Origin of the sequence: Daejeonella sp., from assembly GCF_030684675.1 — a bacterium.
GTDB lineage: Bacteria > Bacteroidota > Bacteroidia > Sphingobacteriales > Sphingobacteriaceae > Daejeonella.
This window is the reverse complement of record NZ_JAUXXZ010000080.1, coordinates 1-55,589: the sequence shown is the minus strand read 5'-3', so window position 1 is coordinate 55,589 and position 55,589 is coordinate 1. Positions and strand designations below refer to the sequence as shown.

47 protein-coding genes are annotated in these 55,589 nt (G+C 39.5%); 21 read left to right on the top strand and 26 right to left on the bottom strand.

Features of this window, described 5'->3' with window-relative positions:
* Positions 1-207 precede the first annotated feature (207 nt).
* Genes Q8M41_RS17105 through Q8M41_RS17080 form a run of 6 tightly spaced genes read right to left on the bottom strand, consistent with a single transcriptional unit; the run spans position 208 to position 4,285 of the window.
* A complete protein-coding gene (locus tag Q8M41_RS17105; protein ID WP_305366520.1) occupies positions 208-1,998 on the bottom strand; it encodes an NRDE family protein in 1,791 nt (596 codons plus the stop codon).
* Entirely contained in the window at positions 1,986-2,492 is a 507-nt protein-coding gene (locus tag Q8M41_RS17100) for a hypothetical protein (protein ID WP_305366519.1), read from the bottom strand. Before Q8M41_RS17100 ends, Q8M41_RS17105 begins: the two co-directional genes overlap by 13 nt.
* Before the next feature lie 5 nt (positions 2,493-2,497).
* Positions 2,498-2,890: a DoxX family protein gene (locus Q8M41_RS17095; RefSeq protein WP_305366518.1), complete on the bottom strand. Its 393-nt coding sequence runs from the start codon at positions 2,888-2,890 to the stop codon at positions 2,498-2,500.
* 25 nt (positions 2,891-2,915) lie between these two features.
* Positions 2,916-3,359, bottom strand: a complete 444-nt coding sequence (locus Q8M41_RS17090) for a YHS domain-containing (seleno)protein (protein ID WP_305366517.1) — start codon at positions 3,357-3,359, stop codon at positions 2,916-2,918.
* Positions 3,360-3,379: 20 nt separating this feature from the next.
* Positions 3,380-3,838 carry a YHS domain-containing (seleno)protein gene (locus Q8M41_RS17085; RefSeq protein ID WP_305366516.1) on the bottom strand — a complete coding sequence of 153 codons (459 nt, stop codon included), beginning with the start codon at positions 3,836-3,838 and terminating at the stop codon, positions 3,380-3,382.
* A 30-nt stretch (positions 3,839-3,868) separates the two neighbouring features.
* Complete coding sequence (locus Q8M41_RS17080) at positions 3,869-4,285, bottom strand: DM13 domain-containing protein (RefSeq protein WP_305366515.1); 417 nt, start codon at positions 4,283-4,285, stop codon at positions 3,869-3,871.
* A gap of 184 nt (positions 4,286-4,469) precedes the next feature.
* Between Q8M41_RS17080 and Q8M41_RS17075 the strand changes: the two genes are divergently transcribed.
* The 3 genes from Q8M41_RS17075 (at position 4,470) to Q8M41_RS17065 (ending at position 6,288) form a co-directional block, all read left to right on the top strand.
* Positions 4,470-5,069: a sigma-70 family RNA polymerase sigma factor gene (locus Q8M41_RS17075; protein ID WP_305366514.1), complete on the top strand. Its 600-nt coding sequence runs from the start codon at positions 4,470-4,472 to the stop codon at positions 5,067-5,069.
* Complete coding sequence (locus Q8M41_RS17070; RefSeq protein WP_305366513.1) at positions 5,066-5,341, top strand: hypothetical protein; 276 nt, start codon at positions 5,066-5,068, stop codon at positions 5,339-5,341. Before Q8M41_RS17075 ends, Q8M41_RS17070 begins: the two co-directional genes overlap by 4 nt.
* Before the next feature lie 104 nt (positions 5,342-5,445).
* Positions 5,446-6,288, top strand: coding sequence for a GNAT family N-acetyltransferase (locus Q8M41_RS17065; protein WP_305366512.1), 843 nt, complete (start codon positions 5,446-5,448; stop codon positions 6,286-6,288).
* A 279-nt stretch (positions 6,289-6,567) separates the two neighbouring features.
* Here the strand turns inward: Q8M41_RS17065 and Q8M41_RS17060 are convergent, their stop codons facing one another.
* Both Q8M41_RS17060 and Q8M41_RS17055 read right to left on the bottom strand, forming a co-directional pair.
* On the bottom strand, positions 6,568-8,760 hold the full coding sequence (locus Q8M41_RS17060; RefSeq protein WP_305366511.1) for a DUF5916 domain-containing protein: 2,193 nt from the start codon (positions 8,758-8,760) through the stop codon (positions 6,568-6,570).
* Between the two features lie 414 nt (positions 8,761-9,174).
* Positions 9,175-11,571: a hypothetical protein gene (locus Q8M41_RS17055; protein ID WP_305366510.1), complete on the bottom strand. Its 2,397-nt coding sequence runs from the start codon at positions 11,569-11,571 to the stop codon at positions 9,175-9,177.
* Between the two features lie 472 nt (positions 11,572-12,043).
* On the opposite strand from Q8M41_RS17055, the gene Q8M41_RS17050 reads away from it, so the two are divergent.
* The 4 genes from Q8M41_RS17050 to Q8M41_RS17035 all read left to right on the top strand — a co-directional run bounded on the left by Q8M41_RS17050 (position 12,044) and on the right by Q8M41_RS17035 (position 15,782).
* Positions 12,044-12,601: a TetR/AcrR family transcriptional regulator gene (locus tag Q8M41_RS17050; protein ID WP_305366509.1), complete on the top strand. Its 558-nt coding sequence runs from the start codon at positions 12,044-12,046 to the stop codon at positions 12,599-12,601.
* A gap of 50 nt (positions 12,602-12,651) precedes the next feature.
* On the top strand, positions 12,652-13,299 hold the full coding sequence (locus Q8M41_RS17045) for an NAD-dependent epimerase/dehydratase family protein (protein ID WP_305366508.1): 648 nt from the start codon (positions 12,652-12,654) through the stop codon (positions 13,297-13,299).
* Positions 13,300-13,352: 53 nt separating this feature from the next.
* The gene (locus Q8M41_RS17040) at positions 13,353-14,453 is read left to right on the top strand and encodes an MBL fold metallo-hydrolase (protein ID WP_305366507.1); all 1,101 of its coding nucleotides are present in this window, start codon (positions 13,353-13,355) and stop codon (positions 14,451-14,453) included.
* A gap of 126 nt (positions 14,454-14,579) precedes the next feature.
* Positions 14,580-15,782: a DUF6786 family protein gene (locus tag Q8M41_RS17035; protein ID WP_305366506.1), complete on the top strand. Its 1,203-nt coding sequence runs from the start codon at positions 14,580-14,582 to the stop codon at positions 15,780-15,782.
* A 2-nt stretch (positions 15,783-15,784) separates the two neighbouring features.
* On the opposite strand, the gene Q8M41_RS17030 is transcribed toward Q8M41_RS17035, so the two are convergent.
* Positions 15,785-16,243 carry a DUF2452 domain-containing protein gene (locus tag Q8M41_RS17030; protein ID WP_305366505.1) on the bottom strand — a complete coding sequence of 153 codons (459 nt, stop codon included), beginning with the start codon at positions 16,241-16,243 and terminating at the stop codon, positions 15,785-15,787.
* Between the two features lie 267 nt (positions 16,244-16,510).
* Between Q8M41_RS17030 and ggt the strand changes: the two genes are divergently transcribed.
* Positions 16,511-18,202 (top strand): gamma-glutamyltransferase, encoded by a 1,692-nt coding sequence (gene ggt, locus Q8M41_RS17025; RefSeq protein WP_305366504.1) that lies wholly within the window; start codon positions 16,511-16,513, stop codon positions 18,200-18,202.
* 89 nt (positions 18,203-18,291) lie between these two features.
* Positions 18,292-19,275, top strand: coding sequence for a sterol desaturase family protein (locus Q8M41_RS17020; protein ID WP_305366503.1), 984 nt, complete (start codon positions 18,292-18,294; stop codon positions 19,273-19,275).
* 11 nt (positions 19,276-19,286) lie between these two features.
* Here Q8M41_RS17020 and Q8M41_RS17015 read toward each other — a convergent pair whose 3' ends face one another.
* The 4 genes from Q8M41_RS17015 to Q8M41_RS17000 all read right to left on the bottom strand — a co-directional run bounded on the left by Q8M41_RS17015 (position 19,287) and on the right by Q8M41_RS17000 (position 22,023).
* Positions 19,287-19,958, bottom strand: a complete 672-nt coding sequence (locus tag Q8M41_RS17015; protein WP_305366502.1) for an SCO family protein — start codon at positions 19,956-19,958, stop codon at positions 19,287-19,289.
* 3 nt (positions 19,959-19,961) lie between these two features.
* Positions 19,962-20,495: a toxin-antitoxin system YwqK family antitoxin gene (locus Q8M41_RS17010; RefSeq protein ID WP_305366501.1), complete on the bottom strand. Its 534-nt coding sequence runs from the start codon at positions 20,493-20,495 to the stop codon at positions 19,962-19,964.
* 86 nt (positions 20,496-20,581) lie between these two features.
* Positions 20,582-21,343, bottom strand: a complete 762-nt coding sequence (locus Q8M41_RS17005) for a YHYH protein (RefSeq protein ID WP_305366500.1) — start codon at positions 21,341-21,343, stop codon at positions 20,582-20,584.
* 350 nt (positions 21,344-21,693) lie between these two features.
* A complete protein-coding gene (locus Q8M41_RS17000; protein WP_305366499.1) occupies positions 21,694-22,023 on the bottom strand; it encodes a cupin domain-containing protein in 330 nt (109 codons plus the stop codon).
* Positions 22,024-22,369: 346 nt separating this feature from the next.
* On the opposite strand from Q8M41_RS17000, the gene Q8M41_RS16995 reads away from it, so the two are divergent.
* From Q8M41_RS16995 to Q8M41_RS16950, 10 genes are all read left to right on the top strand, one after another.
* Positions 22,370-22,966: an OmpA family protein gene (locus tag Q8M41_RS16995; RefSeq protein ID WP_305366498.1), complete on the top strand. Its 597-nt coding sequence runs from the start codon at positions 22,370-22,372 to the stop codon at positions 22,964-22,966.
* Positions 22,967-23,269: 303 nt separating this feature from the next.
* Positions 23,270-23,806 carry an NADPH-dependent FMN reductase gene (locus Q8M41_RS16990; RefSeq protein ID WP_305366497.1) on the top strand — a complete coding sequence of 179 codons (537 nt, stop codon included), beginning with the start codon at positions 23,270-23,272 and terminating at the stop codon, positions 23,804-23,806.
* A 98-nt stretch (positions 23,807-23,904) separates the two neighbouring features.
* Positions 23,905-24,507, top strand: coding sequence for an RNA polymerase sigma factor (locus Q8M41_RS16985; protein ID WP_305366496.1), 603 nt, complete (start codon positions 23,905-23,907; stop codon positions 24,505-24,507).
* A gap of 321 nt (positions 24,508-24,828) precedes the next feature.
* A complete protein-coding gene (locus Q8M41_RS16980) occupies positions 24,829-25,365 on the top strand; it encodes a hypothetical protein (protein WP_305366495.1) in 537 nt (178 codons plus the stop codon).
* A gap of 51 nt (positions 25,366-25,416) precedes the next feature.
* Positions 25,417-26,235, top strand: coding sequence for a hypothetical protein (locus Q8M41_RS16975; RefSeq protein WP_305366494.1), 819 nt, complete (start codon positions 25,417-25,419; stop codon positions 26,233-26,235).
* Positions 26,236-26,247: 12 nt separating this feature from the next.
* Positions 26,248-27,762 carry a hypothetical protein gene (locus Q8M41_RS16970; RefSeq protein WP_305366493.1) on the top strand — a complete coding sequence of 505 codons (1,515 nt, stop codon included), beginning with the start codon at positions 26,248-26,250 and terminating at the stop codon, positions 27,760-27,762.
* A gap of 44 nt (positions 27,763-27,806) precedes the next feature.
* Positions 27,807-30,686 carry a hypothetical protein gene (locus tag Q8M41_RS16965; RefSeq protein WP_305366492.1) on the top strand — a complete coding sequence of 960 codons (2,880 nt, stop codon included), beginning with the start codon at positions 27,807-27,809 and terminating at the stop codon, positions 30,684-30,686.
* A 53-nt stretch (positions 30,687-30,739) separates the two neighbouring features.
* Positions 30,740-31,129 carry a hypothetical protein gene (locus Q8M41_RS16960; protein ID WP_305366491.1) on the top strand — a complete coding sequence of 130 codons (390 nt, stop codon included), beginning with the start codon at positions 30,740-30,742 and terminating at the stop codon, positions 31,127-31,129.
* Positions 31,130-31,194: 65 nt separating this feature from the next.
* Entirely contained in the window at positions 31,195-32,040 is an 846-nt protein-coding gene (locus Q8M41_RS16955) for a ThuA domain-containing protein (RefSeq protein WP_305366490.1), read from the top strand.
* 34 nt (positions 32,041-32,074) lie between these two features.
* Entirely contained in the window at positions 32,075-32,620 is a 546-nt protein-coding gene (locus Q8M41_RS16950) for a hypothetical protein (RefSeq protein WP_305366489.1), read from the top strand.
* On the opposite strand, the gene Q8M41_RS16945 is transcribed toward Q8M41_RS16950, so the two are convergent.
* A complete protein-coding gene (locus Q8M41_RS16945) occupies positions 32,621-34,888 on the bottom strand; it encodes a cation:proton antiporter (protein ID WP_305366488.1) in 2,268 nt (755 codons plus the stop codon). It abuts the gene before it with no gap.
* 241 nt (positions 34,889-35,129) lie between these two features.
* Between Q8M41_RS16945 and Q8M41_RS16940 the strand changes: the two genes are divergently transcribed.
* On the top strand, positions 35,130-35,345 hold the full coding sequence (locus Q8M41_RS16940) for a hypothetical protein (RefSeq protein ID WP_305366487.1): 216 nt from the start codon (positions 35,130-35,132) through the stop codon (positions 35,343-35,345).
* A 114-nt stretch (positions 35,346-35,459) separates the two neighbouring features.
* Entirely contained in the window at positions 35,460-36,419 is a 960-nt protein-coding gene (locus Q8M41_RS16935; RefSeq protein ID WP_305366486.1) for an acetyl-CoA carboxylase carboxyltransferase subunit alpha, read from the top strand.
* A gap of 19 nt (positions 36,420-36,438) precedes the next feature.
* On the opposite strand, the gene Q8M41_RS16930 is transcribed toward Q8M41_RS16935, so the two are convergent.
* The 12 genes from Q8M41_RS16930 to Q8M41_RS16875 all read right to left on the bottom strand — a co-directional run bounded on the left by Q8M41_RS16930 (position 36,439) and on the right by Q8M41_RS16875 (position 55,174).
* Positions 36,439-37,461 carry a ThuA domain-containing protein gene (locus Q8M41_RS16930; RefSeq protein ID WP_305366485.1) on the bottom strand — a complete coding sequence of 341 codons (1,023 nt, stop codon included), beginning with the start codon at positions 37,459-37,461 and terminating at the stop codon, positions 36,439-36,441.
* Positions 37,462-37,482: 21 nt separating this feature from the next.
* Entirely contained in the window at positions 37,483-40,662 is a 3,180-nt protein-coding gene (locus tag Q8M41_RS16925; RefSeq protein WP_305366484.1) for a PVC-type heme-binding CxxCH protein, read from the bottom strand.
* A 45-nt stretch (positions 40,663-40,707) separates the two neighbouring features.
* The gene (locus Q8M41_RS16920) at positions 40,708-41,823 is read right to left on the bottom strand and encodes a Gfo/Idh/MocA family protein (protein WP_305366483.1); all 1,116 of its coding nucleotides are present in this window, start codon (positions 41,821-41,823) and stop codon (positions 40,708-40,710) included.
* A gap of 36 nt (positions 41,824-41,859) precedes the next feature.
* Complete coding sequence (locus Q8M41_RS16915; RefSeq protein WP_305366482.1) at positions 41,860-42,708, bottom strand: sugar phosphate isomerase/epimerase; 849 nt, start codon at positions 42,706-42,708, stop codon at positions 41,860-41,862.
* A gap of 76 nt (positions 42,709-42,784) precedes the next feature.
* A complete protein-coding gene (locus tag Q8M41_RS16910; RefSeq protein ID WP_305366481.1) occupies positions 42,785-45,850 on the bottom strand; it encodes a PVC-type heme-binding CxxCH protein in 3,066 nt (1,021 codons plus the stop codon).
* 26 nt (positions 45,851-45,876) lie between these two features.
* Positions 45,877-46,659, bottom strand: coding sequence for a DUF1080 domain-containing protein (locus Q8M41_RS16905; RefSeq protein WP_305366480.1), 783 nt, complete (start codon positions 46,657-46,659; stop codon positions 45,877-45,879).
* Positions 46,660-46,718: 59 nt separating this feature from the next.
* Positions 46,719-47,861 (bottom strand): Gfo/Idh/MocA family protein, encoded by a 1,143-nt coding sequence (locus Q8M41_RS16900; RefSeq protein ID WP_305366479.1) that lies wholly within the window; start codon positions 47,859-47,861, stop codon positions 46,719-46,721.
* A 34-nt stretch (positions 47,862-47,895) separates the two neighbouring features.
* Complete coding sequence (locus Q8M41_RS16895; protein WP_305366478.1) at positions 47,896-48,921, bottom strand: sugar phosphate isomerase/epimerase; 1,026 nt, start codon at positions 48,919-48,921, stop codon at positions 47,896-47,898.
* Positions 48,922-48,940: 19 nt separating this feature from the next.
* The gene (locus Q8M41_RS16890; protein WP_305366477.1) at positions 48,941-50,146 is read right to left on the bottom strand and encodes a hypothetical protein; all 1,206 of its coding nucleotides are present in this window, start codon (positions 50,144-50,146) and stop codon (positions 48,941-48,943) included.
* Positions 50,147-50,178: 32 nt separating this feature from the next.
* Positions 50,179-51,213, bottom strand: coding sequence for an aldose 1-epimerase family protein (locus tag Q8M41_RS16885; RefSeq protein WP_305366476.1), 1,035 nt, complete (start codon positions 51,211-51,213; stop codon positions 50,179-50,181).
* A 22-nt stretch (positions 51,214-51,235) separates the two neighbouring features.
* Positions 51,236-53,944, bottom strand: a complete 2,709-nt coding sequence (locus Q8M41_RS16880) for a c-type cytochrome (RefSeq protein ID WP_305366475.1) — start codon at positions 53,942-53,944, stop codon at positions 51,236-51,238.
* A gap of 75 nt (positions 53,945-54,019) precedes the next feature.
* The gene (locus tag Q8M41_RS16875; RefSeq protein ID WP_305366474.1) at positions 54,020-55,174 is read right to left on the bottom strand and encodes a VCBS repeat-containing protein; all 1,155 of its coding nucleotides are present in this window, start codon (positions 55,172-55,174) and stop codon (positions 54,020-54,022) included.
* Positions 55,175-55,589 lie beyond the last annotated feature (415 nt).

The window sequence follows — 55,589 nt, the reverse complement described above, 5'->3', positions numbered from 1 at the left end:
AGATAGTCGAAAAGTGATAAACAACTTTTCCTGATAGCCTTTTTTGCCTTGCATGCATTAAGATATTAATAATCAATGACATAGATAAATTTATTTTTAAATATCTCAGTTGTGCAACAGCCACTAAAGCCCCGGGCTATTAAGCGATAAGCCAAAGTACTTGTGACATGTCACTAGGTAGTACTGCTTAGGTGAAGATTCATGAAATTATATTGAGGAAAGTCCTCTGATATGTTTGCTATGATCTCTTAGCATTTTCATGCCTTCTTTGGTATTCATTAATGGGACTGCATTTCTTTCTGCATTTTTTCTGCTGATTTTATACAGTAAATACCAGTGTCTTTTTATCTCTTTCCAGGCAAAGAAGATAGAATGTTTCGGATCATACATATGGGTTGGCTCGCTGGCTGCCCCATTCAGTTCTATAATTGAAAATTTTTCACCATTTTCAAGATCCTTCCAGGTGTTGAATTTTATATCGAGCCGGCCAAAATAGAATTCCGGTACTTGCTTGCAGATTCTATCAATGGAACTTGTCAGTTTCTCGCTGATCATGAAACTCAGGTCGATAAATTTTGCTCCTCTGCAGTGATTGCCATAAGGCATTAAAACCTTTTCTTTGCCGGACGGAAGTATTTCTTCAAGCCGATTCCCATAGAGCTCTCTCAGCGTTTTCAATTGCAAAAGGCATCGGCTCTTATTTTTAATGAGGCTTTCCATAGTGGATATTCCATCACCAGTTAAAGTAAGAAACTCCTTTCCTACAATTCCGCTTATGTGTCCATTTTCGGATCCCGGAAACCGATAATAGAAGATTCCCACTTCATTGGGATAGTCAATGAAGTCCTGTACCAGAAACCCGGTGCTGCACAATTTACTGTAATCAACCAGTTCCTCAAGAGTTTTGATCAATTTTACCCCTGCCCCTCGTTCCCCCATATCCGGCTTTGCAATTAATGGGAAACCGATTGTTTTATCCGCCAACATCATTTTCAGTTTTGCTGCAGAAGTATCCTGCTGACAAAGAATTGTTTTGGGATAGCATTGTTGTGGAAGATGTGTATAACTGTCACTCTTCTTTTCCATCGCAAAGCCTGCGTTTCTTCTGCCAGGATTTGCAGCACTAAAGAAGAATAATGATCCCGCCCTTGCGCTTAGATAGACCCAATAAAAGTACATGGGTGCATAGATAACATGCATTGGCCAGAATTCCCAGTTAAAAATCTTAATCGCAATAATCCTAAGAGCTGTTTTCCATCTTTCAACTATCGAATGACTTGTTTTTTCTGGTAATATTTGAAGGCCGGTTTGCTTGATGCTATCCTGTTTAAGGTCTTCATGACTCATTATTATTTCAGTTGAATTAATTTTGACTGAGCTAATAGAAATGGTGGAAATGTTGTTGTCGCGCTTCATTACTAAGCCATTTTCTTCATCTTCATGGCCGGCAGAGTGATGGAACTGAATAATTTTTTGCTGATCAATATCTGATTCATTTTTCAGCCAGGAGCTAAACCATAGCTCCCTTTGTTCCCTTACGGGATGGGGATAAAGGGTGACCGATGACCAAATATGTGGTATATCAGCATTTTTGGATTCTTTATGTTTTTGAAATCCATCCCACCTGTATTCCAACAGTCGCCTGTTTTTATATAAAAGCAGTGTAAAATTTTCGATTTCAGATAAATTTATCTTATCAAAAGCTTGTTCCGGAGATTTCACACGCATAATATCCAATAGTATCAGTCCTCTACTTTTTCGGTATGACTTAAGCTTAATGTGATTTTCAAATGCGCCGTTGAGTAATACTGCTACTTCACCACTATTCTTAATAACTATCCAGCTTCCGGCACTTTCGGGATCTTTTGGGAAAAACAATTGATATTTTCCGAAATTCTCGGTGGATGGAGGAAATACACAAGCACGTGAAAGGTTTTCATCACGGTTTGAGGTAATGATGATGCCATCAGCTGTAGGTATGTAGCTTACTGTGCACACGCTTTTTTATACTTAATTGTAGATGCAGCAAGGCCAAAATCTTCGGGTAGCGAGATGCCTGAGCAAAGAGATATGCCCACCCTTATCAATGCCATATGATGTACCGTATGTTCAATATTGTACATCAATTCTCTGAAATAATTGCTTGGTAATTCTTGTTTGATTTCATCATTAGAATCAAATTCCACTGTGACATTTAATTCTTTGTTCTCCAGCATAATGATATTGCCGATTTCCTGAATTTTATGAACTGCCGATTTCCTGCAGGTCTGTAGATTATGATCTCTTTTACGCCCGTTATAATCAATCAGGCCACTTTTGTAACCATTATTCAATTCGACATAGAATTCAAGTATATGCCTGATATGCTGGCCAATTGTGGAATTGCCAAGTAGCGGTATTGGTGTGCAAAATTGCTGGTCAGACAATTCCGAAACTGCATTCTCAAGCTGGGTAAGCAAGTGTCTGATGGAATGCTCAAGCTGGTTTATCATCCTGATTATCTTTTAATTAATGCCATAAGTTTTTTTCGCTCTGTACCAATAAGAAAAACACAAAGCATAGTTACAATTAATGCCAGCAGAAATAACTTGCCTGAATCATTTTGCACCTCAATTCCCAGTTTTGTAAGATGAAAAAATATTGCTCCGCTCATAAGGCCAAGCCCAAGGATAGCTCCATAGAGTGTTTTTCCCGGAAGGAGAAGTAATACTGATGCAATTAATTCCAATATACCAGTACCAATCCGTCCCCAGGGTTCCATACCCAGTTCGCTGAAAATATAAACGGAAACAGGGGCAGCTGAAAACTTAAAAAAAAGTGTTTGTAACAGGATAACTGCCGTGATTAGTTTTACTAACCAAAGGCCAATATTTTTCTGTTTTGTTGTCATTTTTTAACTTGATTAATTATGAATTTTATGGTTTATCTTTAATTAATGGCCATTGTGCATTTGCCTTTTCAATAAGTGCAGCCTGCTGCTTGTCCCAATTTTCTTTAACTTTTGTATTGTAGTTAAAATAAAGTTTTCCATTCACTACAGTCCATGTATCAGTTTGAGTTGGTGCCTTATGTCCATCAGCTGTCCCATAGGCACAATAGCCACCATATTGTGGAGCATATTTTTCTGGCGTTTTCTTAAAACTCTCCAAATTTTCAGGGGAAGAGAACAGCCAGGTTGCATCTTTATATTGGAATGAAATATTGTTGGATCCTTTTACAGGCTTAGATTCCTTAAAAAAAGCTACAGGGTCATAGCCTTTGATGGCTTTGCCATCAGTGATAAAGATTTCAGATTTTTGGGCTTTTGCAACCGATATAATCAGCAATAGCATGGCGGCGATGGTCAGTATTTTTTTCATGTTTTGTGTTTTGAATTGATTTATTTGAATTTTGTCCAATTAATCTCAGCTTTCTGCCTGAGCGCATTTTCATTTTTGTTCCATTCTTTTAAAGTGTTGTTAAAAAATTTGTTGTAAAACAGATAGAGTTTACCGTCAAGTACTTTAAAAGTTTGGGGATCTACAGATACTTTTTCGCCATTTTCGCCCATTGCATAGGCACACCAACCTCCAAACTGAGGCTCATATTTTGAGGGATTAATTTTAAATAATTCCCGGTTCTGAATGGATGAAAATTGATAAATAATGCCTTCTCTGACCAGACTAATTTCCTTTTTACCCTCAACTCCTTTTTTTAAAGTAAAATAGGCTACAGGGTCATATCCTTCAATTGCCAGCGTAGTTTTATCTATGTTGAAATTTTTAACACGCTGAGCATTTTGTGCTGAGCTTGTGTTGATGAACAGGAAAATAAGAAAGATGGAGACTAAGGTTTTCATTTGCTTTATTTTAATTACAGGGTTTAATTCTTAGTTAATTTCAGCAAAACCAAAAAGGTGGCTGAATCGTTTGCAGTATATCAGTGCATATTTATAATCGGGAGTTTTTATATTATTGGGAATGTCATAGAGTTGGTTTCCGCCTGTAGCTTTAAGATCACCTAAATTGATGAAGTTGACAGGATCTTTTTCCTTACTGAGGTACACCTTAAGGTCAGGCCCATTGCTGGATGAGAAATTTTCGAGTGCTAGTTGTGAACCAGAGCCTACCGTATAGATCTTTGCCTGGCCAGAGGCAGTCCCGTAAGGGCCATTAGAAAAATTTCCTTTAGCTTTTTCCATCGACATGGTTTTGTCTACTTTTTCATCCAGACTGAGATTTGGTGTATTTTCTTTTTTACATGCGATCAAAGCAAGCAAGAGGAGCAGAGCCAGATTACGTTTCATATTCATTTGGTTTTTATGATTTTGTCGGGACTTTTACACAAACCTTACAGATTATTTTCTTTTATTTCCATTCCTGAGAATAGCTTAAAATGATGGAATGATTTTTTTGAATAACTTGTAAGGCTTTAGAAATTTATTCGACAAACTATAATTATGATTAATTTATTCGACTTCAATTTTTTCTATGTCTGCTGAATATAGATTTGAAGGCAAAATAGATGGTTCAGTGACTTTAGATCCCAAGAAATGGGTTGAGGTACATGCAGATTATCTTTTTAAATATGCGATTGTGCGTATTAACGATCAGGATTTGGCAAAGGATTTGGTTCAGGAGACCTTTTTGGCAGGTCTAAAAGGACTAGCAGGTTTTTCCGGGAAAAGTTCAGAACGTACCTGGTTAACAGCAATTTTAAAGTACAAGATTATTGATATTTATCGTAAGGAATCTTCAGGTTTAGCCAATATTAAGGCGATTTCTAATGTGGAAGCAATTGAAGATGAATATTTTGAAAGTGCTGATGGCCATTGGAAAAATGAATATACACCAAAGCCATTCGGAAAAGTGCAGGACCCTCTGCAGGACAAAGAGTTTAACAGGGTTTTACAAAGTTGCATGAATAAACTGCCAGCCCTGTGGGCATCGGTATTTGTTATGAAACATATGGACGAAGAAAAAACAGAAGTAATTCTTGCAGAGCTCCGGCTTAGTTCAGCGAACTTCTGGGTCATTATTCACCGGACAAAGCTTAGCCTTAGGGCTTGTCTTCAAAAAAATTGGTTATGAGCACACTAAATGCGATCGCATACAATTGCCGGAAGGCAACTTTCCTGATTGAAAAACAGAACTTATCCGGGATTACAATAAAGCAACAGTACGAACTCAAGTTTCATTTGGCTGGATGTTCTGTTTGTCAATTATTCCAACAACAAAGTTTGCTGATTGATAAAATGGTGAAAAAGCATTTTTTTACTGAAGAGGAGGATCTCCCTAAGCTGGATAATAATTTTAAGCAAAACTTAGAAAAGCGTATTGAATCTGAATTAAATCAAAAGTGAATGTAATTCTTCTTGAGATCTTAAATCAATATCCCTTGCCTGAAAATTATCAATAAATTAGATCAATTACTTTCTATTCAGAATCTCTTCGAATAATATAAGGCATGATTAAGTATCGTACAATGACAGCGGTTGATATCCCAGATGGCATAAAGCTCTGTCGCAAAGCCAAGTGGAATCAATTGGAAGCGGATTGGCAGATATTTTTACAGCATAGTCCCGGAGCTTGTATGGTTGCCACTTTTCAGGATCAAATTGTGGGAACGGTTACTACTATCAGATATGGATATTCTTTTAGTTGGATAGGCATGGTATTAGTTGACCCTGATTTTCGGCGGCAGGGGATTGGACAAAAGTTACTGCAGCAAGCCCTTCAGATTTTGCAGACTGAAGAAACTGTGAAACTGGATGCTACAACTCAGGGTCGGGAGGTCTACCTGAAATTGAATTTTGTTGATGAGTATCGTTTGAGTAGGATGAATATGATTGTTGTAGAAAATCTGTTTAATCCTACAACTGCCAGACCAATTCTTAAGGAAGATTTGCCCAATTTGATCGAATTTGACAGCAATATCTTTGGTGCAAATCGTTCAACTTTGTTGCAATGGATGTGGGAGAAAGCACCTCAATTATCCTTTTTGATTGAAGATGGAAATGAAATTAAGGGATATTCTATGGGGAGGTACGGACATGATTTTATACATATCGGGCCAATTATAGCAGAAAACACCAGCATTGCTAAGCATCTTGTAATTGCTGCCTTGAGTAAATGTGCAGGGTCTCCTGTTATTTTGGATGTTTTGCATTTTGAGTCCGGATGGATAGCCTGGCTGAGAGAGATCGGTTTTACAGAGCAACGTAATTTTATTAGGATGTTTCGGGGGACTAATCGTTTTAAGGGCGTCCCGGAGAATCAATTTGCTATTATTGGGCCGGAGTTTGGGTAGGTGGGATCTCTGTTTTAGAGAGGCAATAAAATGGGGACTGGAGAGAAAATTGGGAATCACGCGCCAACGATGTACTAGAGGAGTCAGGAGACTCCTCATCATTGAAAATCCGTAGAGCCGCTACGCTAAACTGTACAACAGCTATTAAACTCATCGGATGACTTGGTGTAACTCATCAGATGACTTGGAGTCATCAGATGAGTTTAACAATTAATGTTGTGCTAAAAAATCAATTTTAGTAATCACTGGAAACTCGGACAGATGCGCTGGCAAGAATAGTTATAAACTTAATAAATCAAAGCTACGAGTGTATTTCAATGTCAGGCTCCGGGTATCTAACAGATCAAGCAAATCTTTATCTTTTACGATATTGACTACGACAAACAAACCATTATTTGCATTTTGAAGCCAGCCAAATCTTGCATTTACAGAAGTAATTCTTGATCTGTTGTTATATTGAACTAAACTTTGAACAAACATACGTGGGGTAAATGAGTAAGCCAAACGATTCCCAAGTACAATAGCTTTCAATTCCCCATTTGGCAGATTTAGTATATTGTGATTTACAATGACAGATGAATTCAATTTATCTCCAACTCTGGCTTTTACAGTGGCTGTCGTTGCTATCCGATCTCCTCCAAAATATCCTCCTATGATAGTTCGGGCATTTAATGAAACTGCTTTGTTTTGATTTGTTATCAGGACCACTTGCATTTCATTATGCTTGTATGTTGATTTTGGCACTAAGACCCCTGATAAATTAAAATCTTGTAAAACACCTTCTGTTGTATAATTTATTCCGGTATGTATTTCCAGGCCACTTTTCCAAACCCAATGATTGTCAATATGGAGGTATCCTGTAACTAAATTTCCTTTAAAATCGGCATATTGTCTGAAGGAGATATGAGGCCTGAGTTCTAATAAATTCAACAAATTATCTGGTCGCCACCTATGCTGGACAAAAAATTCAGGCTTTCTGAAAGCACTCCTTTGAAGAAAACCAACTTCCGGGTTGAATCCTTCACCCAGTTCAGTATAAGCTGCTCTAAGCTCCCATCTTTCCCAATTATAACTGAACTGAAGTTTATATGAATGATCAGAATCAGTAATTCCAGGAGTTGCACTTTTAGCTAAAAATCCGGTGATTTGTGCCTTTTGGCCCAGACCCCATTTCCCATCTACCGCCATGACGTGATTATAATCATCATTTCGTTCTCCCAGTCCTGTTCTATTTATAAATGCCGCTCCAATGGAAGATCTGTTTTTTGGAAAATCGTGATTTACTCTGGCCATGTTATAACTATTCTTATCTATGCCCAGGCTTTGGACATCGTCTGTAAACATGCTTAGTAATCCCACATTTGTTTGCCCTATTTTACCTGAAACCCGTCCTCCACCTGTGATAGGTATAATATTCCCATTTTCACTAATTCCAATCTTACGACTAAAAAATAAATCTATTTCGCCCGGACTGCCCACTGTAAATTGACCTGCATTTTCCAGGAAAAATGGCCTCTTTTCCGGAAAAAATAAGTTGAATCGATCCAAATTAACTTGCTCATCATCTACTTCAACTTGGGCAAAATCGGTGTTGTAGGTTAAGTCAACTGTCAGACTAGGCGTTAGACTATATTTCAAATCCATTCCGGCCTCAAAATTTGTATCAGTTTTATCAGGCACTACAGACTTATTGTTAACTACCTGAGTAAGTGCGTATGGAAATATTTTGAAATTGCCAGGATTTTTGAGGTTTAATCCGTTCAATTTACCTGACATGGATAATCTTTTCAGATCAAACCCTATTGGAATTGTTGCCCAGTAAGCAGTTTCAGTAGTTTTGCTAATGTTCCTCTCAAAATTGATACCCCAAACCAGGTTTTCACCTGCTGTAAATCTCAAAGAACGCAGTGGAATAGCAAACTCTGCACTCCACCCGTAATCTCCAATATGAGTCTTGACATCCCAGTCTGCATCCCAGTTTAAGTTTATACCACCAATCACACCTCCTTGCTGGCGATTAGTATTATTACTGCCCTTGCCTTCATTGTCAATTTGAGCATCGTATTCCATGCCATCTGCGTTGGTTCCGAATAAAAAACCATTTTGAGTATCATTATAGGTGTCGAGGATAAATAGAAAACTATCGTCATCTGTCAGATCAGCATCTCTTCTTGAGTCAGAAACAACTATTGACTTCGGATTACTATCGTAACAAATAGCTGCCACATAAAACATTTTATCTGTATAAGCAATCCTTATTACTGTCTTTTCGGAAGCAGGAGCCCCGATATTAGGTTTGATTTGTGTTAAACCACCAATGGGTTCTATGCTTTCCCAAAATGAATCGCCTATTATTTTACCGTCTACAACAGGGTCTTCATTAGATAATTTGGCTTGAATTACAGGTCGGTTTGTAACTTGTGTTTGGGTTCGGTTTTCCTGAGCTTCAACATAAAATGAAAAAATCAACATTATTGATATTATCCATGGAGATTTACACTGAAGGGTCATGTCTGAAATAGAATTTTGTTTTATGATGGCGCTAATTTAGTCTTATATTCATTTAATCCAAAAAGCAGCCTTGCGATCCCTATTTAGAGTTTCCATCACTTTAAAAAATTGATTTTTAATAACAACAGCTTGAACTATTGTATGGTTTTTGCTCTGCTGACGCACCAGCGATGCTAAACTGTACAACAGCCATTCAATATAGCACTGATAAATCAATTTTTGTAATCGCTGTGAACTCTGCAGTTAAACTCATCGGATGACTTCAAGTCATCCGATGAGTTTAATACTTCTGATAGTCGATAGAAGTTACGACTTGACTGTTGTAATGAAAAATCAATTTTCGTAATCGCTGGAAAGTCCTCGGATATTAATAAATTAAAGTTTTTCAGAAACCTCAACATCCTCCATTTTATCCAGCCCCTTAAATTGTACTTCAATTTTAGGACTATCATCTTCAGGGTACTCAGAATCAATTAAGATGACATGCGATCCTGCTGAAATTTTTGGCGGATTGGTTTGCAATTTAAAGTTGCCTTTTGGTTTTCCATTTTTATCGTAAAGACGGATTATTTCTGTACCATCCGAAACCAGGCTTTCACCTGCAGCTAATGCAACAGGGAATAGAAGTTCCTTATAATTGTCGATTTGCATTTTAATATTTTTTACGCTGCCCTTTTCGCCTGTGATCTGCATCCTGAATTGTAAAGGCTGCTCCTTCCATTTATATTGCAAATTCCAGGTGGTATTAGTGGGTTCACCCGGCTGACGTTCAAATTTCTCTCTGGTAAAAACCGGCGACATGGCATACTGATGTAATGTCCATTTTCCTTCTGCCCGCTTTTCGAGATGGAATTCATTCTTAGGGTTTTTTAGCACCTCCTGCTGCGCTTTACTAAAGGCATTACCATTCCTGGCTAATTCCCATTCACGTATCGCATCGAGCAATTGATTAGTCTGGGTGTTTTTTCTCAATGCCGCAGGCCTTGCAACCATCGCAAATCCTGCATTATATCCTGCTGCTCTTGATAACATCCATTCCATCTCTGTAAGTGTGGTGTTTTCTGCCAAAAGATACCATCCCAGCATATGCGGCATATAATTCCGGTCAAATAAACCCTGATTATCAATTCGATACTGTTGCATACTTTCTTTAAAGCCGCCGTACCAAGGCTCACCCCAATTATAATATGATCCGATATGCCAGTAAAAGGTTTTACTCAGACTGGTACCGATTAAAAAATCATGTTTTACCTGATCATAAACATCTTTGGCAAAGAGCTCAAGCGCATAATCACCCTGTCCGGATGCAAGAGCACCTTCATGCCCATCCAGATCAAGATGATCCACACCGGTTTCATTCATTAAATCGACTATGTTCTTCGCAACTTCTCTTTGCATATCCAGATTTGGGAAGAACACATTATAGGAATGATCGAATAATTTTCCAACCTGATCTCCGGCCTGATGGTCAGATTTTGTTGTGCCAAATGCACCTCGCTGGCAATCTAATAACAGATAAGGGGCAGTACTACTTACCGATTTATAGCGGATCAACTCAGATCCTATTTTTATGGTATGCAGGTTATTTCCTTTTTCATCATTAAAATACTCAGGCGATATTACCTCGATGGTATTTTGATCAGCATCTATATTTCTGTTTAGTGTGGAAACTCCTGTAAAACTAAGCCTGTTATCGGGGACAGGTGTTACGTAAGGGTCATTGGTATTGATGAAATTGGTTAGGGTATGCATGCCCAAATACAAACCTGCGGCATGCGCTTTGTCCACACAGTTTTTTAAACCCTCTTTTCCATTCGGGAATTGCTCCGGATTTAACACAAAATTACCCCAGCTTTTGAACGGTCCTTCATGATACAGGGAAACCAGTCCGGCGCGTTTGGTATACCCAATCATCTCATCAATATCTTTTTCTCCATAGGAGGAGATCATATAAGATTTGCCATACAGATTAGACTTTTTAAACCAAATTCCTTTGATGGTGGGATGCGGCAGGTTTTCGGCGATCTCAATCTGCTCCAGCCGGTCGAAGGTTTGAGGTTCTTTACATGAAAAAACTGCGATTTTACTTCCAACAACTGTTTCGCTTTTTAATGCTTTAACAGGCATGTCTTTATAAAGTCTACCCCAGGCATCCACCAAACGCTCGCGATCTCGGTTAATTGAATAGGCTTGTAGTTTGCTTCCCCATTTTGATGGAACTGCTGCAATACCCCTTGCCCAGGTGCTGCCTTCCTTGCTGGGATAATCACCACCAAGTGTTTTAATGTTTAAAACCTGTATGCCAAGGGAAACTTCGCCGTCGCGTACCACACCTATGATCTCACCTATAGTTTTACCTATTGTGTTGGGGAATGGTCCCCAGATGATGGCATCGATTTTACTCTCTGGTACTGCCCTGATAATTTCCAGAACCAGGTGGCTGGCTTTACTTATTGCCCTGACATCAATACTTACTCCCGCTTCCTTAAAACCAAGGGTGATTTTTTTCTGAATCTGATCATACTTCATTGAACTGGCCTGGTAGCGGATATCCTTGCTTACCAAAGTAATCAGTGAAGAAAGGGTATCAGTATAACTATAATTTTTACCCGTTGATGAATTGGATAATTCTGTGACCGATCCTTGTTTGTTAAGGGTCATTTTCAATTCACCTGCTGTGAATGACACTTGTGCAAGGGAGTATTGCGACAGACAGATTAAGCCGCTGAGTAGGATGATATTTTTGACTACTCTTAGTTTAGAAAAAATCATAAAAATAAATATGGTTCCGGGTTGATTCAAGAAATTAAATTAAGTTATTTTTTAGAAAGGAACTAATCCTTCCTGCGAATCTCTTTTGTTAAGGTATTCCAAAAATGGTCTCGCAAAGACGCAGAGACGCAAAGCATACGACCCAAAAACGAATCTTAATATAGTTGGAACACATTTGCGTCTTAGCGTCTTTGCGAGAAAAAAATTGAACTCTAAATAGAAATTGGAGAGGATTTGTCATTGCGAGGAGGCACGACGAAGCAATCTTATGACATTTAGTATTATTAGTTTTGAGATTGCCGCGCTGCGCTCGCAATGACAAGCACGCATAACTATCATTGCGAGCCTGCCTGCCGGTAGGCAGGGAGGCCCGCCTGACCGGACGGGCAGATACGAAGAAGCAATCCTTTCTCCCTCAGATATTATTTCACCTTTATTTGGAATATTCATTCCAAATACTCATTTTTGTTTCGTGGACAAGAAAGAACAGATCATTAAAGCTGCAATGAAGCTCCTGACCGAACGAGGGGTCCAGGCCACGCCCATGTCCGCTGTTGCGAAAGCAGCAAATACCGGTATGGGTACGATCTACAATTATTTTGCCACCAAGGAAGAGCTGATCAATGAGATCTACCTTTACATCAAACGTTCTGAGGTCCACCTGATTGCCAAAACAATGGATGCGGATTCTTCATTAAAGGCTAGTTTTTTTGGTTTTTATGGTGCTATGGTAGGTTTTTACTTCAAATACCCTGAAAGCTTTGCATTTATGGATCAGTTTCATAGTTCCCCGATTATTACCGAAACTACCCGCGCAACAGGTCAGCAGGATTTTCTCCCGGTAATTAGTCTGGTGCAGCAGGGACAGAAGGACGGAATCATTAAAGAGATGGAACTGGATGCTTTACTGCATTTCCTGGCGGGTACTATTACCACTTATGTGCGCTGGATGCAGGCTTCCGGCAAGGAAAATGACCCGGTTTATCTCGAAAGGCAGATGCGTTTGGTTTGGGATGCGATTAAGGAATAAAAAAATTTAGCAATATTTGGAATGAATGTTCAGTCCAGTAAAGAAATAATATGAAAAAATTAAGAGTAATCACAACAGGCGCTACCGGAATGGTAGGTGAAGGAGTATTGCTACATTGCCTGCAAAGTGATAAGGTGTCAGAAGTGCTGATTATCAACCGTAAACCCTCAGGAATACCGCACCCAAAGCTAAGTGAGCTGCTGCTTAGCGATTTTAATAAACTTGCAGACCATAGCGATCGCCTGACCGGATTTGATGCATGTTTTTACTGCGCCGGAGTGAGTTCTTTAGGTAAAAACGAAACTGATTATACCCGCATTACCTACGATACCACTTTGAATTTTGCTAAGGGATTATTCGAGGTTAATCCCGGCATGGTATTCAATTTCGTAAGCGGTACTCTTACAAAAAGCGATGGCAAACAGATGTGGCAGCGTGTAAAGGGTCGTACAGAAGATGCACTGATCGCTCTGGGTTTTAAAGGGCAGTATAATTTCCGCCCCGGATTTATGAAGCCGGTGAATGACCAGAAAAATGTGCGCTGGTTCTTTAAACCATTCATAGCCATCTTCCCATACCTGCTGCCGAAACAGTCTCTTACGCTGCATGAGGTCGGGCAGGCAATGATTCATACAGTTACAAGGGGCTATAGCAAACAAGTGTTGGAAATAGGTGATATCAAAATCCTGGCAAAGTAAAATCCCAGGTATATTCAAATATGAAGCGATTGTACAAAATTTTAAAATACACTATGATTATTCTAATTTCTACTACGGCTCTGTTGAGCCTTGTTACTATAATTTTTCTGCAGCAGCCCCAATTTGGTCAGGCTGCATCCGGCGAACGCCTGGAGCGGATGAAAAAGTCAAAGCATTTTCGTGATGGGGCTTTTGCGAACCTGAGTTATACACCTAGCTTAACAGAAGGTTATTCAATGACCGGGGTGATGTACAATTTCTTTTTTAAGAAAAACCCGAGGCAAAAGCCTATTAAGGAAATTCCATGTATCAAAACAGATCTGAAAAACTTGCCGGCTGATAGTAATGTGGTGGTTTGGTTCGGGCATTCATCTTATTATATGCAGGTCGACGGACTGAAAATTCTTGTGGATCCGGTGTTCAGCGGCAATGCATCGCCCATACCCGGTACAACGAAAGCTTTTGAAGGCACCAATACCTATGGTGTAAATGATCTGCCGGAGATTGATTACCTGCTAATCAGCCATGATCACTACGACCATCTTGATTATTCCACCATTAAAGAACTTAAGGGAAAGGTAAAGAATGTAATCTGCGGTTTAGGTGTGGGGGCTTATATTGAGCAATGGGGACATCAGTCGGAAATCATATCAGAAAGGGATTGGAATGAAACTATTACAATAGGCGATAATATCAAAATCCATACGCTCACTGCACGTCACTTTAGCGGCCGTACCTTCAAGCGCAACACCACCCTTTGGCTGGCTTACCTGATTGAAACACCCCTGCAAAAGATCTTCATCGGTGGCGACGGTGGTTACGACAGCCATTTCGCTGAGATCGGGAAGCGTTTTGGTACCATTGATCTGGCCATACTCGAGAACGGACAGTATAATCTGGCATGGCGTGCTATCCATTGCCTTCCGGAGGAAGTAGTGCAAGCCGCCAAAGATCTCAATGCAAAGCGGGTTATGCCTGTTCATTCCGGCAAGTTCTCTCTGGCTCTTCATAGCTGGGATGAGCCACTGAATGAGGTTTCAAGGCTTAGCAAGGTGAATAATCTGCCCCTGGTTACACCAACCATCGGGGAAGTAGTTTGGGTGAATGATGAAGAGCAGGTTTTTGGAGAGTGGTGGAGGGGGGTTGACAATTGATAGTTGACAATTGAGATTAATAGTTAATAAAGAGACCATTGAAGCCGTGATCGGATAAGCCTTGTTGAGTAATATTTCTTTTGTATATTGTAAATAATTAATAATCAATCACTTAATTACAGTACCGTGAAGAGATATTTTGGCTTATTAGTCCTTTTGTTTTTATTCAGTGCCTGTAAAGAGAAGGCAAATCAAAAGGGAACCTTTGCATATGATTTGGCATTTTTAAAACAATATCATCAGGATCTAGTTCTTTTGAAAGATCCTGAAAGTGATGCTCAACTCATTGTTCTTCCGGCGTATCAGGGCCGTGTGATGACCAGTACTTCTGATGGGGAAAAGGGAATGAGCTATGGCTGGATCAATTACGATCTGATAGCAAAAGGCACTTTCTCAGAACAGTTTACCGCCCTGGGTGGTGAGGAAAGGCTTTGGTTCGGACCAGAAGGCGGACAGTTTGCCCTGTACTTTAAAAAAGGATCAGAATTTACTTTTGACAATTGGTATGTTCCAAAAGCAATTGATTCAGAACCTTTTAACCTGATTTCTTCAAGTGCAACAGAAGCAAAGTTTGAAAAAACAATGCATCTGGAAAATTATGCTGGTACCGCTTTTGATTTAAAGGTGAACAGAACTATTTCCCTGCTTGATCAGAAGTCGATCAGTGATTTTTTGGGCTATGAATTGGGGTCAGATATTCATTCAGTAGGATTTCAATCTGAAAATATATTAACCAATACCGGATCAAAGACCTGGGATCAGGAAGCAGGCTTACTTTCAATCTGGGTATTAAGCATGCTTAAGTCTAATGATCAAACGAATGTGATAATCCCATACAGGAAAGGAGACAGCCTGAGTCTTGGTAAAATTGTAACCGATGATTATTTCGGCAAATTAAGCTCAGACCGCTTAAAGATTGAAGATGGGCATCTTTTGTTTAAAGCGGATGCAAAACAGCGAAGTAAAATAGGAGTTTCTCCGAAGCGGGCTTTGCCAATTGCCGGGAGCTATGATGCTGAAAATAAAGTACTGACTATTGCTCAATTTACTTTGCCTGAAGGTATTACAACTTATGTAAATTCTACCTGGAAGATACAGGAAGATCCCTTTGTGGGAGATGCGGTTAATGCCTATACCGATGGACCGATTGACGGAAAACAAATGGGAAAATTCTATGAGCTCGAAAGCTCTTCTCCTGCTTTAAGTTTGGCACCCGGAGCAAATGCAAAACATATTCATCGTACAATTCATTTGAGCGGTCCTGTAGAAAAGCTAAATGAAGTTTCGCTAAAATTATTTGGGCTGGGTTTAGATCAGTTTAAATTTTAGACTTATTTCAAAACCTCAGTTTTTGACCATTTATGACTTGCATCTAATTTGAAGGAGCCCAGATATTTTTGGTTCCAGCTATCAGGAGAGATCATTGAAAGGAATAGGGTATCATCTGTTTTACTGTACAAATGATATACCTGACCCATAACCGGAGTGAAATTATATTTTGCGGAATAGACAAGTTCATTTAACTGAACTTCATTTACCAGTTTATCATATTCTTCTTTTAGCTCATCGAATTTTGTTTTAAAATTTTTGTTTGCCAGCTCTGCATTGGATTGCTTCCAGCCACGTACATTTTCGAGATTTATGGCAGGGGCACTCACATTGCTGCCATAGCTTAATCCCATTTGATAATAGCCTTTTTCCTTATCCCAAACCACCAGGTCAGGCTTTTCTATATTTTCTTCCATTTTCTCAGCTTGTAAAAGATCAAAAACTCCTCTTTTATCCTGCAAAAATAATTATTGAAACGGATGATTGTTTATAGGCAGAATAAAATGACCTGATTATTATGTTTTGATTTGAAAATTTGGCAATAAAGCAATTTGAAAATTTGGCAATTTGGTAATTTGAAGATGAAGGAAAATTTGTACTGGAAGATAATAATCTTCAAATTTTCAAATCATCAAATTTTCAAATCAATAGATCTTCAAATCATCAAATTTTCAAATCTCCAAATTATTGCACCCAAATCCATTATATTTAAGCTTCAAATTCTAAAAATGAAAAAGCTAATATTATTATTGTTTCTGCCATTAAGTCTAATAGCACAGGACCGTCCTTATGGCAAAATATGGTCAACTCGTTCGCAGGTTATTGCTCAGCATGGCATGGCTGCAACATCACATCCACTTACAACGCAGGTTGCGCTCGACGTATTAAAGGCTGGTGGAAACGCTATTGATGCAGCGATTGCTGCAAATGCAATGGAGGGTGTAGTCGAGCCCCATATGAATGGGATAGGAGGTGATCTTTATGCTATAGTCTGGGATGCGAAATCAAAAAAACTATATGGCTTGAATGGTTCAGGACGTTCTCCAAAATCATTAACCCTGGATGAGTTCAGAAAAAGAGGAATCACACACATTCCTTCCCGCGGACCATTGCCGGTATCTGTTCCGGGTTGTGTGGATGCCTGGTTTGAATTGCATCAAAAATTCGGATCAATGCCTATGAGCAAAGTGCTTGAAAAGGCTGTTTCATATGCCAGAAATGGATTTCCTGTACATGGTGAATTAGCCAACTCTTTAAAAAATGTAAAGTCTTTATATGATCAATACCCCAATGTTGCTCAACATTATTATCCTAAAGGCAAGGTGCCGGTTGAAGGCGAAATTTTCAAAAATCCAAATCTTGCCAATACGCTGGAAAGGATAGGTAATGAAGGCCGGGATGTATTTTACAAAGGAACTATGGCGCGTACTATTGATGCTTTTATGAAAAAAAACGGCGGCTTTCTGAGTTATGAAGATATGGCTTCGCATACTTCTACCTGGATCGATCCGGTATCGGTGAATTACAGAGGTTATGATGTATGGGAATTGCCTCCTAATGGTCAGGGTATCGCAGCCTTGCAAATGCTCAATATTTTGGAAGGTTATGATTTTTCAAAAATCAAATTGGGCAGCGCTGAGCATGTACACTTGTTTGCAGAAGCAAAAAAACTCGCATTTGAAGATCGGGCAAAGTTTTATGCGGACATGGAATTTGCCAAAGTTCCGGTAAAAGAGCTGATTTCTGAAGCTTATGCTGCTGAGCGAAGAAAGCTTATAGACCCTGATAAAGCATCTGAACGTTTAGATGCAGGAAATCCGGCAATGAAAGATGGGGATACCATTTATCTTACAGTCGCCGATAAGGACGGGAATATGGTTTCCCTTATTCAGAGTAATTTCAGAGGTTTTGGTTCAGGGATGATGCCTGATGGACTGGGTTTTATGTTTCAGGATCGCGGAGAATTATTTAATGTTATGAAAGAGGGTGAAAATAATTCGTATGCACCGGGGAAAAGACCTTTTCAAACCATTATACCGGCATTTATGACCAAGGATGGTCAACCGGTGATGAGTTTTGGCGTGATGGGCGGAGCTTTCCAGCCATTGGGACATGTACAAATTGTTATGAATGTGGTTGATTTCGGATTAAATATTCAGGAAGCAGGAGATTTTCCAAGAATTAATCATGAAGGATCTTCTGAACCTACCGGTGAAGGCATGGCTCCAAAAGGTGGAATGATCACCCTTGAAAGCGGATATTCTTATGATGTGATCAGGGAATTGATGCAAAAGGGTCATCAGGTTGGGTATATCAATGGAATGTATGGGGGATATCAGGCTATCCGATGGGATCCGGTTCGAAAAGTTTATTTTGGAGCCTCCGAATCACGAAAAGACGGGCAGGCAGCCGGGTACTAAAGTTGAAAGCAAAAAGCTTAAAGCTTTAGCATACGTGAATTTAACTGGGAATTCTAAACTCTAAATTTAATTGATTATCAATCCTTAATATGGAATTTATTGAAACTATTTTAAAGCAGATCTGGGGCTTTTTTAGTCTTGATGGGCTTATTGAAATTATCAAATCCGGTGATTATCAGTCCCTGCTAACTTATGAAGGAATGCGCAGTGCAATTGCTCCTTTACTGCCGGTTATTTTGATACTTGAATTGATCAGAGGACTACTTTACAAGCAGTTTAAGGTTGTTTCATATAAAATATCTTTCTTTTCTTATATTTTTAATTCCATTATTGGGAGATACCTGGCTATAGGAATGACTATTATATGTATTGGCATTTTTGAGAAGTATGCCATTATTAATATTCAGTTCACCTGGTACTGGTTTATTTATGGCTATATTATCTGGGAACTGGCTCATTTTGTTTATCATTATTTAGGACATAAAGTGAGATTGTTCTGGTGTTTACACTCTACTCACCATGCGCCCGAGAGCATGAATCTGGCGGTTTCTCACGCTCATTTTTTTCTCGAGGCTCCGTATGCGGATGTGATTAGAACAACTATCTGTATGTTGCTGGGCGTGCCCCCGGCAATGTTATTCGTGATCATGTTCATCGACGGAACCTGGGGTTCATTTATTCATATCGGAGAATCAATAATGAAGGATGCCCGAATGGGAATGATTGGAAAATTTATTTTAACACCTTCACACCACAGGGTGCATCATGCTAAAAATATTGAGTACATGGATATGAATTACTGTAACTTGCTGAATATCTGGGATAAAGTATTTAAGACTTATCAGCCTGAAAAGGAGGGTATCAACATTCAATATGGAATCACCAGGCAAATGAAACCCAATAGTTTTCTGGATTCGTATTTCGGGGAAATTACAGCACTGGCGAAGGATGTTTATCATGCTCCCGGCATAAAAAATAAAGTTTTATATATTTTTATGCCTCCAGGCTGGAGTCATAAGGGTGATCATAAAACTTCAACTGCTCTGAAAAGGGTGATGCTGAAGGAAGCTTAGATTAATTTGAATCATTCTTCATTCTTAAGAATCGCAATATCTTCCTTTATTCTCTCAATTTCAACCAGGAGTGTGCCATTATAGACACCTCTGATTCGTCTGTGTTTGTCGACCAGAATAAAGTTTTCTGTATGGAGAAATTCATTGCCTGTTTGATAGAAGCCTATGGTATCACCAGCAAAATATTCCTGTTTGGCCAGACGGTAAATGGAAGATTTATCACCGGTTAGAAGGCTCCATTTATCTGAGTTTATTTTATTTTCAAGGGCATATTTTTTAAGTTTGGGAACAGAATCAGACTCTGGTGCTACCGTGTGTGATAGCAAATATACCTCATCATCATCGCCAAATTCATCCTGAATCAGGTGCATATTATTAGTCATCTTGGTGCAGATATTTCTGCATGTTGTAAAAAAGAAATTAGCGACAAAAATTTTGCCTTCCACATCTTTTTCTGTTATGGTTTTACCATCCTGGTTAGTTAATGAAAATGCAGGTATCTGATGTATTTTTTTATAGGCAGGATCATTTGCTTTGATCCATTCAGGCGTCCAGTCGGGACGATTAAAAAAGGGTAGTACCTCCTGCTCAGCACCTGTCTTCTCAGATGGCATCTCCTTTTTGATGTCTCCACAAGAAAGTAGTGTAATCAGGAGAGCAATAATAAAACCTGCTTTTTTCAATTTCTATTTGATTGTTGCATTTATAATTTTTAACGAATCTTCAGGATTCATACATAATTTGAGTCCAATCAGACCATAACGACGCCCATTCTTAACCACATAATTAGCTCTGATTATTCCGTTTTCCCACCAGGCTTTCTGGCTGCCTTCTTCATATCCCATTTTATAGTGAAAGAATTTATAATACTGACCGTTTTCATACCATTCTTTGGCTATTCCATTATGCTCACCATTCAGGAAATTATATTCGAATTTTGGCTTCCCATTTTCCCAATAGCCTTTGTGAGTGTCTGTTTTCTTACCCTGACGATACATTCTTATCTCAGAAACCTGCTTATTGGGATACCATTTTTTTGAAATGCCTTCTTCTAAACCATTTAAATAACTAATAAACAATGCAGTATCGCCTTTCTGATATTCTTCAATAAGATACCCGTCATATTTTTCATTGTCATAATACAGCGTGTCCTGCTGGAACTTGAACTTTAAATCTGTACTGGCATTGACAATATCAGGTATGACTGTATCTGATTCCATTTTGAAAGATGATACAGATTGCTGACATCCGTAATGACTTAAAATGGCAAATAAAAGAATGGATATAAAACCTGCTTTTTTCAATGTTATTGGGTTATAGTTCCAGGTGTTCCATAATAACCATTTCCATTTATATAAGGATCCTTATTGGTCACATGATAATGGTAGATCCCATTAGGGTATTCTGTAGTTGGATTAGTATGTCCGTGGTAAATGTCCAGCTTGCTTTCATCAACAGCGACACCAAATTCTTCCGGCCCGTACACCGGGAATCCATCAAGAAGGAATCCCATAAGCGCAGATTTTGAAGCTTTTATTGTGGTCAGAAAAAGTGGCTCTACATGATAATGGTAAACACCACCTGGTGCGGGATGCCCCCAGTATTTATCAAATGAAACGATTTCGTTGGTCAGTGGTTGATTCGGACCGGCATACTGGTTAAAAAACGGAACTCCGTTCAATGATACACCCATCGGCCCAAGTGGAGTTGCCTGATGTGAGGCTGCTTCTTTGGGATTTAAGGGGATTTTAAAACTATACGTTTTTTCACTTATAGAATTTGGATTCTTTGCGAAGGTTGCACCCGCAAAGGTTGCACCTGAAAAATTTTCATACAGATTATTTGTCGTGGCATAATAAGGGCTTGTATGATCGGGGAGGCCCTTTGATTTTATAGTGATGTATGTGCCATCGGAGGTAATACTGGTAGCACCATAGATTTTTTTATAAACATCAGGAACAACTGCAGTTCCTGTGCCGGGAATCTCTGGAGTAATGGTGTCATTACTGTTTTTTGAGCAGGCAAATAATGCAAAAGCTATAAATGCCGGGAAAATTATATGTTTCATTTTCATATTAATTTAATTGAGCCTCTGATATCTATTAATTATTGTTCAACAGAGGCCCTGTTTAAATTGATATACGATTTTTTTGTTTTTTATATTTCAGGATTTATGTAGTATAAGTTAAATTATTTAATTATGAATCAATAAATATTGTTCTATGTTAATAATTAAGGAATTTAAAAGTGATTTTATTAGTTTTAAAGAGATTGCTTTTCCGCTCAAGGCGGATACCCATGACTGGCAGAAAAACGCCTTTGGATAATTGAATTGAAAATCACTAAGACCGGGCCTATTCAGAACAGGGAATATGGAGTTAAATTAGGTATGAAATTGAAATTACTCAGGGTTATTTTTCATAAAAAATCTTCCCGCATCGGACTGAAGGTATCAATCAGAATTCCTGCTTCGAGACAATGAACACCATGAACAAGGTTTGAAGTTACAAGAAATGCATCGCCTCCTTTAAGTACTTGTTTTTTGCCATTAATGCTCACTTCGAACTTTCCACTTTGCACATGAGTGATCTGAACGTGAGGATGCTGGTGCAGGGGGCCGACACCGCCCTTTTCAAATTTGATCTTCACAATCATCAGGCTTGGATCATGAGCTATGATCTTTCTCTGAACACCCTCATCAATCTGTTCCCATTCAATTTTTTCGTCTTCGATAAAATGTTTTGTCATTCTTAATTTAGTATGCATTGAATGTGGCAAAGATATATCTTATAAATTTGAACGATCAAATTCTTGATTTAATTATTCCATTATTCTGCTTAACTAGCCCTTTTAATGCATCTCAGATAAATTGTTTTGTAAAACAGCTTGAAATGGATGGTTTATTAATGATTAGCATTTATTAGTCAGTATTTTTAGCAGTGTCCAAGGATCAACTCAGTCTGTTTTTTGTTATGAAATTATCCCTGGCCTGAAATGCTATCATTTTTATCATTTAATTGCTGTTTAGTTTGTTTAAAAAGCAAGTAAGTAGTAGTTTTATTTCCAATAATTTAATAAACCATTTAAGCTAGAAATGAGAAACTTTAAAAGCACATTTTCGATTTTTGCCATTGCAATTTTTACTGCTGTGGTATTGTTTTCTTCCTGTAAACCTAAAAAGATTATCAGCCAGGCACCAGCTGCACCTATACCCGCCAGTGTTCAGGATGCACCAAGGGCTGCTGTTATTGAGGCCGATACAGATGGTGACGGTATTCCTGATTCAAAAGATAATTGCCCGAATAAGGCTGGTTCTTCTGTTAATGGTGGTTGCCCCGAAACGTTTGTTTCAGAACCAACATTCAACTATAAAAATATATTGTTTGAATTTAACTCCTCAGTTCTCAAAACCTCTTCCTATTCTGTTCTGGATGAGATAGCCAGAGAGATGAAGAAATTTCCATCCATGAGCTTCAATCTTAACGGACATTCTTCAGCTGAAGGCACTGACCAGAGGAACATGACTCTTTCTGTTGATAGAGCTACTGCGGTGAAAAGCTATCTCGTTACTGCAGGAATTAATGCTAATAATCTAATTACAAAAGGTTTTGGAGAGTCAATGCCCCTTACTTCCAATGATACAGAATCTGGACGGCAGTTAAATCGAAGAGTAGAAATTAAGAAAAGGTAATTTTTAAATTTTTAAGTTAAGAAGAGGGGGCTCAATTGTATTGGGCACCCTTTTTTTATTAAAATGAATTGCATAATTCTCAGCAAACTTTCTTGATTTCTTAACACAGGTTAACTTTTACACCAGGCTTTCACGTTAATTTGGCAGGATAAAATTACGAAGGGTGAGGGGAATAGGGAAAGAAGTGCTATGAATATAATTTAAACCAAAATTTTGAGTTTATGAATTAGGGAAATGGGGTTATTAAATAAAAAAAAATCATTTCTAGATCGAACTTAGGTTAAATAATAAGAATTGAAACTTATGAAAATTGCAATCATTTCAGCTAGTGCCAGGCCAGGGAGACAATCTCATCAGGTTGCACTGGAGGTTAAAAAGAGAATAGACAAGCTATCTATTGATAGTTGGTTATGGGATGTTAAGGAAACGAATCTGCCTTTATTGGATTATACATTTGATTCCCATCCTTCACCCGGGGAAACCTTAAAGAATCTAAAATCCCGGTTGGATGAAACTAATGTTTTTCTGATCGTATCGCCTGAACATAACGGGAGTTATCCCGGTAGTCTGAAGAACAGCATGGATTACTTTTTTCAGGAATATTCAGAAAAAGTGTTTGGGATTGTCAGTGTTTCGGCAGGTATGCTGGGCGGAATAAGTGCAGCCAAAAATTTGCAGCAATATGCTAATACCTTGCAGGGGATTGTTTATCCCCCATATCTTATCACTCCCAAGGTTCAGAATTTGTTCTCCGATGGAGTTTTATCTGATGATGGTTATGCCGGAAGAATGGATAAGTTTCTGAAGGGTTTTCTGGCCCTTGCAAAAAAGTTGCAATGAGATAGGGAATAGGGAAATATAATTTTTTTTAAACTTCATCTTAAATTCATGTTGGACATCCATTTTTAAATAATAATCGTAATGATATTATGATAGCAATGGATATACATGTTGAAGATTCGAATAAAAGTAGAATCGGAAGGAGCAGAAAACTCCGCTTATCTGAAGATAAACTGATTGAAGGTTTGAAGAATATGGATGGAAGTGCAATGTCTGCTCTCTATCGGATGTATTCAGATTCCTTGTACAGGGTTATTTCTACCATAGTGGTAATAGAAGAGGTGGCTCAGGACTTACTTCAGGAGACCTTTATCAAGATTTGGAAGTCATTTAAACAATATGATCCCGGAAAGGGCAGGTTGTACACCTGGATGGCCAGATTAGCGCGCAATATTTCAATAGATTACCTGAGAAGTGTTAATTACCGGAATTATACGGTCAGTGAAAATCTTTCTGAATCAACTCAGCAGATCGATCAGAAATTTCAGGTTTCGTATAATCCTGAATTGATTGGAGTCAAAGATATGACGAACATTCTTAATGAAGATCAGCGATTAGCATTGGATTTGATCTACTTTAAAGGATATACCCATGTTCAGGCTGCCGAAGAATTGAATATTACAGTCGGTATTTTGCGATCCAGACTTCAATCATCAATTACCGAACTTCGGAGGACATTTAACAGGGAATACGTGGCGTAGATTGTTGCCAATTAGTAATTACGAATTATCAATTACGAATTACAGGTTACGCATTCCCTAAAACAATTGAGTAATCATTACCCAGATTTTCATCATTACCAATAAATACCAATCGAATAAGTATCAAATCTCAATACTCAATACTCAATACTCACTACTCAATACTCCCCTGAGTATCCCGTTCCCCAATCGGGAAAAATTATCCCATATAATTTCCTCATTTTTCTCAAAAAATCCTCTTTTTAGGCCCTTTGGCACTTGGTCTGTAATTTGTCTATAGCTTATCAACATCAACAAATTTAAACAGACACAAACGAACAGATGAAAAAAGTAATTATAACATTCGCAATTGCAGCAGTATCCTTATTAAGCACCAAATCATTTGCACAGACTGCAAATCTAAACATCACTTTATCTGATGTATTATCATTCAGTGTAACTCAACCTGCATCATTGGATGTGAATTTCGATACAGAAGCAAAATATACCAATGGTATCACAGCTTTAGCTACCGACCATGTGAGTGTAACCAGTTCAAAGGGATATGTGGTTAAAGCGGTTGCAGGAACAGTTTCAGGATCAGCGGCTTTAGCTCCGGGATCAATAAAGATCACTTCTTCAATCGGTGCTACAAACAATGGTAACACTACAGGTATCACTTACGGTTCTTCAGTTACACTTCCTGCTTCAGGTACAAGTCCTGCAACAGTGATTACAGCAACCAACAGCTCATGGAGTGGATCAAACCCTACCAATAAATTCAATATTTCCTATCTGATTGGAGCAGGTGGCACATATGCAGGTAAAGCAACAGGTTTAAATGTGATTCCTGTAACTTATACAGTAACACAGCCGTAGGATATAACAGCAGTTTTATCGTTATATTGAGGCCTTTTTTATATACTAGTTATGAAAAGAAATATTTTCTATATCCTTTGTTTTGCCATGCTTGGTTTTAGTCAGAATCTTCTGGCACAGGCAGGCATGACGGTTAGTCCAGGTAAATTATATTTCAAACTTGCCCCGGGTGGAGCCGGCACACAAAAAATAGTTGTAAGTAATCCAAATAACAAGGACCTGGAGATTGGAGTTTCTCTGAATGACTGGGATTACGACTCATTGGGTAATAACAAGACCTATGATGCAGGAACTCTTAAAACCTCTGCTACAGAATGGATCAGGGTAATGCCCGGATCATATTTTACTCTCAGACCAGGGGAAAAGCGTGAACTGGATGTGGTATTTAGTGTTCCTGCGAGTGCAAATACCGAAATTCCGGTACATACCGCTATGATGTTTTTAACCCAGCTTAATCCGGGCGATGGTAGGGCAGCAGATGGTACTTCGATTAAAGTAAGTGTCAGAATGGGAATAAAGATCTATCATTCATTTTCCCAATCTGATGTAAGAGATATTGAGGTGTTGAATTTTACTGATGTTCTACCTGATAAAGATGCTAAGACTTCGAGTGGATATCTTGAGTTAAAGCTGAATAATACCGGTAAGCAATGGCTTGAAGGTAAAGTAAAGTGGGAGATTTTGAATACCCAGACCGGAGAAAAAAAGAAACTGGATGATCAGGAGATATTTTCTTTACCCGGTGATCAGCGCTTGGTCAGGCAAAGCCTGCCTATGAACCTGGCCAAAGGCAAATATACAGCAACCGCTATCATCAATTATGGGGATAAGGATGAGTTGAAGCTTGTGGAACTCGAATTCCAGAGATAATTAAATAATCAAATGAAAAATATATTCGGAGTTAACTTTAAGATTGGCAAACTGCAACTGGCGATACTAATTGCAGGTTTTTTGTTCTTAGCCACTAAGGGTAATGCACAAACAATAAACGGTGTGTTGGGTACTCCTGTTACATTTAATACAAAAGCTGAGATCTCAACGACTAAAACCAGCAACAGTTATCTTACTTTACAATATAATTTGAATTCGAACAGTCAATCGGGTTGGACAGTGCGTATTCAGGCAAACAGTGATTTTAGTAATGGAACTGCAACTATTGCCGCCTCATTTGTTTCATTGACCTATGCCTCATCTGTTGGTGGCCCTAGCGGAACAAGTAGTCGAGGATATCAGAGCTTAAGTACATCTACGGCGAAGTCTATGGTTAATACAAATGGGAATATAACCGGAGGGAATCGTTCATTTCAACAAAGATTTAATATGAGAGTTGCGGGTGGGAATCACCTGAATGTAGGTTCAGGCACCTATAATACAACATTAACGGTAACTATATTTGATAAAAATGGTAACGTGATGGCAACTAATAGTAATATTACAGTTTCATTTGTAGTCAGTTACAGCAGTACCTGCCAGGGAGCAACATTGAATACGTATTCAAGCGCTCAGGGTACATTTAATACCTATGCAGAGCAGATGGCGGGAATGACAGTAACAGATGCACTGAGTGTTCAGTATTCTCCAAATGGGGCTACCTGTGATGAATGGAGTTTAAATGTTAGGGCTGCAGGTAATTTCACAAACGGAAGTCAATCGGTTGCACCTCAGTTTTTTTCATTACGTTTCAACAGGGTTAGTACAGGTACACCTACGGCCACACAAATCGGGGTAAATAATACTCCGGTTGTTTTAAACAATACTGATGTTGTTCTGATAAATGGTTCGAATGCTCCTTTTGGAGCTAATGTATTTACTGAGCATAAATTCGACATGCTGATTCAGGGAGGAAATCATTTGATGGTTCCCAATGGAACCTATACCGGAACCTTAATTCTTTCATTGTACAATTCAAATAATGTACTGGTTTCTACGAGTACAGTAGCTGTATCATTCCAGGTAAACTCTGTCTCAAACAGTTTCACACTCGAACTTCAGAACTCAGCAAATGAGATTGATATTGTGTTTAATACACTAGAGAGTTATATGAATGGTGTGTCAGTAAATAAATCCAGAGGTATGAGAGTAGTTGGTTATCAGCCTTATCAGGTAATTATTAAAACCAGCGGATTGAACCTTATTGGGCCAGATAGTAATACGATTCCTGTAGCTGCAGTGAATGTTCAGACTACTAAATACACTTCAAGTTCGGGTGGCATATCTACTTTTACCCGGGCACTTTCAACGGTTGATCAGGTAATCATTACAAATCCAATGGTTGATTATACGCATCAAGTAGTGGAATATGATCTGAGGTATTATACTGCTGCAAATGACAGTAGACTGGCAGGTAAAACCGGCACCTTTAATACAACTGTTTTATTTGTAATTATTCCTCAATAGAGTTCTTTAATTAGAACCCTAGTAGATTTTTCAGAATCTTTAAAGTGAAAAAGAGGATATCAGATTTTTTGCGCAATCCACTTTGCCTGAATAGCCTGCTCTCTGGTTTTATAATTAAGCTGGAGGTATTATCTGTTTATCTGATTTTTACTATGTTTTTATCATTTTCCATTTTTAATTCTGTAGAATTAAATGCGCAAGAGAATGATTCATTAATCGTTTTAGTACCTTCTAAGCCAATTATTACTGCTTCCAATGAAGAACTCGTCGATCTTACTTTAAAACTGGTAAATAAAAGATCTGTACCACTTGTGGGTACAATAAGTATCAATCCTGAGAAAAGTATTAACCTGATCAGCAAAAATAAAATAACAGTTTCAATCAAGCCTGGGGATAGTTTATTTATCCCTGTCAAAGTATTTATCACCAAAAAAACTGTTTCCGGTCAGAGGCATGTAATCAGGTTTGTACTTTCTGATGAAAGTAATAATCTGATTATGGCGACAGAAACAATTGTGCAGGTTTCTGTAAAAAGAAACGTGAATATGTTTTCACTGGTTTCAAGTATCCTGATAGACGCCTCAACTGATTCCATCAGAATACCAGTCAGAATTTCCAACCCGGGGAATACTGCCCAGCGAATAACTTTAATTAATCGCTTCCCGGCTGTATTTCAGAATCAGGCATTTCATGCCACTCAGGAGTTTACAATTCAGCCATCTTCAGATACACTCCTAACCATAACCAAGCCGGTTACGAGAAAAATGTTTCAGTCTGAAGGATTTGATGTAACCTTTACCGGACTTTATTCCAACGGCGATGTCTTTGGAATGGCTTACGTCAGAGTCCAAAGCGGCAGGAGTGACCGTGCTTATCATGACCCTAATTTAAATGATTCGTATAATGCCAATAGCATTTCGCTCAGTTCGCAGGGGATGTTCTCAAGTAATGAATCCTACCTGCTCAACGGACAGGGTAACCTTGAACTTAAATCTGGAAATTTAGGTTATAGTCTCGATTATACAGATTGGAAGAACGCTTACTCACCCCCTATGATGAGGAATACCTGGCTTAGTTATGAAGCTGGCAATATGGGGATAACTGCGGGGAACATTAATAAGAATATGGATATAAACCTCAGTGGGAGAGGTGCGAATCTATTTTTGAATGATACTACAAATAATGATTCTTATGATGTAGGTTTTTTAGATGGTAATTCTAATCTGATTGGAAAGGACTCTTATAATTTTTTGCCTTCGGGTAGTGCAGGATGGGCGGGATATACCCACCGGAATGAAAATTCTGAATTCTCAACCAATGTGATTTATGAAATAAGCCCTCTGCAGAACTCAAAAAGTGCAATATTGAGTAATAGCTATACCCTGTCTAAATTTAAAGGCTTACGCATTGTAGCTAATCTGAGTGGAGGACATACACAACAGCGGGATAGTATCAGTTTGGTAAGGCCAAGTTTTGCCTCCGGACTGAATATCAGCGGGACAATTAAAAAAATAGTAATCAACAGCTCAAATTATTTTAGTTCCGGATATTATCCGGGAATGAGGAGAGGTGCTTTGTCATTTAATGAACGGATTACTTTTATGAGAGAAAGATCTAACATCTGGGCAGGATTTGATTATAATTATTATTCACCTAAAACTTTCTCAACTTTCAGGTTGTTCATGCCTAAGTTTAGTACTCTGAGGGCTGAAATAGGAATGTCGGGTACGATCTTTAAAAAAATGATAGCTTCTGTTTCGCCACTTTATTTTCAGGAATCAAATAATGCATTCCGATTACCTGGTTCAACTAAGGAAGTTCACACATTGAGCTACTGGAATATTAACTCATCATTTAATTATCCAATATCAAATAATCAGTACCTGTCATTAAATGCAGAAAGTGGCTATTTCAGTACTTCATTTAATGAACAGCTTCGTTTTCATTTTCGTTCCAATCTCAACTATAAGAGAGGAATCTTTAACCTTAGTTCTACCTTGCAGTTTGGAACATTCTATATCGGTGAAGCAGTAAATAATTTTCTCAGGATTCAGGATTCACCAAGGATTTTCAGCATTATTCCAACAGTCCGAAAGAATTTTTACCGGGATAAGCTGAGAATTGAAGCAGGATTAGCATTAATGAATAATTCATCTTATGGTAGCAGCAGTTTTCTAACCGGCAGGGCAGAGTACGACATTTTACCTAAATCCAGCATTTATACTTCGATAAATCATAACCGGTTCAGTAATTATCAATTCAGTCTATTGGAGGTAGGTATTACTCAAAAATTATCCTTACCTAAAGCCGGTGCTGTAAATAGTGATTTGGAGGTAGTTGTGTACAAGGATATGAACCAGAATAATATTTTTGATCAGGGAGATACAAAGGCAGAAGGCCATCTCCTTTATATTAACGATGTCGCTTTCATTACGGATGCTTCAGGATCAGTGGTTTATAAGAAGCTACCTCATGAGAGCTATCGTATCAGCCTGTCAAATACCAAAGGCTGGTATGCACCTGATCAGTACATCAACCTCGACAAAAAGAAACACAGACTTGAAATCCCACTGAAAAGAACAGGAACTATTAAAGGAAATTTAGTTTATAGTTTCGATCAGTTCAGTTATGAGATCAATCGGAATTTACAGGGTATAACTGTAGTTGCAACGGATGAAAATAACCTAAGGTATGTTACCAAGACCAATCTTGAAGGCCAGCTCATCTTTTATCTACCGATAGGCAAATACACCCTCTCTGTGGATAGTACTAATCTGCCTCCGGAAGTAGAAGTTGAGAAGAATATCCCTCAGGTAATTCTTGATTCTGAAAGTCCGGCAAATCTTACTATTAAGCTGATTATCAAGCCAAGAAAAATTGAGACTAAGAAATTTGTCTCGCCAAATAAATTGCCTAATAGGTAAAAATATTTCTTCGTTAATTGTAACCTTTTCATATATTTATCGTAAAAGAATATATGAAAGTCTTATTGAGCTTTATTCTTTTCATTTTTATTGCCGCTGAAATTAAGGCTCAGGTGGCTAGTTCCTCCTTGTATATCAAGCTTTCAGATATTCAGTCTGTACAAATTATTGAACTTCCTTTGCATTCAAGTGCTGTATTTTCTGAAAAAAAATCAGGTAAAGGGGATATATCTATACTAAATCCTTCAAGCTCCCAGATCCGGAAATTTGAATCCCAAACCGAAAATACTGAACTTGAGTTCCAACAGAACAATAAAGGTAGCCAGATGGAAATTCCTGCATCGATTTTTGCTGGTTCAGGGACTAATATGCAAACGGCAAACCTTAGTCAACGTTCCAACAGAAGCGTTCCTCTTGTACTTTACCAGATAGATCCACGTTAGCAGATTCTCAATCTTAAATATTTCTATTTTTTTTCTACCTTATCCTTAAATTATACCAGGATAAGATGCATTCGATTTTCTTCAGATACAAATTACTGTATGCCCTGTTTTTGGGTTTGCTATATTCCAGTGATTGTTTTTCAACGATTATTGACCCTAAATTTCAGGTAATTGCATTCTATACGGGAAAAAATGATCAGGCTCATATCAGTTATGTGTCGGAGGCCCTGAAGTGGTTCCCTAAAATAGCAGAAAAGAATAATTTTGGGTTTACTGCCACAAATGACTGGAATAACTTGAATGCTGAATTTCTTGCAGGGTACCAGGTCGTACTTTTTTTGGATACCCGGCCTGAGAAACCGGAGCAAAGGGAAGCTTTTCGAAAATACATGGAGGCAGGTGGTGCCTGGATGGGATTTCATTTTTCAGCATTTGCCTTAAGTCCTTCGACCTATCCTCAAAACTGGGATTGGTACCATGAAGATTTTTTGGGATCTGGTCAATACAGAAGTAATACCTGGAGGCCTACATCCGCCACATTGCGGTTCGAGGATACTAAACACCCAATAGCTAAAAGATTGCCCGGAAAATTTCTGTCCGCTCCAAATGAATGGTACAGATGGAAAAATGATCTGAAGGCGAATCCCAATATAAAAATCCTGTTATCCATAGACTCGAAGAGTTTTCCGCTCGGGACCGGCCCGAAACCTCATGAAATCTGGCATGAGGGTTATTATCCTGTGGTATGGACCAATACCAGGTACAGAATGTTATACCTTAATATGGGGCATAATGATATTGATTATGAGCATAAAATTGATAAGACTAATCGAACACTTTCATTTACTTTCGATAATGTATCGCAGAATAAGATGATTACAAATGCCCTTCTTTGGCTAGGGAGTAAATAGTACAGTAATTTGCACCCATATATTCCTTATAATTTTGAAATTTTTTTTAACCATTTCATTTCTTTTATTTTTGCTTCCGGCATTTTCTCAGGAGCTATTCCGGATTGAAAACGGGATTAAATATGATAATACCCGGGTACAGCCATTTATGCAGTCGCTCAACTCAAAGAATGATTTTGTACTGGCCTTTCGCAGCTATTTTCCGGGAGAGACAGCATCAGAATCCAGGTATTTTGTTTTAACCGGAAGAGGCGAGGAACTTAAGGCATATTTATATTCAGTCAATGTACTAAATGACCTTAATCTATCAAGTCATTCACTCGATCAGATAAGGAAAATTTTTCAGCAAAATGATTTATTTAGAATCAGGGATGAAAAGGACATTCCAAATTTTTGTGCTAAAAAGTATGATATCTATGAATCGTATACCTATGAATTCACAATCCTGTCGAAGGGGCAGATGAAGGTTTTATCCTATTATAGTCCTGAATATTATATCGAAGCTTGTTACGGAATTTCGGAAAGACAAAATATAATTAATTCAGTGGCAATAATTAATCTGCTTGCCGAGGAATATTAATCAGGAGGCATTCAGCTGCTGGATCTTTTTCCGTTCTCCAACGATCCACACAATATCACCCCACTCAAAGACCATTTGAGAATTTGGGTTCAAAATTCTTTCGTGATTTCGCTCAATACCAATGATCAGCCCATTTGTTCTTTCACGGATACCCGAATTGCGAACTGTATGTCCTTTTAGCTTATTGTGTTCATCAACAACAATCTTTTGAACAACAATATCCTCAACATTATATTCAACGGTGTCAATGGCTTCAGTGGAATCAAAAATAGGTTTGAACTGTTGCATTTGCTCATCACTTGCAATTATTCCGACATGGTCGAAAGGAAGTAGCTTATTAAAGCGGGAAGGGGCATAAATCAATTTGTCGCCACGTTTGATATAAGCAATATTGACTCCATATTTTTCCCGCCATGCCAGTTCTTCCAGATTTTTCCCTATAAAATCAGCATTCTGATCGACCTGCAGATCAACCATATGGGCCTCCCATGGAACAAGCTCAGACTCCGGTTTAAAATGTTTTCTAAGGATTTTTTCAGAATATGCATTTTCTTCTTCAGCAATTTCCCTTGCATTAAAATTCGACAGAAAACGGCCTTCGAGCCTTTGATAAAAGTGCTGTAATCGCTGCGAGAAAAGTATTAAAACGACTACAATCAGTGGCATCGCGATAAGAATTGCAACCATTGCAGAGAAGAGTTTGTTTACCCAAAATCCCATGATGAATAATCCGATAGTTACCCTGGCAATTTCCAGAACCAATAATGGCCCACGACTGTATTCTTTATCGAGCCACAGTTCCTTATAACCCAATTTGCCTGGTCTTTTTGCAATGAGTGCCCAAATAAATGGTGCAGCAGCACCAAAGGAGATCAGAAGACCTATCGAAGAGCTTAATATCCCATTCTCAATATTTTTATCCAGAAAAGGCTGAAGGAAATTTATAGAAAACAGCATCATAGCCAGAAGAATAATACCATTGCTTACCGCAATATTGAGGTAGGAGCTGAATACTTTTTTCCAGTTACTTTCAGCCTGTATGTTTTGAGTACTGCTGGCATAATTATTCAGGTTTATGATCCATTTTTCAGGAAGAATTTTCAGGATACCATCATAAACTTTTGGTGAGAACCTGATCATGTAAGGGGTGGTAAAGGTGGTTATTGCAGATGTACCTACAGCAACAGGGAAAAGGAAATTACTGGTTACACCAAGTGATAGCCCCAGTGAAGCAACAATAAAAGCAAATTCTCCGATCTGAGCCATACTCATTCCAACCTGTACTGATTGCTTAAGTGGTTGGCCGGATAATAAAGCTCCTGCTGCAGTGCTCAGGAATTTTCCAAAGAGTACAAGTAGGGTAATCCATAGTACTGGCCAGCGGTATTCCATGATGGTAAGGGGATCGATGAGCATCCCGACGGATACGAAGAAAATAGCTCCAAAGAGGTCTTTAACGGGCTTTATAAGATGCTCTACTTTTTCGGCTTTGGTAGTTTCGGCGAGGATAGATCCCATAATGAAGGCTCCGAGCTCGGCTGAGAATCCAACCTGGGTAGCAATGACAACCATTCCCAGACAGAGTCCAATGGCCAGAATAAGCAATGTTTCTTCATCAAGCAGGTTCTTTGCTTTTTTTAACAGACTTGGCAAGAGGAATATTCCTGCAATGAACCAAAGCAGCAGGAAGAACAGCAGTTTCCCGACTGTAAACAACATTTCAGTACCTTCAAACTGTTTAGTGACAGCAACTGTAGAAAGTAAAACCATTAATAGTATCACCACAATATCTTCAACAACCAGCACCCCGAATACAACCCTGGCATATTGCTTCGTTTTTACGCCCAGTTCGTCAAAAGCTTTAATAATAATAGTTGTTGAGGAACTGGCGAGCATCCCTCCAAGAAAGAGACTGTCCATGACCGACCAGCCCATCCATCGACCGGCAAAGTACCCTGTTGTGCAAATAAAAATAATTTCGACAAAGGCTGTGATAGATGCCGAGCCACCAACACGCATCAGTTTCTTAAAACTAAACTCAAGTCCGAGGCTGAACAAAAGAAATATGACCCCAATTTCCGCTAAGGTCTTGACGTTAGTGGTATCGACTACAGTGGGAGTGATCGAAAGATGGGGCCCAACTAAAAAGCCGGCAATAATATATCCTAAAACAAGCGGTTGCTTTATCCTTCTGAATAATAAAGTAGTGAGTGCAGCAACTATTAATATTAGTGCAAGATCTTCAATAAGTTTTGGCAAATGACCCATATAATTCTTTGCTTTTTTTTGAGTTCCTTGTAAAATATAATAAAAAATTCAAAAAAAGGAAGCTGCCAGCGCCTTTTGGGTTAGTAAAATGTCAGCATTTCCATCATGCTATGGTGATTGGCTCTAAGCAGGTTTATTCGCGGAGAGAGCAGTATTGATTGAATCATTTATCTTTGTATTTCAATAATCTTTCGTAAGATTGAAATAGTTTTGCTTTTTCTCACACAAAAAGAATGAAGAAATGATAGATGGAATAAATTTTATAACCGATGAAAGCGGAAATAATAAGGCTATCATTCTGGATCTGGTTCGCTTCAAAAAGGATGGGGTAAAAGATAAAGCAGTTTTGGAAGCCCTTGTAAATTTACAGCAACTCATTGATAATGCTGCAATCGAAAAGAAATCAGCAAATACATGGGATCAGGCAAAGGAAAAGTTAAAGAACTTTAATCCCTGAATTCTTCTATTAATACATTAAAATTCCCGTAAATTCAGGTTTACAGATTTTCAAAATTAGATTTATTGACGATGGTATTAATTTCCTAATTTAGCCGGGTCTTTTAGATAACCTATGAGTAGTACAACATTCGATTTTGAAAAGCCTATTGTTGATTTGCAATTGCAGATTGAAAAGGTTAAACAAGTAGCTGAGAAAACCAAGGTAGACATGTCAGTTACACTGGCTGAGTTGGAACTAAAGATTGATGCAGCCAGACATCAGATCTACTCGAATCTTAGCGGATGGCAAAATGTGCAGATATCGCGGCATCCGGAAAGGCCTTACACCTTGTCTTATATTGAGATGATCTGTGATGATTTTATCGAGATGCATGGTGACCGGACGGTAAAGGATGACAAGGCCATTGTTGGAGGATTTGCGAGTATTGGTGGCCAAACAGTAATGATCATTGGTCATCAGAAAGGTGTGAACACCAAAATGCGTCAATACCGTAATTTTGGAATGGCTAATCCTGAAGGTTATCGTAAGGCTCTCCGACTAATGAAACTAGCTGAAAAGTTCAATAAACCGGTAATCACGTTTATTGACACTCCTGGGGCTTATCCGGGACTAGAGGCAGAAGAACGTGGGCAGGGTGAAGCAATTGCCCGGAACCTGCTTGAAATGTCGGTATTGAGGGTGCCTATCTTATGCTTTATAGTAGGTGAAGGAGCTTCTGGTGGTGCATTAGGTATTGGTATTGGCGACCGCGTTTACATGCTCGAGCATACCTGGTACTCGGTAATCTCACCTGAATCATGTTCATCTATATTATGGAGAAGCTGGGATTTTAAAGAGAAAGCCGCCGACTGTCTGAAACTGACAGCAGACGATATGCTTAAGAATAAACTGATTGATGGAATCATCAAAGAGCCCCTGGGAGGCGCCCATCATAATCCTGAAGAAATGGCTAAGACCATTCAGGATAAGATCACTAAAGACCTTAATGTGTTACTTAAGCGGGATATCGACGAAGTAATCAATGAACGAATCGAAAAATTCTGCGCAATGGGCGTAGTAATTGAGTCCTGATTAAAAAAAGTATTCTAAATTATTTCTTCCATTCAAAAGTTGAGGGACTTAGCCCTCTCTGATATTTTCCGAAACCAAACATGGTTGGATTGTACTCACCAACCAGTTGAGCATTATTTTGTGCAGAAATTTGCTGTTCAATACCTGTTGCCCAATAGCAAGCATTAACAAGTAATCTGCGCAGGTCTTCACTGATCAGATCCACTGAAGACCCCATAGTGGTTGTAAAAATCTTCGCTTTTTTACCACTTGCTGAACTGTAGTTCCTTATCCATGCTACCGGCATGACCGACTTTTCATAGCTCAAAGGGGATGTAGAGGTCATTCCCATTGTGGTTTGTCCGAATATTAAAACCTGAGCATCATTTGGCAGGCCCAGAATACCATATACATCAGTTGGGGTCCAGATGTCTTTTACTCCCCGCAAAATTGGATGATCTTTCACAAGTCCATTGATCAATGCCCGGGTACCTTCCTTGGCATGTACGCCATGATGATTGATCCATGTTTCACCAAGCACCTGCTTGCCATATCCACCTTCCCAGCCTTTAATCTTGCTGTTATAGCTGTATTTAGCATACAAATTTTGTTTGTTGCGCGAATAGCTGAATGCATGTGTTGAGGTGCGCAAGGCTACAATTGGTTTTCCGGAATTGGTATAATCTATAATATGTTTCATTTGCTCATCAGGTAATTCCCTGAAGCGTAATAGCATAACCATCAGGTCGGCTGTCTTTAAGTGTTCAAGTCCGGGGATATTTGTTTGATTATCTGGATCAATATTATTAGTCTTTGGGTCTACAGCAAATAAAACAGTGCACTTAAAGCCATGGCGTTCTGCCAAAATTTTTGCCATCATGGGTAAACCCTCTTCCGAGCGGTATTCTTCATCCCCACTCACAAATACAATATGTTTACCTTTTCCGGGTCCTTCATTTCCCTGATACACAACCCATTTTGGATTGCTCTGAGCAAATGAAAGGCTTGTATATAGTAATGTGATCAGAATGACTAGTAGCCGCCTGTTATTTTGATTGTTCATTTTTATAGCTTCTGAATAGGTTTATTTCTCTAATGGATGTTGATTTAGCAATTCTTCAGGTGAGTAAAAGCCTGTTTTATCTTTTACTGATGCTCGTGTCATTTTTACTTTTTCAGGAGAAATTGCCGAAGCCTTGTTCCCAAATGAATTTCGCACATAAGTCAATACTGCTGCAACTTCTTCATCGTTCAGCATTCCTGCAAAAGGTGTCATTGGTACTTGTCCGGGATATTTTTTATCAAGTACTTCTATTGGGCCATAAAGCCCCTTCAACACGAGTTTAATCAATCTTTCTTCATTTCCCGTTACCCATTTTGTTCCTGCAAGCGGTGGGAATCCTGAGCTGCCTAGCCCTTTTCCGTCACTCTGGTGACAGGTATTGCAAAAGCCATCACGTGCATAAATTGCTTTTCCTTTGACGAAAAGCTCGCGTTCAGCTCCTTTAAGATCGGTTAAAATGGGCTCTTCCTTTTTAACTGCGCGTTCATATCCATTGAGGTGAGCAATGGCTGTTTCATAGGCCGGAACCATCCATTCGTCAAGCGGTTTTTTACCTGCTTCCATTACGATGGGCAGGCCTTTGTCTTTTCCAAGCCAGGAAGCTGTGACAATTGCTTCAAGCCTTACACGTCCATGCACATCAGCAGCTGCCTTCATCAGCAAGCTTGTCTGATCAGCAACCTGATGCCCCGTATATCTTAAAACGCGTACAGCAGCCGCACGTGCCCGGTAGTCCTTTGCCTGGAGTAGCTGGCGAAGGAGTTTCTGATCCACCTTATTTAGTCCCCAGCTTACCCATAATGCTTCCAGCAAATGATGCTCATATTGAGGGTCTTTTTTATCAAGTCTGGCAGTCCAGCTTGTGATCTGTGCAAGCACCTGATTAACCGGACGTCCACGAAGCTCCCTGCGGGTACGGTAGCGGGTACGATATTCAGGTAACTTAAGATTGTTAAGCAGTTGTTCAATGCCTGCGCCATCTATCTTAGCCGGTTTTACTAATGGTCTGGAAGGATAGGTGATGCGATAAATACGACCATGGGAATGGTCGCGCAATGGATCACGTACATTATGCTGCATATGCCCAATCAGAACGTTATGCCAGTCAACAATATAGAGGGAGCCATCCGGTGCAAATTCCATATCAACGGGACGAAAATTTCTGTCTTCTGAAACCAGCAGATCCTGACGGTGTTTTGTGGCATAGCCGGTACCTTTTTCCTGCATGATATGCTCTTTAGTACCAAGGAATCCAATGGTGTTGTTGATAAGCATATCCCCCTGAACCTCATCCGGAAAATGACGGCTTGAAATAAATTCAAGCCCCGAAGTAGGGCGAACACGGTGTTTATCCTCAATCAGGTTGGTCGATTTGTGCGTGGCTACTCCATATCTCGGTTTGATAGAACCGGGCATCATCCAAAGTACATCCGGTCCGGAAGTTTCAGCAAAGAAGTTCTGTCCCCAATCATCAAAGGCAATTCCCCAGGGATTCGGTATGGAGAGTTGAGCAGTGCGCTCAAGGTGATGTCTCACAGGATTATATCTGTAAAAACCGCCATTTGTGGCGCGAACCGGGCCATAAGCTGTTTCTACATTCGTATGTAAGAATACTCCTTCTCCCATGTAAATTGCACCCGAAGGATCTGTGGTATAGGCATGATGTGCATGGTGCGTATCGTGATCATCAAAACCACTCAAAAGAATTTCTTTCGAATCAGCTTTACTATCGCCATTGGTGTCTTTGTAAAGTACCAGATTAGTGCCCTGAGAAACATAGACACCTTCAGGCGCTATTTCGAAGCCTACTGGTAAATGAATGCCATCTAAAAAAGTTGTTTGCTTGTCGGCTTTGCCATCGCCATTGGTATCTTCGAGAATGATGATTTTATCATTCGGCTTTTTATCTCCCGGTTGCCAGTGAGGGTAAGTCGGCATAGTTGCAACCCATAGTCTACCTTTATTGTCAAAGGATAATTGAACCGGATTCTCTACGTCTTTAAATTCTACTTCAGAAGCAAATAAATCTATTTTGTATCCCGGAGGTAATTTAAATTTGGCCAGGGCTTCTTCTCCATAAAGGTATTTAAGACTGCCGTTTTTATCAGGATTGTAGTTCGTTTCAATTTTTGGAAGGGCTATTGTATTCTTGTCAGCAGCATCCAGATCCATCTTTTCTCCTTTTAAAGCCATCCAGATAGCCTGATCCCTGATAACCGTCATCTCCCTGATCTTTTTAAGCTCAGTAGGATAATTATCCTGTCCAAAGGGGTTATATCTGCGCCCAAAAACATGCACCCCATTGGGGATTTTAATATCGTTATGCCACATCCAGTTTTTCTCCTGAACAGCAGCATGAACCAATTTGCGATTGCTTTCAACCGCAGGTTTTACTTTTGTTTTACCGAAAAGCCCATCCGCTAAGAACGGTGCAAATTTAGCATAGGCCGCTTCTGTAAACTGTGATCCATCGATGGTCATTGGTTTTTCATTGGCCAAATACCACTGCTTAATGGTTGTGAAGACATCTAAATAGTGAACTTTATATTTCGCTGCAACTTCTTTCATGGCCAGCGAGTAGAGTTCCAGGTTTTTATTTTCAGTTTTGCCATTTGGAAGATCTAACTGACCCGACAGGTCTTCAAAAGCAATGGGTGAAACAAGGGCTAGTTGTGGAGATGACTTACCGTTATACTTTTGTTTTAAGGTATGAATTACGAAGGCTTCAAGCTCAGCTTTATAGTTTTCAAGGCCCATTGGGCCTTGAAAAGACTCATTATATCCAAAAAATGCAATGATAATATCGGCCTTATGGTTTGTGATCCAGGTATCCGGACTATCATAAAAGCCTTCGCTGTTTGAGTTTTTTGCAAGTTCGGTCTGAAATTTTTCAGCACCCGGGAATGCCCAGGGTAATGCACGACCCGAATGAGCCCTGAAACCGGGTGTATCTCCACCATCGCACATGTTCCTGATATACAGCATACTATCGGGATACCGAAGCTGCATCTCTGTCTCAAAATAACCGTAGTTCATCATCCTTGAACCAAGATTATTTCCAATTAAAATGATGTGATCTCCTTTTTTAATTTTTAAGGCAGTTGAATCTGATTGTGTAAACTTAAACGCAGTTAATGCAATTAGCACCAGGGTTAGGGTGTAGAGCAGTACTTTCAAATTCTTTTTCTGAGGTATTATCATGTTCTTGGTGCTTATTTTATTGTAAGGGGTTTACCAGAAAATCATTTACAATTTTAAATTTATTTTTTTGCCTGTTTTAACTGCTAAATAGATCGCATCAATAATTTTCAGGTCTTTTAGAGCTTCTTCGCCATCTACAGGTACCTGGGCGGGTTCATTTGTCAAAATGATACCAGCCATTTTTTCCATTTGTACAGTCTGGTGAGTAACATGCGGATGATTTAATTCTCCTTTGTTAGTGCGGCCCCTGATGGGTCCATAACCTGTTGAGGGTTGTAATTCGGCAAATCCTTTTTCAGCAGCTAAGAAAAAGCGATCCAGATTACTCATATTGTAACTAGACAAACAGGATGCTACTGCTCCGCCAGGAAAGCCGAATTGAAATTGAATGCTTTCGTCAACGCCTTCTTTAAATTTTTCGGGGTTAGTCTTGGTTTCCTGTGCAGTTACCCAAACAGGCTCTTCGCCTACCATATAACGTGCCCCATTTATTGCATAGATGCCAATGTCCATTAATGAGCCCCCTCCGGCCAATTGCTTATTCAAGCGCCATTGAGTAGGGTCGCCAATTTTGAAGCCGCATAATCCCTGAAAAAACATAATTTTCCCCAATTCCCCTTCTTTCCGCATCCGGATTATTTCCAGGGTTTTTGGCTCAAAATGCATTCGGTATCCTACGAGTAACTTGACATTCGCTTTCCTGCAGGCCTCTATCATTTCCTGCCCTTCTTTGGCATTCAAAGCCATTGGTTTTTCGCAAATAACATGTTTGCCAGCTTTGGCTACACGTATTACCTGATCGTGATGCAGGGCATTCGGAGTAATTACGTACACTGCATCAATGTCGGGATTATCTTTAATGAGATCGAAATTCTCGTAATTGTAACAGTTTTTCTCTGGAATATTATACTTGCTCTGCCAGTTCTTTATTTTAGAAGGCGTACCACTGATTAGCCCGACTAATTTAGCCATTTTACAGGCTTGCATAGCCTCAGCTACCCGGGTTCCGTAACTACCCAGGCCCATGATTGCAACCCGAAGAACGGGGCCTTCATAAGGCTTACTGTAAAAGTCCTCAATGCTCGCAAAACCGTGTTGGGGTATAGATAAAGCGAGTATTGAAGCACTTAATGTTTGCAAAAAATTACGTCTTGAATCCATAACTTGAGGTTTAAAATATAGGTTACAACTCCGGTACTATTTAATTAAACAAGATCTTAAAAATTTTAACCCTTTAATTGCTATATCTTCCTGTGAAGGTTCAAATTGCCTCCAAATGGAGGCGGCCTTAGCAATCATTTCAATATCCGGAATAAAGGATTCTATTACTACTTCACCGTCATACTTCACCTGATTCAAGGCGGAACTAATTTTGTCCCAATTGATTTGATCGCCACCCGGTGTTCCACGGTCTGAGCCACACGCGTGGAAATGCCCCAATTTACTTCCTGCATTTAAAATCGCCTGATAGGGATCTTTTTCTTCAATATTCATGTGATAAGTGTCCAGTTGAAGCATCAAAGCTTTGCTGTTCACCTGGTTAACCATTTTCAAACCTTGTTCACAGGTATTAATAAAATCGGTTTCATATCTGTTCAGCGGCTCAATCGCCATTTTTACACCTAATTTTTCAGCGTAGTCTGCCAGCATTTTTAAATGAGTGGCAACAGTTTCCCATTGTTTTGCATAATCTTCCTTACTCACTAATTCGGCACGTCCTACAGCAGAGTAAAGGGGTCCGATCAGTATGCCGCAACCTAAGACAGGCATCATGTTGAGAATGCTTTTTATGTAGGTAATGGCTGTCTGCTGATCTTCGGATGATCCTCTTAAATCACGACCCGGACCCATGGCGGCACAGATAGAGCCACATTTCAAACCACTCTCATCTAATGCCTTCCTGATCATAAGCGGATCTATATGAGAGGGATCCTCAATTGCAATTTCCACAGAGTCAAATCCCCATGCTTTGAATTTAGGGAACAAATTAACACTCTCATTTGTGAACGGAGATGTGAACAGAAAGGTATTAATGCCAAATTTCATTTTATGTATTATTAACGGATTGATATTCAATGAATAAAAGATTAATTTAATATGATTTATTAGATATTTTAAATCTTTATCCTTTTTTCTTTAACGTGGCCATGTATTGAATGATATCTGCAAGCTCTTGCCTGGTCATTGTTTCATGCAAGCCTTCAGGCATCATTGATTCAGACAGAATCCTGATTGTTTTAATATTAGTGGTAAAGATTTTTTGATTTGTTCCTCCCGGGAACCTGAGCTCTATTTCTATTGGAGTTCTGCTGGAGATGATTCCCATCAGGCTTGAGCCATCCTTCAATTCAATGAGCCAGGTTTCGAACCCAAAACTAATTCCTGCTGAAGGATTAATAATAGCATCAAACAAGCCTTCTTTGGGTAGTTTAGAACCAATTTCTGTTAGTTTCGGACCGACATCAAAGCCTTCTTTACCCACCTGATGGCAAACATTACAGGATCTTTTAAAAACTGCCGCACCATTCTGCGAATTCCCGGTTAAAGCGAGTAATTCATTTAATGTAACTGTTAGCTTTGGTTTGATATTTTTTGCTGTTTCGGGTAAAAAGGTTAAAGATTCCTCATAAACAGCTTTTCGTCTGCTTCCCTTTAGTCCTGCAACAAAATATGGAACAAGGTCTGATGGAGCTTTTTTTGTCCGCAACAGTTCAAGTGCTCTATCTTCCCCGGTTCGACTTTTCCCAAGCATTTCAGCCGCTTTTTCGCGAACTTCCTTATTCTGTTGATCCCAAAGGCTAATATTCTCTAATATTCTAACAGACGCTGCATTTCCAACACCACCCAAGGCTGTCAAAACTGAGTTGATCTGATTTGAATCAGAAGTATTTAAGGCATCATTTAGTACTGGAGTTCCTTTCAGTTCGAGTAATAATCGTGCTGCATCAACACCAATTGGCTCATTTGATTTTGCAATAGCCAATTTCAGGAGGTTTGCGGTTTCACTTTGCAGTTCATAGCGTCTAACCAAATCGAGATAGTCGGCTTTTCCTGAAAAAACCTTTAATACCTCCATTAGTGTTTGCCTCGCCAGGGGAGATTGAAGTGCAATTTTGATATCAAGATGATTTAAAACCAGACTTTTGAACTCAATATTGCCTGCAGGATTATCTTCAATCATTTTTACCAGAATTTTGGATTTTTCCGTCCCGGTTTGAAAGTCGAAAGCACGGAAATACCTTAATCTTGATTTAAGGTCATTTTGATTATCAGAAGCCAGTTTTGCAAGAAATGGAAGAGACTTTTCGGTACGTGCCCGCCAAATGATGTCTCTCCCGGCAGGGTTGAGTAATGGATTCTTATTCACCTGTAAATAAGCTTCAAAAAAACTGTCCCATTGTCTGTCTGCAGCAATACCCAAAGCCTCTAAATACCATCTATCATTCCCATCATATTGATCGGCAAGCCCGGCCCATAATTCAGCTGCTTCCGGCGATTTATTATGTCTTAAAGCTATAATTGATTCTCTTCTAACCTGTGTATCCTGATCACCTGCTAGTTTTTTTAACAATGGAATGAGATCCAATTTTAATTGTCTTGCCGCCCTGATTCCTGCTATTCTAATATCAGGATTATTATCTTTTATGGCTTCGCTAATATATTTGTTTCCATTTGGCATTTTTACCAAAACCCACAACGCTCTGGCACGCATCCTTGGGTTGGAAGCTTTTCGCCATAATTTTTCAAGTCCGGGAACTGCCTTTTTCCCCATTCCATGTAAAGCTAGCCATGCATGCCTTCTTACAGCAAGATTTGGATTCTGGAGTGCGATAATTGCTCCGCCAGGTGTGCTGTAATCGTACCCGGGGATTTTATACTGCGAAACATCAGGAGCGATTCTGTAGATACGTCCTCTCTGTAAATCCCCAACCCTATGACCTCCAACTCCGGGATCGTACCAATCAGCAACAATCAGGGAACCATCCGGAGCAATGCATACGTCTGATGGACGGAACCATTGGTCATTTTCTCCCTTCAGAATGTTGAGGATGCCCGCAGTATAACCGGCACCGTTTTTCTTTACAGGATATGCCCGAACCACATTTGGGCCAGGATCGGAGTGAATTATTTGATTTTGAAAGGGCTCAGGCAGTAAGGAACCTTCATAAAGTAAAATGCCGGTAGGTGAGCCTGCTCCGGTTTGTAAAAGATTTGGGACTACTCCTGGATCATTGAGATGCCAATGGCGCAAAGGAATAGAATCTTCCAGATTGGTCCTTTTTGCCTGCCAGCTCGCACCGGTCATTTCATCCTTGTAGCCATAATTTCCATAATCCATCACATAGTTAATGCGTACACCCCGGTTGCCATCATCGTCATTATCGCTTTGCCAGATTGTTCCGTAACTATCTACAGCAAGTTCAAAATTATTTCTGAAATTGTGTCCCAGGCATTCTACATTAGAGCCATCCGGATCAGAACGGAATACCATTCCCTCACGATACTTTCCGGGGCCAATTTCATCCCCATCCTGATCCAATACAACCTTGTTGTTTTTATCTTTTAGCGTTTGTCCTGAATTACCAAAATTGAAGTATAATTTGCCATCAGGCCCAAAAGTAAAGGAGTGCATACCATGGTCATGCTGTTCGCCACCAATACCCTGAAAAAGTATCTCTTTACGATCCGCTTTATCATCCCCATTATCATCATAAAAAATCCATACATAAGGGCTTTGTGATATTATTACCCTATTGCCCAGTACAGCGATACCTAAAGGAGCATTTAGTTCAGGACCCTGATAAAAAACTTTACTTGTTTCGAGGTGACCATCCCCATCTTTATCCTCCAGAATCAAGATTCGATCACCTTCAGTTCTTGGTTTGTTATTGTTGATTTGAAAACGATAATTATAAGCTTCAGTCACCCATACCCTTCCCTGTTCATCAACATCAATATTTGTTGGGTTTATTAATGTTGGCTCTGTTGCCATAGTCTGAATTTGCAGACCGGGGCTGATAACAAGGCCTTTTAAAGCATTGGAAGCTAAGCGTTTCTGACTTTCAGTAAGTAAGGTATCGGCCGGGTCATAAACCTGTTTTGAACTAGCTGAACTACAAGCCTTTATGAGTATGATACTTGATATCACTAACAGAGCCAGCAATATTGAAAACAGGTTTTTTTTCATGCTTAGGTTTTTATTTGCCTATAGAATTATTGCTTAAGCATAATCTTACGGTACTCCACTTTCATAGGCGGACCAACATGTACCTGCATGCCTAGCATTCCTTTTGATTTTCCGTTAACCGTATCATTATCTTTAACATCACTCATCAATACTCCATTGATATAGTGTTTTAGCCGGTTACCCTTTGCTACCAAACGGCAGGTATTCCAGTCTTCACTTTTTATCTTTTGCAATAAGGCATCAGATTCCCCTAATGAACCCTTTACTGTTAAATCGGTCCATGCATTATTTTTAATTTTTGACTGAACTGCGCCAGCAGCATTCTCGGCATTTTGAGCCTTTATGATAGTCTTTTGTCCTCTGTAGGCCAGGGTAGTCCTTCCACGTTCTTCATAATTCTGTCCGGTATAACGGTTAGCTCCATCAATATCGAGTTGATAGCCCTTTAAAGCGTAGGGGATATCCTTGAGCTCTTCACTTCGGTAGTTTATACCACTATTGCCTGCCTTTGTGATTTTAAACTCTAAAGTAAGTTCAAAATCAGCAGGCATTCCTCCCCGCCAAATCAGGAAGGAATTGCGTTTAAGCAGGGTCGCCGGTGTAATTTCTCCAATGATATTGCCATTTTCAATTCTCCAGTAGGCAGGATCACCTTCCCAGCCATTGAGGGTTTTACCATCAAAAATTTGAACAAAACCTTTTTGTTTCTTCTCATTAGTATCAGCCATTTTATAGCCCGCAAGGATTATGAATAGCGGGAGGAAACCCATAATTAAGTATCCCTGAATTGAATTAATTTTCTTGTACATGATCAATAGCTATAAAATGGATTAATATTCAATGATTTTTGACTCTGTTTTCCAATTGATTAGATGGTTTTCCAGCTTCTTGTATTTGCAGAATCGATTACCGCTTCACAAACTTTTTGGGTTTCCAATGCCTCTTTAAAGGTTGGAGAGCATGGCTCACCGGTTTCAAGACATTTCAGGAAATCAGCAACCTGATGCACAAATGAATGTTCGTAGCCTATTGAAAGTCCGGGAACCCACCATTTGTCCATATAAGGCTGATCACCATCAGTTACATGAATGGAGCGCCATCCACGGACAATGGAATCATCAGCATGGTCAAAATATTCCAGACGATTCAGGTCGTGCAGATCCCAGCGAATGGAAGCATGTTCACCATTTATTTCAAAGGTGTACAGGGCTTTATGTCCGCGGGCATATCTTGTAGATTCAAACAGTCCTAAGGATCCATTATTGAAGTGGCAATGGAAAATACAGGCATCGTCTATTCCTACTTTTTCCTTTTTGCCGGTCAGCTGATGCATCCGTTCTTTAACGAATGTTTCGGTAAGTGCAGAAACATCCTTTATGCCTCCATTTAACCAGATAGCGGTATCAATACAGTGTGCTAGCAGATCGCCTGTAACACCAGATCCCGCGGCATCGATATCCAGACGCCATAAGCCTTCACCACCTTGGGGCAGATCAGCATTGATTGTCCAGTCTTGCAGGAAATTGGCTCTGTAGTGAAATATTTTACCCAGTTTACCGGAATCGATAATTTGTTTGGCTAAAGAAACTGCCGGAACACGACGATAATTATACCATACTGTATTAGGTACGCCTGCTTTTTCAATCGCATCCACCATGGCTACTCCTTCAGCTAAAGTCCGTGAAAGAGGTTTTTCACACAGGATCATTTTGCCTGCAGCTGCTGCAGCGATAGCAATCTCTGCATGCATATTATTTGGTGCGCAGATGTCAACAGCATCAATATCATCACGGGCAATCAATACCTTCCAATCTGTTTCAAAAGATTCATAGCCCCATTGTTCAGCAAAAGCCTGAACTTTGTCTTTGCTACGGGAGCAAACTGCTTTTAAAACCGGACGATATTCCAACTCAGGGAAAAAATCACCAACTCTTTTGTAGCCATTCGAATGGGTCCGGCCCATAAAGCCGCATCCAATTAACCCGATTCTTAATTCTTTTTTATTTGCCATTATTGTATTCTGAAAATTTCAATTAATCAATTGCTTAAGACCAGCTATTTAAATTTCGAACCTTGATCATCGCCGCCAAAATATCATTCCATGTTTTTTGTTGCTCTAAAACAGCATTTGGAAACATGCAACCATCCCAGCAAATGTGTTTAAATGCTTTGGTCAATTCTCCATTTTCATTGCGCAGCCAATGCCCGGCGTCGATAGAGATATCTAATTTACCATTTGGATCGGTTGCCTGGCAATGTCTTCCGGTTTTATCATGTGAACCTGAACCATAAGCTGTTCCATCATTCTGAGCAACGTGAAAATCTAAAGTCCATGGACGCAATGCAGCTGTTAATTTTTTCAGTCCCTCAGTCAGCGTTTCACGATCATCCCATTGATAATCAAATGGTAAAATGCGATCCTCAGGCGCATTATAACCAAGGAGATACAGAAATGTATGTGACATGTCTGCCTGAAAGCCGATATTCGGTCGATCTACAGCTTCAAGTGTATCCAGCATTGCTCTCCAGCTATGCATACCACCCCAGCAAATTTCGCCTTCAGCGGCAAGCTTTTCACCATAATCAGCTGCCACATCACATGCTTCACGGAAAGTTTGAGCAATCAGTTTAGTGTTATTAACCGGGTCTTTAGCCCAGCTTTCAACGCTGCTGGCCGAATCAATACGGATTATACCATATGGGCGTACACCCATTTCCTTCAGTTTTTGACCATAAACACATGATTTACGTACCTGATCAACAAAATTTGCACGATCTTCTTTTGTACCCATTGCCGGTCCGCCCCAAATGGGTGCTACCAGACTGCCAATTACTAAATTATATTTGCTTACCTGATCAGCCAGTCTTTTAATGCCATCCAGATCATCTAAATTTATTGATGGGTCAAAAAGACCAACATCAACGCCATCGAATTTAACGCCGTCGACTTCTGCAGCGGCAGTCATTTCAAGCATTTTCTCTAATGATATTGGTGGTTCTGAATCAGGACCTTTTCCCACAATGCCAGGCCATGTTGCATTGTGAAGTTTTGGATAAATGTTCTCAGCCATATTTTATATTTTTTAATAATTACAAAATGAGATCCGGGTTTTCCGGACCGAAATGTTTCAGTATAACAATTGGATCGGTTTTGGAAGGGTTGCTAATGCGTACGCCTTCTTTCGCAGCTTTTTCAGTTACAAAGAACTCATCATTTGTAAGTTGCCCATATCTGATCAGAGCCGGAGTCTCAATATCCCATACCCCAAATTTACCATGCCCCTGCATCACGATCATGCCATAGCAGGCACTATCCCTGATTGTAACTGTTTGTCCGGGTAATACAGTAAGTTCTTTCGCGCTGAATGCCGCTGATCTGTAGCAGATCCAGTTCTCAATATATCCTTCAGATTCCATTTCAGCCTGAGGCTTCATAGGTTTCGGAAGCATAAACCGGGTTTCCAGAATATTCGGATTTACATTCAAATCCCAGTCGATGACTTCCATCAACTGGTCATAATCGCCAATCCTGTCCTTTGGAGTTCCGTTCCAAAGGAGCTCCTCAGGTATAATAGCCTCATTGACAAGGGATTGATACATCGCGAAAACGTCGGACGCTTTTTGCGGTTCATAGGTACACATACTTCCGGGTGCATGAAGCATGCCCGGAGGCACATCCCATCCGGTTCCGGGTTCCAGTTTAAATGCCTGAGAGTAGGTGGTAAGTTTATTATCGCCTTTTGTAAAATTCACCAGACATTCCCGAATCTGTGCTTTTGTAGTACCCGGGGCGATACCAAAGAAGGTATAAGGAAAATCTCCGCCATGATTGTTTAGTTGTGGTGGAAAATAATAGGCTTCAGGTTTACCTTTTTGTCCGATTTTGGAAGCATGTTCATCATTGTGATGAATATGATGGGGTAGGGGACCCATATTGTCAAAGAATTTGGAATACATCGGCCAGCTTTGGTGTTCATTCCATAGGCGGTCTCCGATAATTTCGCCCTTAAGCTCATCAATGGCATCTTTTAATAAAAATTGCTCATCCTTTCCTCCCTCGTTGAAAACTACCGGACTTAAACCTTCATTTTTCCCTGTCAGTGGTCCGTTTTGTGCTGGAGTGGTAGATGATAACCATCTTTCATCAATACCACCACGTTGCCCACCGAGTACATAATAATCATCCGGGTGTAACTTAATTCTTCTTCCCGGTACGCAAAATGAACGGGGAACCCAGGTTGGTGCCAATCTGAGAATTCCTTTTCCTTGTTCTAATGCTTTCTTTGCTAAACTCATATTCTTATTGAAATTGTTTTGTTGGCTAAAATTTAATAGCCCTCTTTATTTGTTAATACTTCTATTTCTAAGTCATATTTTCTGCTTTCTCCAGGAGTAAGCAGGATTAATTCATTTTGCCGCCTTGCCCGGCTTTGCCCGATAGGCGGATTTGTGCCGGGTTCGAGCCCGACAACATATTCCCCTTTTCCATAATGCAACCAATTTGTTAAGCAGGGTAATTGTTTTTTAAGGAATCTTAAATTCAGGCTTAATCCAATTTTTGGATTCTCTAGTCCGCAGGAGCAAACGCCTGATTCATCTGTTTCAATATCTATAAAGGCGACTTCTTCTCCTGCTCCACTGTGATCATCTAAAGGGGCAGGACAGGTATGGAAATCATTCCCTTCTTTAAATAGTTTATTTGGATTTCCATCACGCGGCTTCCATTTGCCATTCCATTTTATTTTTGTTCCTTCATCAATGAGGGGCCAGCCGAAATTACAGTGGTATAAGAGCATATGCGGTGCATCTGTATTTCCACGGTTAATTACCTCATCCTGAATCCGGATTATGGATTTACCCAAAGTGGAAGAAATGGTACGTCTTAATTCCAGTCTGTTTCCTAATGCCTGCGATTCCCTGATGATTCCGCTAATGCTCATTTCCATATTCCCTGATAAGGGATCAGGTTGAATTATGGACACAATTTCTGCAGGGGTATTGCTTATTTGTCCATGAATTCCACGTTCGCCAAATTCGTCTTTTTCGGGTCCCCCAACATGGCTGAGTCCGCAGGTAACAACTAATCCACCACCAAAAGTTCTGAGCCAATCGATTCCCTTATCCGATAAAGGCTGTGCAGTGCTGATTCCCGAATGGCTCAGCCAGGCGAGGCTATGCTGATTATAAAATGCATCGGCTATATCCATTGCGCGGTCTATTACGACTTTAAACCGGAGACCAGACCCGGTATTAATCCAGGCAATGCGTGTTCCACGCCCGGCCCCATTATTCAGAACAGAAGTTTCAATACCTCCCAATTGGTTGGTATTCGATATTTTATTATGCCAGGACTGTTGGTTCAAAATTATAATCTCCTCTTGTGCTTTATTTCTTTAATAATTTCGGCTTATAGACCTGATGATCTTTATTTGATCCTGAAATAAGGTAGGCCATCAGGTCCTTTAATTCTTCTTTATTTAAGCCATTGACCATACCCGGATACATGGATGATACATCAGAAATCCTGGTTCTTACCACATCACTCTTAATTATCTCACGCAATGTTTGTGGGGCAAAAGGATTTTGAGAAATATAATATTTTTCAGAATCTTCATTTTTCAGTCTCCCGGTTACCGAACCACCATTCTTTAAGTAAAAAGAAGTATAAGCATATTGATCAGATATCACTTTATTGGGCTCAAAAATAGACTCCAGGATATCACGGGCAGAGAAGCGTGTTCCCAATTGGCTTAATGCCGGACCAACTGCACCTCCTTCACCTTTCATGCTGTGGCATGAAATACAGCGGGTTGCACTAAACAACATTTCACCTTGCTCAAAGTTTCTGTCTGTTGAATCTTTCTGAACAACTTCCAGAGCTTCATCTATTTTCCAGTTTCTTCCCGGACCTTTAGGGCTGCCCACACTGGCCAGTTTCATACCATTATTAGTCAGTAATTCATTGCCCGAAATCTTATTATAATGCTCGACTTGATCTTGTGGCAGATTAGCTAAAGCCATTTTGCGCGCCTTATCGATAAAACCAATAAAGCTATTACCACCCTTATATCCAAATGCGGTATAATACCATTTGAAATATTTTTCCCTTAATGCTGTTGTCCAGCCATTTTTTGCTTCACTTAATGCCGTTACGTAATAAATCTGCTGTGCAGGTGGGGTTTTGGCCAGCATTCCTGCAATGTCAAGTCCGTATTGAGGATTACGCAGAATTAAGTCTGAAGACTGCATGAAAGATTTTTGGTCATCCACGTCCAGAACGACTCCATCAAGTAAGGTCAGTGTTTTTTGAACGACTAAAGGGTCATCCAGGGCTACTAAAACCTTGCTGAATGAGCGATTTAGTTCATTGCTTTTTGCAGGATAGAATTGATTCAAATACCTGCTTAATTTAACTTTTTCAGCATCATTGGGCTTACCCATTCTGAAAATTATCAGTTCATAGGCCCTTAAAACATCTATTTGTTGAGATTCAGGTAATAGATTGTAGTTGATGTTCATCAATGTATTAATCATCCTGACCTGTAAACCCCTGTTACCTGTTCTGGCCATAGCAATCATGGCTTGAGTAAGTATCTGAGGGTCTTTCTCTAAGAATGCTTTTTCCTGCCATTGGTAAAGCGGCTGATGTTCCATTGCTATACGGGCAGCATATCGGATATAACGATCTTTGTTTTTTAAGTTTGGCCAGGCAAGAGCTATTGCTTTTGCATTTGGGCCGGCATGAAAGGTTTCCAATTGCCGTCTTAAATTTCTCGCCTGAAGTATATCCGGAGGAGTTTTAGTAATTAGTGGATCATTCGCTAAATTATTTTCGCCATAATAGACCCTATAAAGGTCTGAATCCAGTTTACGACCGCCGGTTAAAAAATACATAGCTCCATCAGGCCCGATAATACCATCAGTTAAAGGCAAGGGTGCACCAGAAATAAATTCTTCGGCTGTTGCCTTGTAAGAAGATCCGCTAGGGGTCAGTTGAACGGCATAGATGATTCCGAAACTCCAGTCAAAGGCAAACAGACCCCGGCGGTATTTTTCAGGGAATCGGGCATTATTTCCACTAAACAAACTTGTAGGTGAGCCTTGCCCGATATTTAATATTGCCGGCAGGTTATCCGGATAAGCAGGCGACCATTTACTGTTTCCTGTGCGCCATCCAAATTCACTACCACTGGTTGAATGACTGATGCGGGTAGGCCTGTACCAGGGCATTCCAAAATCCCATTCCATGTCTGCATCATAAACAAACATATCCCCAACCTCATTAAAGGCAAGGTCAAATGCATTTCGGTAACCTGCACTGATTAACTCCCAGTTTGTTCCTTCCGGATTAATTTTGACAACAAAACCTCCCGGTGCATAACGATCATTGGCATGTCCGTTTGGATCTTTGATCAATGGGAATAAATTATCTTCTTTCCATGTTTCGGGTAAACGATAGGCCTCCATTTTTGGAACATCAACATGATTACCGGCAATTAGATGAATTGATTTTTTATCTGGAGAGATGACCATACTGTGAGGCCCATGTTCACCTCCCGGAGTAACCAGGTCTTTGAGCAAAGTTATTTGATCATATTGGTCATCATTATCAGTGTCTTTGAGTCGGTACAAACCACTACTCTTAGCCATTGAGGTATCACTTTTATGGTTAACCATCACGTAAAGGCTATTGAATGCGTAAAGCAAACCCTGCGCATAGCCCATTTTTATTTTGGCTTTTGAGGTATCACCTGCAATTTTGAGCTCCAGTCTTTCTACAATTACTTTTGATTTAACTGATTCTGTGCCAATTGGCGGAATAGTTAAACGGTATAGGTAGCCGTACTGATCGCAGGCAATCATTCGACCCTTGTGATCGAAAGTCATCGCAACCCAGGAGCCATTTTTGCTTTCAGAGGGGCTGTACAAATATTCTGCCTTGAAATTTGGCAATAACTTCAGTTTCTCAACTTTCGGATCGAGTTCTCTGACTCTGTTTTTCTTAGTTTCTTCTACGTTATCAATAAAGGACATTGCCAGAAAAAAGACGATAGACAGCAATCCTGCCAGTTTTAAGTACGTGTTACGTTTCATGATTTTATGTACTGCTATTTTTAAAGTATTTTAAATATAAAATTGATTTTTGTGATGATGGTGATTTTTTTTTAATCAGGGTCTCTCATTAAAAAATACATAGAGGCCATCTTTTCCTGCAACTACGATATCTTTCCTGCCGGTTTTATGCAGATCTGCGATACTAAAGAAGATTCCTGTACCCTTGCCCTCTCCAAAAGGACCGTAACTGATTACGTGTTTGGTGAATGATTCCCCGTTCCATTTAAAATAATAGAGTCCCGGCGATTCATTTCCTCCGGGGTCTTTACCATTATGGGCGCGGTAACGTTTACCGGTAATCAGTTCCATTTGCCCGTCATTATCTATATCCACCCATTCCATTGTATGAAACTGGGAATGAAAAGGATCTATTGGATGTTTTATAAATTTAGCTGATTTTTCTTTTCTTTTTTGTTCGTACCAATAAAGACCGTAGGAGTGACCATGGCCTGCAATAAGGTCATTTAATCCATCCTTATTCACATCTGCAACAATTACAGGAATGCTGGCATCCTTCAGATCAAAATCTGTATGCAACTTCCATGCTTTATTGTTTTTGTTATCAGGAGCTTCGATCCAGCCTTCCGAAACTATAAAATCCCCTCTTCCGTCTCCATTAATATCTCCAAAGCCCAAACCATGGCCATGCTTTTCAATAACCAATGTTTTTGCGAATTCCCCGAGTGCCTTATTATTTTTATCCCGTTTCAGGGTGTAATATATCAGCGGATTACCCGGAGTATTGGGCACTATTTCATCAAAACCGTCGCCATCGATATCCCATGCCCGTATGGTCTCAATATTACCTGTTTGTGCAATGTCCAATAAAGCCCACTCTTTTTCATTACCGGGATTTTTACGCCAGCGAAGGGTTTTACTAAACCAGCCACCCGTGATAAAATCTATTTTTTCATCGCCATCAACATCCATTGGGATGGTCGCAAAGTCATCATAATATTCACTTACCCGTTCTACCTGACCTATGAAATGACGATTGAGAAATGCCGGACCCTCATACCAGTAACTTCCTGAAATTATATCGGGATTTTGGTCTCCATTTACGTCAAAAACACCTACCGACTCGGCACTTTCTGAGGCAATCAATTGTTTTCTGAATTTGAGTTCAGAGCTTGTCTGGAAAGACAAAAGTGGCAGAATACACAAGCCAATAAAAATTTTTGAATAATAAAAAAATCCTGTGGAAGCCATCAAAAAGAAATTATTCGTAATTATTGATTTGTATAATTAAATATAGAATTAATCAGGAAAAGAAAGTCTTTGCCCAATACCAAACACAAATTAAATATTAAAAAAATAAGGTCTGTCCTGAGCTGTCATGGCTGTGATTTGAAAAGATTAGAAGCACGTTTTCTGGATAAATATTTTTGGCTTCGACCCCGAAGGCGGTCGTATGTTTATAGAAACGCCATAATGCTCATTTTTCGACCCTGAAGGGATCGTATGTGAGAATTTTAAATACATTCGACCCCTTCAGGGTCCTATCGTGTGGACACATCTTTAAACAGGTGTCAAAGTATCAAAATTTATTATTAAGTAGGGATTTAGGCGCTATGCTGTGCCCCTTTGGAGGGGCTACGGGGAGGTTCCACCCCCTTTAATTCCC

Coding starts and splice junctions, on each gene's coding strand:
- Q8M41_RS17100 (WP_305366519.1), bottom strand. CDS start 2,492: ATGATAAACCAGCTTGAGCATTCCATCAGACACTTGCTTACCCAGCTT.
- Q8M41_RS17095 (WP_305366518.1), bottom strand. CDS start 2,890: ATGACAACAAAACAGAAAAATATTGGCCTTTGGTTAGTAAAACTAATC.
- Q8M41_RS17090 (WP_305366517.1), bottom strand. CDS start 3,359: ATGAAAAAAATACTGACCATCGCCGCCATGCTATTGCTGATTATATCG.
- Q8M41_RS17085 (WP_305366516.1), bottom strand. CDS start 3,838: ATGAAAACCTTAGTCTCCATCTTTCTTATTTTCCTGTTCATCAACACA.
- Q8M41_RS17080 (WP_305366515.1), bottom strand. CDS start 4,285: ATGAAACGTAATCTGGCTCTGCTCCTCTTGCTTGCTTTGATCGCATGT.
- Q8M41_RS17075 (WP_305366514.1), top strand. CDS start 4,470: ATGTCTGCTGAATATAGATTTGAAGGCAAAATAGATGGTTCAGTGACT.
- Q8M41_RS17070 (WP_305366513.1), top strand. CDS start 5,066: ATGAGCACACTAAATGCGATCGCATACAATTGCCGGAAGGCAACTTTC.
- Q8M41_RS17065 (WP_305366512.1), top strand. CDS start 5,446: ATGATTAAGTATCGTACAATGACAGCGGTTGATATCCCAGATGGCATA.
- Q8M41_RS17060 (WP_305366511.1), bottom strand. CDS start 8,760: ATGTTGATTTTTTCATTTTATGTTGAAGCTCAGGAAAACCGAACCCAA.
- Q8M41_RS17055 (WP_305366510.1), bottom strand. CDS start 11,571: ATGATTTTTTCTAAACTAAGAGTAGTCAAAAATATCATCCTACTCAGC.
- Q8M41_RS17045 (WP_305366508.1), top strand. CDS start 12,652: ATGAAAAAATTAAGAGTAATCACAACAGGCGCTACCGGAATGGTAGGT.
- Q8M41_RS17040 (WP_305366507.1), top strand. CDS start 13,353: ATGATTATTCTAATTTCTACTACGGCTCTGTTGAGCCTTGTTACTATA.
- ggt (WP_305366504.1), top strand. CDS start 16,511: ATGAAAAAGCTAATATTATTATTGTTTCTGCCATTAAGTCTAATAGCA.
- Q8M41_RS17020 (WP_305366503.1), top strand. CDS start 18,292: ATGGAATTTATTGAAACTATTTTAAAGCAGATCTGGGGCTTTTTTAGT.
- Q8M41_RS17010 (WP_305366501.1), bottom strand. CDS start 20,495: ATGGAATCAGATACAGTCATACCTGATATTGTCAATGCCAGTACAGAT.
- Q8M41_RS17005 (WP_305366500.1), bottom strand. CDS start 21,343: ATGAAACATATAATTTTCCCGGCATTTATAGCTTTTGCATTATTTGCC.
- Q8M41_RS17000 (WP_305366499.1), bottom strand. CDS start 22,023: ATGACAAAACATTTTATCGAAGACGAAAAAATTGAATGGGAACAGATT.
- Q8M41_RS16995 (WP_305366498.1), top strand. CDS start 22,370: ATGAGAAACTTTAAAAGCACATTTTCGATTTTTGCCATTGCAATTTTT.
- Q8M41_RS16990 (WP_305366497.1), top strand. CDS start 23,270: ATGAAAATTGCAATCATTTCAGCTAGTGCCAGGCCAGGGAGACAATCT.
- Q8M41_RS16985 (WP_305366496.1), top strand. CDS start 23,905: ATGGATATACATGTTGAAGATTCGAATAAAAGTAGAATCGGAAGGAGC.
- Q8M41_RS16980 (WP_305366495.1), top strand. CDS start 24,829: ATGAAAAAAGTAATTATAACATTCGCAATTGCAGCAGTATCCTTATTA.
- Q8M41_RS16975 (WP_305366494.1), top strand. CDS start 25,417: ATGAAAAGAAATATTTTCTATATCCTTTGTTTTGCCATGCTTGGTTTT.
- Q8M41_RS16970 (WP_305366493.1), top strand. CDS start 26,248: ATGAAAAATATATTCGGAGTTAACTTTAAGATTGGCAAACTGCAACTG.
- Q8M41_RS16960 (WP_305366491.1), top strand. CDS start 30,740: ATGAAAGTCTTATTGAGCTTTATTCTTTTCATTTTTATTGCCGCTGAA.
- Q8M41_RS16955 (WP_305366490.1), top strand. CDS start 31,195: ATGCATTCGATTTTCTTCAGATACAAATTACTGTATGCCCTGTTTTTG.
- Q8M41_RS16945 (WP_305366488.1), bottom strand. CDS start 34,888: ATGGGTCATTTGCCAAAACTTATTGAAGATCTTGCACTAATATTAATA.
- Q8M41_RS16940 (WP_305366487.1), top strand. CDS start 35,130: ATGATAGATGGAATAAATTTTATAACCGATGAAAGCGGAAATAATAAG.
- Q8M41_RS16935 (WP_305366486.1), top strand. CDS start 35,460: ATGAGTAGTACAACATTCGATTTTGAAAAGCCTATTGTTGATTTGCAA.
- Q8M41_RS16930 (WP_305366485.1), bottom strand. CDS start 37,461: ATGAACAATCAAAATAACAGGCGGCTACTAGTCATTCTGATCACATTA.
- Q8M41_RS16925 (WP_305366484.1), bottom strand. CDS start 40,662: ATGATAATACCTCAGAAAAAGAATTTGAAAGTACTGCTCTACACCCTA.
- Q8M41_RS16920 (WP_305366483.1), bottom strand. CDS start 41,823: ATGGATTCAAGACGTAATTTTTTGCAAACATTAAGTGCTTCAATACTC.
- Q8M41_RS16915 (WP_305366482.1), bottom strand. CDS start 42,708: ATGAAATTTGGCATTAATACCTTTCTGTTCACATCTCCGTTCACAAAT.
- Q8M41_RS16910 (WP_305366481.1), bottom strand. CDS start 45,850: ATGAAAAAAAACCTGTTTTCAATATTGCTGGCTCTGTTAGTGATATCA.
- Q8M41_RS16905 (WP_305366480.1), bottom strand. CDS start 46,659: ATGTACAAGAAAATTAATTCAATTCAGGGATACTTAATTATGGGTTTC.
- Q8M41_RS16900 (WP_305366479.1), bottom strand. CDS start 47,861: ATGGCAAATAAAAAAGAATTAAGAATCGGGTTAATTGGATGCGGCTTT.
- Q8M41_RS16895 (WP_305366478.1), bottom strand. CDS start 48,921: ATGGCTGAGAACATTTATCCAAAACTTCACAATGCAACATGGCCTGGC.
- Q8M41_RS16890 (WP_305366477.1), bottom strand. CDS start 50,146: ATGAGTTTAGCAAAGAAAGCATTAGAACAAGGAAAAGGAATTCTCAGA.
- Q8M41_RS16880 (WP_305366475.1), bottom strand. CDS start 53,944: ATGAAACGTAACACGTACTTAAAACTGGCAGGATTGCTGTCTATCGTC.
- Q8M41_RS16875 (WP_305366474.1), bottom strand. CDS start 55,174: ATGGCTTCCACAGGATTTTTTTATTATTCAAAAATTTTTATTGGCTTG.